Source organism: Carnobacterium sp., assembly GCF_045617425.1.
Classification (GTDB): domain Bacteria; phylum Bacillota; class Bacilli; order Lactobacillales; family Carnobacteriaceae; genus Carnobacterium_B.
On record NZ_JAZLIO010000013.1, the window covers coordinates 1 to 57,671 of the forward strand.

Sequence of the window (57,671 nt, forward strand, 5' to 3'; positions counted from 1 at the left end):
TGCCGCCAGCGTTCGTCCTGAGCCAGGATCAAACTCTCATATAAAATGATGCTTGAAGCTCATATTGATTGCTAGCGAATAATTATTCACTAATTTTGTTACTGTTGACTTAGCACTGCTAAGTCACCCTCACATTTGGTTTGTCTTACTTTGTTTAGTTTTCAAAGGTCAATCATTTCGTCTGACAACTATTGAAGTATAACACCCTCTAAATAACTTGTCAACGACATTTAAATAATTATTTTTTATTCTGTATAATTATCCAAGTAATCGTTACGCATAATTTTCAGCACCTCAATATAATACCATTTCAGCATTGTCTCTGTCAAGAATTACTTTTCATTCTTTTTTCTTGCTATCGCTATTGCAACAACGTGTTCTACTATACCAAAATTTTTGTTTTTCGTCAATACTAAATCCTAATTCTTTTGTTATTTTTACAAACATTTCAGTAAAAATATACATTACGTTATTTTTACTGAAATGCACTTTATACTTAAACTTTTTTTTCTATCATATAAGAAAAATCAGTGTCATCTTGTTTCACTACCATTAACAAGCCATCGCCTAATGGAACGATACTAGATTCTAATGATGGATGATGCATGACTACATCTAAAAATGCATTTAACTTACGGTGTATCGTTCTTCTATTCTTTGGTATTTCTTCTTTTGGAGCAAGAATTGTTCCACCTTGTAAAACATCATCAACAATCAACATTCCACCTTTTCTCAATAGTCGCATACAATCTGGAAAAAAATCATAATACTTGGATTTTGCACTATCCATAAAAATAAAATCATACGGTCCTTCTAGCGTAGAAAGAATATCTGCTGCTTGTCCTTCTAACAGAGTCACTTTATCTGTTAACCCCAATACTTCATAATTTTTTCTTGCTTTTTTAATCATAACGTCAAAACGATCAATTGTTGTAACGTGTCCATCATCCCCAACATGTTGCGCCATCAAACTTGAGGAGAAACCGATAGCTGCTCCGATTTCTAAAATTTGTTTTGGCTTTATCTGCCCTAGTAGTAAGTTCAAAAACACTACTGTTTCATGCGGTATGATTGGCACACCGTCTTTATTTGCTTGGCATTCAATCTCTCCAAGACTTCCGTCAAGTGGCTTTTGTTCGTTTCGAAGAAACTCAACTACTTCTTTATCCACAACTGGTCTGTACATCATTTCATTTCTCACTGCATTTCCCTCACACTTCTAATTTTATCAATCTTTTTTATTCTAATTTCTATTTGCTTTTTATTATAGAATGCCAAATACTTTCAGACAAGTTAATGTTGATAATGATTAACTGCTTTATCATTAAAGAAATTTTCATCCGTTTTCAAAAGCATTGGATACCTTAAGCGCTATATGTTATTATCAAATTAAATAAAACAATCTCAATCCTTAAAGGAGGATACCTAATGCTCATAAAATCTCTTTGTATTCCCAAAAACAAACTTACTACTGTAAGCGAAACAGTTACCCTTCAAGATGCAATTGATATTCTTGAAAAATCCGGCTTTCGCTGCATACCTATTCTAGATGAAACCGGCACAATATTCAGAGGAAATATTTACAAAATGCATATTTACCGTCACAAATCTAATGGCGGAGATATGAACTTACCAGTAACACATTTATTAAAAAACGCCACTAAGTTCATTTCTATTAATGCATCTTTTTTCAAAGTATTTTTCTCGATCAAAGAATTGCCATATATTTCTGTATTAGATGAAGATAATCGTTTTTACGGCATTTTAACTCATAGTTCGTTGTTAAATATGCTACAACAATCTTGGAACGTGAATACAGGTAGTTACGTCTTAACTATTGCATCAACTGGTCAAAAAGGTGATTTAGCAAACATGGCAAAAATCATTAACCGCTTTTGTTCAATTTCAAGTTGTATTACTTTAGATGTTGAGCAAGATGATTTAGTTCGTCGCACAATGATTACTTTAGAATCTGGCATGACAAAAGATACTTTAAAAGAATTAACTGCCGCTCTAAGTAAAAAAGGATTTCGCGTAGTTGAAGTAGAAGATTTAAAAAATGCTAGTTAATTTTTTTCACTATCTAAAAAAGCTAAATGCTGATGCATTTAGCTTTTTTTTATCCTTCTATCCGTTTACTAAAATGAATTTTTTTATCAATATACATCATGATTGGCATACCAATTCCCATAACAACAAATTCCCCAATCGCAACAGTTAAGTAGCTAAACCAGAATGGCAATTGCAACGCTAGATATAACTCCCACGCAATCAATGCTGACCCTATAGTAAATACTATTGTATTGACACTCATCTTCACCCAATTATTTGTTATTCTTCTTGTTATACCACTCATTATAAGTAAGGACAGCAACGTGTGCGCAACACCAAATACTATGTCATAGACAACCATAGTTGAGAAAAAAAGGTTAGAAATAAACACTCCACCAACTATTCCTATAATATATTTTTTATTAAATACAGCTAAATGATTTAACATTTCGGCTATTCGGAATTGAATCGCTCCAAAAGACATAAAAGCAAATGCCGAAGTGATTGCCACATACAAAGCTGCGACTACAGCATTTATTACCAAATTTCTTATTTTCATTCCTTCCACTTCCTCCTAGTTTTTTTTCGTGGGATGGTCAACGAACCACGTTTCACAACTTTTATAGCATACCATTTTACTTTAATTTATTCAATTTCGTTTAAATAAACAAATAAAAAAGCATTCGCAAATGAACGAACGCTAAAAGCTAGGTACATTTTTCATTAGACTTGTCTTGATAATCCCACACTTATCTCAAGAGCTTCATCTATTTTTTTCATCATTTTAAAATCTAGTTGAGTTACTTTTTCTCGTAAACGCTGCTTATCAATTGTTCTTATTTGTTCTAACAAGACAACAGAATTTTTTTCAAGATTATACTCTTCTGCTGAGATTTCAACATGGGTAGGCATTTTAGCCTTTTGGATTTTCGCTGTTATTGCTGCAATAATAACGGTTGGACTGTAGTGGTTGCCTACATTATTTTGAATAATCAAAACCGGCCGCATCCCACCTTGCTCCGAACCTATAACTGGCGATAAATCAGCATAATAAATCTCTCCCCGTCTTACCATAGGTATTTTCCTCCTTATAACACCTGGTTAGAATTGGGCACCGACCTCTTTTTCACAAACTTCAAATTCATCACAAATATCAAGATTGATACGAGACATCTCTGCATATCCTTTACGCATGGTATCATAGATTATTAAATTTTCATCTAAAAAATAATTCACTACAGAATTAACAAATTCATTTTCGTCAATATTTGCAATCATGCAATATTCTTTAACTTCTTTGTAGATTCCCGGTGCTAAATTAACTTTCATCATGTTTTCATTCTCATCCATACCCCATACCTCCTAAAAGATTACCTTTTCATACCCCATAAAAAGGATTTGCTTCAAGATTATGGTAACATGAATTGAAAAGCATTGAAACTCTAGATAAGAATTAAAATCAAGTTTCGTTTTATCGACAAATCTTATCTTATCTTTAAGTATTTTAAAGCGTTAGCTAAGCTACTTTGCTATTTACTAATTGGAATGATTCCAATTAGTAAATAGCAGCATAATTGTATGTACGATTTTGTTTTCAACTACCGTTACTTTATTATTCTCCTTCTCTACTGTTCTAAGATTACTTGTGCTGCTGCAATGGTGTCCGTGTGCGTAATAGACAAAAATACTTGTCCATCAAAAGGTGACTTTTCAACAATTGGTTTCCCATAACGATCGGGTAAAATTTCAATATCTTGAAAACCCAATTTTCCAATTCCAGTTCCCATCGCTTTTGAGAAAGCTTCTTTTGCAGCATATCTACCCGCTAAAAACTCGATTTTCCGAGATCCTGTTAAATCAGAAAAAATTTCCCACTCTACCGGAGTCAACACACGCTTAGAAAAAGTTTCTCTTTTTAAATAAGCTTCTTCTATACGTAAGATTTCTGTTACATCCAAACCAATCCCTATTATCACTTTACACCTCATCTACACTAGGTTATTTCTTTAGTGCTGTAAACTAAATTTTATAATATTACACTAATTTTATCAAATAATAGTTCTTATGTCACTTCTAAAGAATAAGAAAAATGCTTTCATTTAGGTTTTCCACTCATATTTAGTAACTACTCAACTATATAAAAAAAAGGTTGAGACAAAGTCCCAACCTTTTCCACTTAAATTTTTAGTCTTTATCGCGAATAGTAAATTTGCGTTCTCCGCCAGCTTTACGACGGTTATCAGTAGATTTGCCACGGCTGTCTTTACGACGGCTGTCACTTCCACCACGACTTGAATCTTTATTCCATTTTCCGCTTCCGCCAGTGCCGCTTCCGCCACCACGACGTTCAGAAGGTTTGCCACTACGGTTGCTTCCGCCACGGTATCCACCTTTACTTGCACTTCCACCACGGTTGCTTCCGCCACCATGACTTCCGCCTTTACGGCCAGGTAATGGACGTTCTGGAGTAATTTTAACTGGTACTTCGTCAGCATCTTTTGTTACACTCTTAAGGAATGCAGCAGCAAGATCTTCAGCTGTATAAGTTTCCAATAATTGTGCAGCAGCTTTTTCGTAACGATCTAAACCGTTAGCGTCAATGATAGAACCTACTTCGTCAATTGATGCTTTAATTTGACCTTCAAAAGCTTCAGCATTTGTTGGTGGACGCAATGGAGTCATTGTTTTTTTAGTTAAATCTTCAATAACACGCAAGTAGCCCATTTCATTAGGTGTAATAAATGTTACAGAAACACCCTCTTTTCCTGCACGACCAGTACGTCCAATACGGTGAACGTAGCTTTCTGGATCTTGAGGAATATCATAGTTGTACACGTGTGTAACTCCGGAAATATCTAAACCACGAGCAGCTACATCGGTTGCTACTAAGATATCTAATTTACCAGTTTTAAATGATTTCAAAACACTCATACGTTTTTGTTGAGAAAGGTCTCCATGGATTCCTTCTGCACGGTATCCGCGAGCTTCCAATCCACGAGCTAATTCGTCTACGCGACGTTTTGTACGACCGAAAATAATCGTTAATTCTGGTGTTTGAACATCAAATAAACGAGTCATAATATCAAATTTTTCGAAGTCTTTACAACGTACGAAGAATTGTTCAATCAAACTATCAGATAATGTCGTTGCTTTAATTTGAACGTGTTCAGGATTATTCATGAAACGTACACCAATGCGTTTGATAGCAGGTGGCATAGTTGCAGAGAATAGTAGAGTTTGACGTTCAGCTGGAACTTCATGAATAATTGTTTCAATGTCTTCAATGAATCCCATGTTCAACATTTCATCTGCTTCATCTAAAACTAAAGTTTCAACATGTCCTAATTTCAATGTTTTACGTTTGATATGATCTAATAAACGACCCGGTGTCCCAACAACAATGTGTGGTGCGTCTTTTAAAGCACGAATTTGGCGACTGATGTCAGCTCCACCATAAACAACTTGAACACGAATTTTTTTATCGCGACTCAAACGGAATAATTCTTCTTGTGTTTGGATAGCTAATTCACGAGTAGGTGCAATAACTAATCCTTGTACATTACGGTTATTAACATCAATTTTTTGTAACATTGGTAAACCAAACGCAGCTGTCTTACCAGTTCCTGTTTGTGCTTGCCCAATAACGTCTTTTCCTTCAAGTGCCAGTGGAATAGTTTGTGCTTGGATTGGTGTAGCTTCCTCAAATCCTAAACGTTCTACTGATTTTAATAACTCAGGTGCTAAACCTAATTCTGTAAATTTCAATATATTTCCTCCCAATTTTAAAACCTTAAAGAGAGATTTTTGCGAAATACAGGCACCTTCATTAGTTTAATCAATGCACCTGTTGCTGTAACTCCATATAAAAACTCGATGTTCGTTCGGTTGAATGCACACCAAGTTTTTCATTTCATATAAAAAACTTGAAATATTTTCCAAGTTTATCTGCTTATCTAGTTTCACAAAACCCTCGATGGTTTCATTTTTTTATTAAAGAATATTCTTCAATCTAGTTCATTCTATCATGTATATTTTAGTTTATCAATTGATTTGGCCTTTTGTTTCAATGAACACGTTTCCTTTTCTACTTTTCTTTTCTATACTGTGAATTCACCTATTTTAGTTTGCGTTTTCAATCTTCCTCGCTCATCCAACTGACAGAATCTCTTTAAAAAAAACTAAAAGCTGTGTTTGCACACTCTGCTCTTAGTTTTATCTGTGAATTCATTTTTATTTCGGTCGCTAAAAATCGATTAATCTCTTCCGCCGCCAAAGATGCGCAATAAACCAAGAAAAATATTAATAAAATCTAGGTATAAACTTAATGCTCCACTGATAGCTAATGCACCTAAATTTTGTTCTCCTGAATAGTGAACATAAAGTTCTTTTAATTTTTGTGTATCATATGCTGTAAAACCAATAAAAATCACTACTGTGATAAAAGACAGAACCATATCGGCCGGTCCACTTTGAAGGAAGAAACCATTTACTAACATAGCTATGATCAAACCGATCAATGCCCCTCTTAATTGTCCACCTAAAGAAGTCAAATCTTTTTTAGTTGTAAAGCCTACTATGCTCATACCTGCAAACGATGCTGCCGTAGAAATGAAAGCTGCACCAATACTGCCTAAATCATACATCAGAAAGATAGAAGAAAGTGTGATTCCATTAATAAGCGCAAATGCAATAAATCCGACAATCGACGCACCTGCTGATTTTAGTTTAGCTCCATTTGCAGACAATTTCATCACCAGCGCAATTTCAGCAATAAAAAAACCTAAAAATCCGAAACGCGTTCCAAAAACCAAATTCAAAATAAAAGCGCTTTGAGATGCATAAAAAGCTGTTATTCCTGTGATAGTCAATCCTACTGCCATATAACTATAGATCGACGCAAAAAACTTAGATAAGCCAGCAGTATTAATCGTTTGATTGGATACTTCTTTTCTTGGTGTGTTCATATTATCCATCCCCTTAACTTATTCTATAGTAACAGTATAACAAATTTTCTAAATTAATCACTCAGTCTTTAGACATATTTTCAACTTACGCTTGAAGTGATCTTACAACTGAAAGCAAATCAGTTCCCAAACTTGACTTCAACAGAATATAATCTCCACGTTCAATTTGTTTTTTTACAAATTGAACTAATGGTTCTTTAGCTCCAGTAAAATAAAATAGATTTTCTTCATCGAACTTTCCTTTTAGAGCTTCATATAATACATTCATTTGCTCGCCATAAAGAATAACTTTTTCAATTCGAGTTGGATCAAGCGAATCTTTAACACTTAGATGCAGTTCTGATGACTGTTCTCCTAATTCCAACATGTCGCCTAAAACAACTATTTTTTTACCTGTATTTGTAAATGCACTAAAATTATCCAAAACAGCTTTCATAGCAGTAGGGTTCGCATTATAAGCATCGTTTAAAATACTGCTCTCATTTATCCCTTTTAGCCATTCTGTTCTATTTTTAGTTAATTGAAATTGGGCTAGTTTTGGCGCAGATTTTTCAATTGAGATCCCTAAAGTCATTCCTGCCATTAACGCAGCTAACGCATTGTTTACGTTATACGTTCCTAAAACAGGTAAAATTACTACTAAATCCGGTCTTTCATTGGTTGCAAAGCTCGTTCGGTTCATTTGAGCGTCAATATTTAGTGGATACAAATTATTTTCAGAAGATGTTCCAAAGGTCTTCAATTGCGATTCTTTTAAAGTTGTTACTCTTTCTTGTAGTAACGGTTCTTCGCCAGGATAAATCAGCACGCCATTTTCTTTTAAACCTGAACAAATTTCCATTTTAGCATCCGCGATTCCAGCTCTTGAACCAAAAAATTCAATATGAGATTCTCCAATCATGGTTATAATAGCGACATCCGGCTTAGCTAAATCTGATAACACTTTAATTTCTCCAGCACGACTCATGCCCATTTCTAAAATAACAACCTCAGTCTCAATCGGCATTTCAAGAATCGTTATCGGAAGTCCAATGTGGTTGTTAAAATTCCCTTGTGTTTTATGCACGCGGTATTGACTAGATAAAACAGCATCTGTCATATCTTTCGTAGTCGTTTTCCCATTACTCCCAGTGATACCAACAACTTTTGGATCAACTTTAGTTAAATAGAATTTAGCTAGATCCTGCAATGCTTTCAATGTATCGTTTACTTGAATGACAGGAAACTCCTGTTCCAATTCAAGCGGTAAATCACTTAATGATTTGCTCCATAAAGAAACAGCTGCTCCATTTTCAACAGCTTTTAAAATAAAATTATGTCCATCATTATTTCCTAGCAATGGTACAAACAATGACCCTTTAACTAATTTTCGAGTATCAAAATTAACGGATGTTATTTCTTGATCAGACCATTGATTCGTATCATTTATTGCTCCAACTGCCATTGCAATTTCTTTCACGGTTAAAGAAATCATCTTTCTCCTCCTTCAAGTTCAAAAAAACATCCTCCATGCTTCCTTAAAGAAACAGAGACCAGGCACATAGCCCAACCTCTGTTCCTAGTAGCACGTTTTATTATTTATCATTTTCATTTTGAAAAGACATACGTTCTTGATGCCTTCTTAACGCTAGCTGAATCAACTCTTCAACTAAATCACCGTAATTCAATCCAGTATTTTTCCATAAAGTAGGGTACATACTAAATTCTGTAAAACCAGGCATAGTATTGACTTCATTAATGAACAACTCATCGTTGCTTGTTAAAAAGAAATCACATCGACTTAAACCACTGCCATCAAGCGCTTGAAAAGCGCGTACCGCATAATCTCTTAAACGTGCGTTAACGTCCTCTGGAACTAAAGCAGGAATTTGCAATACAACTTCATTGTTAAGGTATTTTGATTCATAGTCATAAAAATCCACGGTTTTCACTAATTCTCCTGGAACTGAGATATGAATATCATCATTTCCTAAAATAGCGACTTCAATTTCCCTAGCTTCAATTCCTTGCTCGACAACAACTCTTCGATCATAGCGCAAAGCTAATTCAATTGCTTCAACTAATTCATCTCTATTTTCAGCTTTACTAATTCCTACACTAGATCCGAGATTTGCCGGCTTTATATACATCGGGTAAAATAACGTGCCTTCACAATGTTTGAAAACACTCTCTTTATCATTTAACCATTCAGCTTTTCTTACAGGCACATAGGGAACTTGTGGCAATCCAGCTTGTTGAAAGAGTTGCTTACTAATGATTTTATCCATTCCGCAAGCACTAGCTAAGACACCAGCCCCAACATAAGGCATTCCTATAACTTCAAACAGCCCTTGGACGGTTCCATCTTCTCCATTAGGTCCATGTAATACTGGGAAAATCACAGCATTTTCTTCTTTTAAATCAGATGGTTGAATAAGAATACCTTCTGAGTTTTGATTTTCATCAGTTGCAAATTTGGCGTTATCTGAAATGGTTAATTTTAACGCATCTGAATCCTTGACCTCATTGGCCTGCTTAACGATTGCACCTTTAGTCCATTGACCATTTTTTGTAATATAGATAGGTTCCACTTCATAATAATCATAATATACTTCTTTAATGATAGAAAAGGCAGTCAGAATTGAAATATCATGCTCTGCACTTTTTCCGCCATATACTAGAAAGATTTTCATTTAGTTATCCTCCGAATTTACTTAAGTATCTTTATCTTAGTCTTTATAATTCAAAAATTATTGTACCATATTTTTTTATAGAAAAATAGCACACCTCTTGAGAAACAATTATTCAGAATTAGTCTAACTCTAATTCAAATTTCAACGCTCAAAAAAAGCCTTTCAAGCTACCTACAAGCCTGTTGGGTTAAAAAACCTTAACCTACGAGCGACTCCAGTTAACTAGTAAGACTTTTATTTATGATTGTTGTACAATGGTTTTTTCTTTAAAGAACCATTTTTGATCTATCTCATTAAAGCAGATACTTCCCAAGAAATCTTTGTTCGTGAAATTTCTATTTTCAACCTTTAAACGATCTTCAGCTAGGTAGATTGGAATTTCATACACTTCTTGGTTTATGCTTATCTGTTTATATGAAAAAATCACACCTTCTCTGAGTATAGGCAGCAAGTTTTTTATCTCAGAAACTGGTACACGAGTAATCTTTTTAATTTTTTTAAAGATAAACAAATTTCTCTTATCATTTAGTTTTTTTTCTAAATTGTTTGTGACGTTGACAGACAAAAGACTATAAAATTGCTCTAAGTTTCGATGATAAACTTTTGTCATTCCTTTAGGTAAAGTTAAATGGATATAATTATTTTGCAACTTGTAATAAAAAGGCGAATGTAAATGCGTATGGGCGTGAGCAATATACAGCAGTTCAGCAATTTCAATCGGTGTTAATTGCCTCATTAATTCAACACTATCAAAATCTATCCATTTAGAAGGAACGTCACTTATATATTGGCTTTTATCAAAGTATTCTTGGATTTTAGCTATTCCCCGAATCATACGAAATCCAGTGTGAGAGTCATATTCACCTAATCCTTGAGGGGCATTCAGCAACAAAATATTTTTTGGCGGTTTCTTAACGACATCTTTGTATTCATTCATCGTGATACCCTTACTCCAAACTGCATTTGTAATAGTATCTAAATGAATATAAGTGAATTCTGAAGGCACGACACATTCTCCCCTTATTTTTTATCCTTCCATTGTACTATCTAAGCAGCAACTTATCTGTATCAATTAGGTAATAATCTGATGACAATCAACTATTGTATCAGCATTATTAAGACAATAGCGTAACAATTATGATATTATGAAAAACCAGTTTCAAACCACATGACCCTAAATAGAAAGAACAGTTAAATCTTCAATCGTTATTGAACTTGCTTATAGGCATCTAAACATTTTTCATTGGCCTTGAATATGGGTAATTTTAAATTAGAATAAAACTAATTTTTACTGTTTCTCTTTTTATCATCGTACCAAAATAGCTTTTGAAAAGCACGTAATCTGTTAGCACAAATTAATGGATCCTCAAATAGTGAGTACATTTATCCTTTCATTTACCAATAACATGTTAAATTAACATTAACTAAAAAAAGAGACCAGACAAATGTCTGGTCTCTTTTAAAAAGTAGATAGTTATTATGCTTCTTCTTCTTTTTTGTTTGCGTCTGCAATACCGTATTTTTTGTTGAAACGATCCACACGTCCGTCTGCTTGTGTAAATTTTTGACGTCCTGTGTAGAATGGGTGTGAGTCAGATGAAATTTCGACACGAATCATTGGGTAAGTAGAACCGTCTTCCCATTCAACTGTTTCGCTTGAATTTTTAGTAGATCCTGATAAGAATTTATAACCTGTTGTAGTATCCATAAACACAACTTGTCTGTAATCTGGATGAATTGCTTGTTTCATATATAAATCTCTCCTTATGCCCTGATACATCTGCTGAATCAGAGTTGATTTTTTGTCTTTAGACAACATTAGCATAATAGCATATTTCTATTAGCAAAGCAATTCTTTTTATTGGTAATATTACATGCATCTAATTAATTTTTTAGCGATGAGAATTCCTTATTTTTTTTGTTTGAGCAAGTGTATTATCTGTAAAATTAGCGAAAAAGTGTTGATTGTTCTCTGATTTTTGCAATTTTTTTATAAACTGATCTGTTAAATCTAAGGAATCTCCAATCATTGCATGGCGCAACTTCCAGATCACTTCTAACTTACCCTGTTCCAATAAGAGTTCTTCTTTTCGAGTACTTGATTTTTTGATATCAATCGCTGGGAAAATACGTCGTTCAGAAAGTTCTCGTGATAAATGCAATTCAGAATTCCCTGTACCTTTAAATTCTTCGTAGATCATATCATCCATCCGACTTCCCGTATCGATTAGTGCAGTTGCTAAAATAGTTAAGCTTCCACCTTCTTCAATATTTCTCGCTGCTCCAAAAAATCGCTTAGGTCGATACAAAGCTGCTGGATCAAGCCCTCCACTTAACGTCCTTCCGCTTGGAGGAAGCACCAAGTTGTAAGCACGAGCTAACCGAGTGATACTGTCCATTAGAATAATGACATCTCGTTTATCTTCTACTAAACGCATCGCTCTTTCTAGAACCAATTCTGTTACCCGTACATGATTTTGTGGCTGTTGATCAAATGTCGAAGAGACAACTTCGCCTCTAACGCTTCTTTCGATATCCGTCACTTCTTCTGGACGTTCATCGATCAATAAAATAATCAGTTCAGCATCAGGATAATTTTCAGCAATACCGTTTGCAATTTCTTTTAACAAAATTGTCTTACCGGCTTTTGGAGGAGCTACGATCAATCCACGTTGACCAAAACCTACAGGAGCTAAAATATCGATCATTCGATTTGAAATTTTCGTTTGCGTTGTTTCGAGAGATATTTGTCTCTCAGGATATAGAGGCGTTAATGCTGGAAAATGAGGGCGTTCTTTTGCATCTTCTGGATTTTTTCCATTTACAAAATTCACTTGCATCAAACCATAATAACGCTCTGAAGGTTTTGGAGGTCTAGCTTTACCTGAAACCTTATCTCCGTTTCTTAGCCCAAAGCGCTTAATTTGAGAAGAAGAAATATAGATATCTTCTTTACTTGGTGTGTAATTAATGGGACGCAAGAAACCAAAATCCTGTTGCGCCATAACGTCCAAGACACCTTCAACAATAAAAAAACCTTGTTTTTCTTCTTGCGCACGTATAACGGCTAATGCTAATTCTTTTTTATTCATTTGGCTGTAATAAGGAATTTTAAGTTCTTTTGCATAATTGTAAATTTCTTTTAATGTTTTTCCTTCTAACTCTACTAACGTTACTAAATCACTCATATTAGTTAACTCCTATTTATTGTCATCTTTAATCATTTGAACATCTGCACCTAAAGCCGTTAATTTTTCTACGATTTGATCATATCCACGTAAAATATTTTCAACACCAGTAATGGTTGTAGTCCCTTGAGCCATTAATCCAGCTGTTATAAGACATGCTCCAGCTCTTAAATCACTTGCTTCTACTTCTACACCTTGCAATTGACTTGGACCTTCCATTAAAATCATATCACTTTCAACTCGGGCTTTTGCACCCATACGAATCAACTCTGGTATGTGCTTAACACGTTTAGGGTAGATTGTGTCTGTAATTAAAGAAGTGCCAGTCGCTTTTAATAGAAGAGGTGTTAAAGGTTGTTGTAAATCTGTTGCGAATCCAGGATAAGGAAGTGTTTTGACATTTACAGCTTTTAAATTTTTGGCTTCTTTTATTCGAATGCTGTCTTCTCCAATTTCCATTGGAACACCCATTTCTTCCATTTTAGCCAATAGCCCTTCCAGATGTTCCACAATAACATTTTTAATCGTAATATCCGTACCCACAGCTCCTGCTAACGCAAGATATGTACCCGCTTCTATCCGGTCCGGTATAATCGTATGGCGACATCCATGTAATTCATCAACGCCATCTATACGAATAATATCTGTACCTGCACCTCTTACTTTAGCACCCATATTATTTAGTAGTGTTGCAACATCAATGATTTCAGGCTCACGTGCGGCATTTTCAATAATTGTTTTTCCTTTTGCTTTTACTGCAGCAAGCATGATATTGATGGTTGCGCCAATCGATACAACATCTAGATACATTCTTGTACCCACCAATCCTGTTTCATCGGTTCTTAGATACATAGCACCCATCTCATTCTCTACACTAGCCCCTAAAGCACGAAATCCTTTTAAATGTTGATCTATCGGACGAGGTCCTAAAAAGCATCCCCCAGGCAATCCAACAACACCTTTACCAAATTTAGTGAGTAGCGCTCCCATAAAGTAATAAGATGCTCGCAAACTTTTAATTTTTCCATTCGGCATAGGAATAGAAACGATATTGGTGGGGTCAATTGTAAGCGTTGAGCCATCAAAAGTCGTTTCTACCTTCATCACATTCAGAATATCAATTAATGAATGGACATCTTGAATATCTGGTACACCCTCTAAAATAACAGGTGAATCTGCCAGTATTGCTGCTGGTATCAAAGCAACTGTACTATTTTTTGCCCCATTGATGGTTACTTCGCCGGATAATTTCTTTCCACCATTAATGACTAATTTCTTCATGTTATACCTCCATTATCATCTAAAATCTAGTTGTAATTAAAAAAATCACCTTACACTCTTATCTGTTTAGTTTGAGTGGTTGCTTTTATCGTTCTCAAGTGATTTCATTTCAGAAAGAGATTTGATGCTTCCATCTCTTCTTTTATGTAAAATACGCTGTTTTAATCTTACTATACCTTGAAACAACTTACAATTACTATATCTTTTATCAAACTAAAAAACCTTGCCTAAATGGCAAGGTTTTTTTTGTCTATTTAATTAAGCTTGGTTAGAAGATCCAAATCTTTGCATTGTAGTTTTAACTGTTGCAACGATTGCATCTTTACCAGGAGCGATAACTTTACGTGGATCATAAACTTTAGAGTCAGTGCTTAATTTTTCACGTACAGCTTTTGTCCAAACTTGTTGTAATTCAGTATTTACATTGATTTTAGAGTGTCCATTTTCAATAGCTTTTTTAATTTGGAATTCTGGAATTCCAGATCCTCCATGTAATACTAAAGGAGTTTTAGTTAAATCAGAAATGATTTTCATTTCGTCAAAACCTAGAACAGGTTCGCCTTCATAGTCACCATGTACTGATCCTAAAGCTGCAGCTAAAGCATCAATTTTAGCGTCAGTTACCATACGTAGACATTCTTCTGCGTCTGCATAGTTTACTCCACCAGTAACGCCATCTTCAGTACCACCAACAGTTCCAACTTCTGCTTCTACTGATGCACCTTTTGAATGAGCGTATTCTACAACTTTTTTAGTTTCTTCAATATTTTTATCAATTGCAAATGCAGAGTTATCGATCATTACAGAAGAAAAACCAGCATCTATTGCAGATTTACAATTTTCAAAAGAAGAACCATGGTCTAAGTGTAATGCAACTGGGACTGTAATATTCATTGTTTCCATTAAAGCTTCAACCATTGCTGATACAACTTTAACGCCACCCATGTATTTACCTGCTCCTTCAGAAACACCTAAAATAACTGGTGATTTTTCTGCTTCTGCAGCTTCCAATACAGCTTGTGTCCATTCAAGGTTGTTGATGTTGAATTGACCTACAGCATATTTACCCTCTAATGCTTTATTTAACATATCTGTCATACTAACTAAACGACTCATATATCTTTTCCTCCTTAAGGAAATCTTTTTATTTACTAAGATGCTCTTAGTCAACGTTGTTATTATACCAAACACAAGCCAAAATATCCATAAATATTATAATACTTATCTAGTTTTCATGGCCCTTTCATAATTAGTTATTCAATGTTGCAGTTACAAAACCTAAAAATAATTTTTGCGGGCGATTCGGACGAGATATAAATTCTGGGTGAAATTGGCAAGCCACATAAAATGGGTGGTCCGATAATTCCACTATTTCAACTAAACGATTGTCTGGTGAAACTCCTGAAAATACTAAACCTTTTTCTTCTAATTGGGTACGGTATTTGTTGTTAAATTCATAACGATGACGGTGACGTTCTTGAACAACTTCATCATTATCATATGCTTTTGCTGCTACAGAACCTTGTTTTAATTTGCAAGGATACAGTCCAAGACGCAATGTTCCGCCCATATTTACGACATCTTTTTGATCCAACATTAAATCAATGATATTATGTGGGGTTTCCGGATCTGTTTCTGCAGAATGGGCTCCTTCTAACCCTGCAACATTACGTGCAAATTCTACACAAGCTAACTGCATGCCTAAGCAAATCCCTAAGAAAGGAACTTTATTTTCACGTGCATATTGAATGGCTAAGATTTTGCCTTCTAAGCCACGATCTCCAAAACCTCCTGGAACTAGAATGCCATCTGCATCTTTCAACTTGCTTTCAACATTCTCAGCCGTCACTTCTTCTGCATTGACCCAGTCGACTTCAATTTCAGAATCAACAGCATATCCCGCATGGTTTAGCGATTCAATAACCGATAAATAAGCATCCGGTAATTCAACATACTTTCCAACTAATGCAATTTTTGTTTTCTTAGAAAGATTCAGTACTTTTTGTTCTAACGCAATCCACTCTGACATATCTGCTGGCGGCGCATCGATTTTTAGATGATCACAGACAATCTGATCCATATTTTGTTTTTGTAAGTTTAATGGAATGGAATAGAGCGTATCTACATCACGCGATTCAATAACGGCTTCAGGATCAACATCACAAAATGAAGCCAATTTGTCTTTCAAACTTTGTGGAGCAGGTTTTTCTGTCCGGATAACTAAAAGATTCGGTTGAATGCCTAGCCCGCGTAATTCCTTCACACTATGTTGTGTGGGTTTTGTTTTCATTTCACCAGCTGCACCAAGGTAAGGAATCAAGGTTGTATGGATGTACATCACATTGTCAGAACCAACATCGCTTTTCATTTGGCGCAATGCTTCTAAAAAGGGTAACGACTCAATATCTCCTACTGTACCACCAACTTCTGTTATAACAATATCAGAATCTGTTGTTTGGCCTGCACGCATGATTTTTTCTTTTATTTCATTGGTAATGTGCGGAATAACTTGTACTGTTGCTCCTAAATACTCTCCCTTACGCTCTTTGCGTATAACTTCTGAGTATATTTTCCCTGTTGTTACATTAGAATATTGATTTAGATTGATGTCGATAAAGCGTTCATAATGACCTAAATCTAAGTCGGTTTCAGCTCCATCATCTGTTACGAAAACTTCGCCATGCTGGTAAGGGCTCATTGTTCCCGGATCCACATTAATATACGGATCAAATTTTTGAATCGTTACTTTTAATCCTCTATTTTTCAACAATCTCCCAAGAGACGCTGCTGCTATTCCTTTACCTATGGAAGAAACTACTCCACCTGTCACAAAAATATACTTTGTCATTTTTACCGACTCCTTCTAATCTTAATTAGGGTAAAGAAACATTTATTCCTTTGTTGTTTCTCATTTGGGTAATAAAAAAAACAAAGCTCCCTATTCATAGTAGAATAGGGAGCTTTTTTATTTACTTTCCGTTCTTGTCCCTTAAAAATTAATTTAAGGGAGCCCAATATACATAATACATAGTTCCGCAAGAGTCGTCAAGTATTTTTTTAAGACAGACTTAAACCTAGAAAAAATCATTAGCAAATTGCTTACTAATACTCTTCCTCAGAATCGTCTTCATCTTCGTCTTCAATAATTGTAAGATCTCCTTCGACACCGTCAGGCAATTCGTCTTCTTCATCATCGGTACCTAATTCAGATAAATCGGCCTTGTATTCGCCTAGATCTTCTTTGTCTTCATCGTCAATCATCACTCCGTGTTCATCAACCGTTACACGTCCACCGTAAGTAGTAGCATCATCTTCCTCTTCTTCTTCAGGAGAATCATCATCTTCAGGATCATCATCATTGTAATCAATATCATCTTCTCCTGTAATAAATGCACTAGCTTTTTTACGTTTTTTACGACGTGGAGCTTCGTCTTCATTTCCTTGAGTGACTTCTTCATCGATAAAATCGATTGGATACCATGAACGTAGTCCCCAACGATTTTCTCCTAAGGAAATAAAACTACCGTCAATATTTAAGTCTGTATAAAATTGAGAAGTTGCATTAGCAAGTTCTTTTGAGTTTATGTTTAAAAATTCTTGTACTTCTTTTAGTAAAGCTGAGAAATCAAGGATCTCTCCTTTTTGATCTAAGATGGCATGAGCTACTTCAATCATTGACAATTCATTTTTGTTTTGCCCGTCAAATTGTGTTAATTTCACGAAAGCCACGTCCTTTCAACAGTCTATTCTTTATCATACAATATTTAAATAGTAAAAAGCAATTGTAATTTGTAATCTCCTAATTTTTCTTTTCCTAAAAATAAGTCATATTCAATATAGACACTTCCAGAAAAAGGTTTATCTGTATAACTGATTTGCATATCTTTTGTCATAGTTTCTATACTCACTGTACCTTGAGGCGTACGGTAGAGCGTTTCAAATCTTTCACCTTTATCAAATCTCATGCGCGTAGTTGTTTCACCTTTACGTGTAAGAGTCACAATGCCTGAAGGGTCGATTTTAACTGTCACAGGAACAATTCCTGTTTCATAAGTTTCTTGAAAACGAATGTAATAAGATGAATTCATTTGCACAACTTTACCTGCTTCATCAAATACATGTTTCTCGGTTTCATTGCCTTGAGAGATAATCGTCTCTAAATGTATCTGTGCTGCTCTTCCTTTTGATAAATCCAATTTATTTCACCTCATATTTTTTATTCCTGTCATTTAACTACACACTAATCATTTTTAGCTAGTTGATTTTACTTTATTGCATATCTATCTTATCATAAATCATAAGATTATTATGCTTTTTTAACATAGTAAGGGAAGAACACTGCAATAAAATTTGCTATAATAAGGAAGAGTTACTGTTTCTAATTAAATAAAGGAAGTAAAACCAATGAATACTACTGATATTAAAGACTTTTTGACCAATCAGTCTTATGAACTTTATGAATCAACAACAATGCCCTTTACTAACAAAACCATTTCTCACTTCGCTTTAACGGATAGCTTATTGCGTCATGTTGGAAAGTATAAAAAAAACAGTTTACATTTTTGGCCAACTTCAAATTTGGTGATTTTAGGTATGATGGATACAAAATTGCCTTACTTCAAAGATGCGCTAGATGTCATAAAAAAATATGACCACTCCTTTATTGTCCGAAATTCAGGTGGCTTGGCTGTAGTTGGTGATGAAGGAATATTAAATTTTTCTCTTATATTGCCTGAAGATCCTCAACAAAAAATGCCGATTAATACTGGATATAAATTTATGTTTCAATTGATTAATGAAGCTATCAAACCTTTCGGGAAGATAAGTGAAGCTTATGAAATCAAAAATTCTTATTGTCCTGGAGATTTTGATTTAAGCATCGATGGTAAAAAATTTGCCGGCATCTCACAAAGACGCTTAAAAAATGGCGTAGCGATTATGATTTACATCAGTGTAAACGGTGATCAAGCGAAAAGAGCTAAAATGATCCGTGATTTTTACCAAGTAGGTCTAAAAGATGAAACGGTCAAATGGCATTTTCCATCAGTCAATCCGTCTGTTATGGCTACTTTAGAAGAGTTGTTGTCTATTTCTTTAACTGTGGAGGAAATGAAACAGTTGATTTTAGATACCTTGCTTCAAAAGAACTGCACCATTTCACCAGGCGCTTATTCTTCAGAACTATTAGCCGACTATAATGAAGGATTTGAAAAAATGATTCGCCGCAATCAACAAATGCTTGGCAATTCTATTGATAAGGAGTTAATCGAATGAGCAGCCTTTACGATGCAAATTTTTCATTGCCAATAGAACACGTTTTTCGTGACCCTGTGCATGATTACATTCACGTTCAACATCAGATTATTCTAGATTTAATTAATTCAAGTGAATTTCAACGTTTGCGTCGAATCAAACAATTAGGCACTTCTTCTTTAACGTTTCACGGTGCAGAACATACCCGTTTCACTCATTCATTAGGTGTATACGAGATTACTCGTCGAATCTGTGATAAGTTTCAGCGGAATTACGCTACTCAGACACCTGGAGATGGTGGTTGGGATGATAATGAACGATTAGTCGCTTTATGTGCAGCGCTGTTACACGATATTGGACATGGTCCCTATTCTCATACTTTTGAACATATTTTTAAAACCGATCACGAAGAAATCACGGTGGCTATTATTACATCTCCAGAAACCGAAGTTTACAATGTGTTAGCCCAGGTTAGTGAAGATTTCCCTGCAAAAGTTGCTAGTGTTATCCAAAAAACGTATCCTAATCCACAAGTGGTTCAACTCATTTCTAGTCAAATTGACGCTGATCGAATGGACTACTTGTTACGTGATGCCTATCATACAGGTGTAAATTATGGTACATTTGATTTAACTCGCATTCTTAGAGTGATTCGACCTTACAAAGACGGCATCTATTTCCAGTTATCCGGTATGCATGCTGTTGAGGATTACGTCGTGAGTCGTTATCAAATGTATATGCAAGTTTATTTCCATCCTGTTTCAAGAGGTATGGAAGTCATTTTAGATCATTTGCTGAAACGCGCAAAAAAAATGTATCTTAATCCAGAAATCCAATTTAACGACCAGCTAAATTTACTCGTTCCTTTTTTCGAAAAGAATTTTACACTTAACGATTATTTAAAACTGGATGACGGTGTTTTAGCTACTTACTTTACGTTATGGAAAGACGAAAACGACCCCATTTTAAGTGATTTAGCTACACGATTTCTTGATCGACACCCTTTCAAATCCGTTAAATTCTCTAGTAAAACAGACTTGGCTTTGATCGAAGATTTAAAAGTTATTATTCGTGAAGCTGGTTACGATACAGATTATTATACAGCAGTTAACAACAGTTACGATTTGCCGTATGACTTTTATCGACCAAATCAAGATACCAACCGCACGCAAATTGAATTGGTGTATCAAGATGGTACCTTGGTGGAACTATCTAAAGTCAGTGAGATTGTGTCCTCCATAACGGGAAAAGTTCGTGGCGACGAACGCTTTTATGTACCAAAAGAATTTTTAAAACCAAGAACTTCTGAAGAAATTACGTTGTTTGAAGATTTGTATCATGAATTTAATCGTTACATTAAAAATGGGGCTATTACAGACCCAAATAAACCAGTGGAGGATTCACTTAAATGACTATCGAACTAATTGCTATCGATCTAGATGGTACCTTGTTAACCCCTGAAAGAAAAATAACAGCAAAAGTAAAAGAAACAATTGAGATTGCTAAAACAAAAGGCATCAAAGTTGTTGTTTGTACTGGCCGACCATTACCAGGAGTATCACCAATCCTAGAAGCCCTAAATTTAGAAGAAGAAGGCGATTATGTGATTACGTATAATGGCGCATTAGTCCAACAATCACATAACGGTAAGGCTATCGCTCACCATACTTTAAGCCATAAAGATTTTTTGAGAATTGAAGAAATGAGCCGTCAAGTCGACGTACATTGTCATACGATTGATGAAAAATACATTTACACTGCTAACAAAGACATCAGTCCTTACAGTGTAAGAGAGTCATTTTTAGTCAACATGCCTATTCGTCATCGCACAGTTGAGGAAATGGATCCAACTCTTGAAATCAGCAAAATGATGATGATCGACGAACCTGATATTTTAGATGCAGCTATTGCCAAATTCCCAGAAGATTTTTATGATGAGTACACTGTTTTAAAAAGCGAACCTTTTTATTTAGAAGTCTTAAATAAATCTGCTAGTAAAGGTCAAGCACTAAAAGATTTGGGAGAAATTTTAGGCATACCAAGAGAAAACATCATGGCCATTGGCGATAATGAAAACGACAAAGACATGATAGAATATGCTGGTATGGGTGTAGCTATGGGCAATGCGATCGCCAGCGTAAAAGAAATCAGTAATTACGTTACGGATACAAACGAACACGATGGAGTTGCTACGGCTATTGAGGCCATTGCTTTTGAAACACTTCCCGCTGATAGCTACACTAAATAAGAATAACAAAATAAAAAAAGACTGAAACAATCACAATTTGTATTTGTTTCAGTCTTTTTTAGTGTATTTCAGAATACGTATAAACTAATCTATCTTTATTTACTAACTCTTTTTAGCAATTAACATTCTAAAAGAGTTCATTTTATATAATAAAAAAACATATGATTTTTTATTCTTCAGTACTCTTTTTTGATGATTCTCTTATGATGAGTTCCGGTTGATAGATAATCGATTCTTTTTTGAAAGAAGGTTTTTCAAGTGCTTGTATAATCCAATTAGCAGCTTCTTTACCAAGTTGTTCTTTTGGATGGTTGATCGAAGTTAATTTAACATCTGAAGCTGTACTCAAAAATGAATTGTCATGACTTACAATTGAAAAGTCATCTGGAATATTTTTACCAATCGCGTTGATTTGCTCAATAACTGTCATTGCAATTTGATCATTATAACAAACAAAAGCTGTAGGTAGATCTTCTAGGTGTAAAAGAACTTGTATCTTATCAGCCAACTCTTCTTTTGTTTCTGTATCAAAAGTAACAATTAACTTATCATCAAAAGATTTTTTTTCCTTTGAAAATGCTCGTATAAAGCCTTTCATCCTACTTTTCCCTTGCATGTCATCTGTTTTGGTAATCATACTGATTCTTTCATGTCCTAAATCTAATAAGTGAGTTGTTAACATTTCATTTGCCAACGTATCATCTATCCTAATTTCTGGGATATCCAGTTCTTCATAAGAAGCATTTATAGATACACACGGAATACCTGCTTCTTGGATTTTAAGATAGTAATTTAGATTTGGGTTTAACAGAGCACTTTTCGTAGGCTCAACAATTAGTCCATCTACTTGTTTTTCCAACATCATTTCAAGGCTTCTTTTTTCATTTTGAACGTCATTTTGTGTACTAGATAATAATAATGAATAGCCGCTCTCGCTTAAAGTTTCTTCCATTCCTCTGATGATTGAAGGGAAAATGTAATCTGAAAGATAGGTTGTAATGACACCAATTGTTTTATTGCCTGTTTCTTTCACTCGTTGTTGATTTTGATCATTCACATAAGTTCCAGAACCTTGCTCTTTCTTTAAAAAACCTTCATTAACAAGTTCTGCGATAGATTGTCGAATGGTATGTCTGCTGACACCAAATTGTTCTCTTAATTTTGCTTCTGAGGGTATTTTGGTCCCTGCAGAATACTCGCCACTTAAAATGAGTTCTTTTAATTGATTTTTGATTACTAAGTATTTCGGTTTATTAGACATTTAATCACCTTCCATAAGTTGTACGTACATGAATAGTACATGATGTCAATGAACAAAGCAATATTTTGTACTATTTTCACCCATTGCTCCTTATCTTACTTTATTACGTACAGCTAATAGTAATTTTTGTCCAAGAAAAAAGTGCTTTTTCAAGCACTCTTTTTCTTATTTAATAACTACATAATCTAATTCAACCATTTTAGCCCATGTAGCAATTTGGTCTGTAGTTAGATTTAATGAAACTACAGTGTGGTGACCGCCGCCATTTTCAATCCATGATTGGACACCCTCTGTAAAGTTTGGCTTCACTTTCCATAATACCCGAGCAACCGGCAAGTGAGGAGCTTTTTCTTCCGGTTCAAATGCAGAAACTTCATTAATTAGAAGTTTGAAATGTGTACCAAAATCCGACATAGTAACCACTACACCTTCTCCAGATTTACCGTCAAAGACTAGACGTGCAGGGTCTTCACGATTTCCCATCGATAATGGTGAGACAACTACTTTAGGCTTATTAGTTGCTAAGGCAGGGTCTACTTCCATCATATGAGATTGTAAAATCGATTCTTTTCCTTCTGCCAATTCATATGTGTAGTCTTCCATGAATCCAGTATTTTCATTGTGTGCCATAACTTTCATTAGACGATCAATAGCAGCTGTCTTCCAATCGCCTTCTCCAGCAAATCCATATCCATCTGCCATTAGACGTTGAACTGACAGACCTGGCAATTGTTGCATGCCATAAAGATCCTCAAAATTTGTAGTAAAAGCATTATAGTTTCCAGCTTCTAAAAAGCGACGTAAGCCAATTTCTTGTTTGACTTGAGCCTTAACATGGTCTTCCCAAACTTGATGATCATAGCTACCATAATCAAAATCGTAAAGCGTTTTATACTCATTAAAAAGTTCTTCTATTTCCGTTTCTTTTACTGCATCTACATATTGCACCAGGTCTCCAATACCAAAATAATCTACTGTCCATCCGAATTGGATTTGTGCCTCTACTTTATCTCCTTCAGTTACAGCTACATTTCGCATATTATCGCCAAATCGTGCTACCTTAATATTAAAACTTTCATTGTAAGCAACCGCTACATCCATCCATTCCGCAACTTGCTTTTGTACTTTGGAATTTTTCCAATAACCAACCACTATTTTATTTTGTTTCTTTAAACGAGCATTTATAAATCCGTATTCTCGGTCACCATGAGCAGATTGATTTAGGTTCATAAAGTCCATATCAATCGTCTCCCATGGAATACTTTCATTGAATTGAGTCGCTAGATGTAACAACGGTTTTTGCAACAACTTCGTTCCTCGAATCCACATTTTTGCTGGTGAGAATGTATGCATCCATGTGATGACTCCTGCTACTTCATCATGATAATTAGCTTCTTTCATTACTCTAGTGATTTTATCCGCAGTAACAGCTAATTCTTGTAATACAATCGGATAAGGAAGTTTCCCACTCTCATTCAATTCAGTAACTAAAATTTCTGCGTGTTTTTTTACTTCTAATAATGTTTCTTCTCCATACAAGTGCTGTGAACCAACTACAAACCAAAATTCTTTTTTTCCAATAGTCAACATAATTTATTCTCTCCCTTAATGTATGTTTTTTTGTCCATAATAGGCATTTTCACCATGTTTACGTAAATAATGTTTATCTAAAACCCTTTGTGGAAGCTCTTCAGAAAAGCTGTTTAGTTGTCTAGAAAAAAGATTCATTTTGCAAACTTCATCTAAGACTACTGCATTCATCACTGCATCTTTCGCACTTTTTCCCCAAGTAAACGGTCCATGTCCATGCAATAACACTCCAGGGATTTCCAATGGTTTAATATTTCGTTCTTTAAACGTTTCTACGATCACATGACCAGTTTGTTCTTCGTAACCTTTGTCGATTTCTTCTTGATTCAAAAATCGTGCACAAGGGATTGAACCATAGAAAGTATCAGCATGCGTCGTTCCCATTGCCGGTACGTCCAATCCAGCTTGAGCCCAGATCGTTGCCCAAGTTGAATGGGTATGGACAATGCCGCCAATTTCTGGAAACTCTTTGTATAGTACGGCATGAGTGAACGTATCAGAAGAAGGGTTTAAGTTTCCTTCAACAACTTTTCCATCCATATCACAAACGACCATATCACTGGCCTTCATTTCCTCATAACTAATGCCACTTGGTTTAATTACAAATAATCCCTGTTCACGATCTACAGCACTTACATTGCCCCATGTATATTTGATTAGTCCTTGTTTTGGAAGTTCCAAATTGGCTTGAAAAACTTCTTCTTTCAATTGTTCTAACACAATAGTCTCCTCCTTTAAATCAAATGATCAATTGCGGCCTGTTCAATAGGGATTCCTGCTTTATACCGCTTAATAAAGATTTCAAAACCTTCAACATCTTCTTTTTGAGGTTTTTCTTCCGTACCTGTATCACCTGCAAATACTTGATTCTCTAGAAACTCTTCTAGTGATTCATTCTCATTCCTTGTTTTAATATAGCTTGCTAACAAAGCAATTCCCCATGCTCCGCCTTCTCCGGCTGTATCCATTACTGATACGGGAGCATTCATGGCGGCCGCCATAATTTGTTGTCCAACTTTTTTTGTTTTAAACAAACCACCATGACCATAGATTTTGTTGATTTGGACCTTCTCTTCTTTTAAAAGTATGTCCATACCGACTTTTAACGCTCCTAAAGCTGAATAAAGATGAACACGCATAAAATTGGCTAAATTAAATTGACTTTCAGAAGAACGAACGAATAAGGGTCTTCCCTCTTTTATTCCTGTAATATTCTCTCCAGAATAATAACCATAGGATAATAATCCACCGCAATCCTTATCTCCTTCAAGCGCTTTAGTAAATAAAAGTTCAAATAACTTATCTGTTTCCATCTCTATTCCTGCTGTTTCTAAAAATTCACGAAACAACTTGACCCAAGCATTGATATCAGAAGAACAATTATTTGCATGTACCATACCAACCAAATCACCAGAAGGGGTTGTTACTAAATCAATTTCCGGATATACTCTTTGTAATTTTTTTTCCAAAACAATCATCGCAAATACCGAAGTTCCAGCAGATACGTTCCCAGTATGTTTAGCAACACTATTTGTAGCAACCATTCCTGTACCTGCATCGCCTTCGGGTGGACATAATGGAATGCCAGGTTGTAAATTTCCGGTTGGATCAAGAAGTTCTGCACCTTCTTTTGTCAGATACCCAGCCTCTTCTCCGGCTAATAATATTTGAGGTAAGATTTCTTCGAGTTTCCAAGTGTGATTCTTATCTGCTACTCGTTCATTAAATTGCTTAATCATTCTTACGTCATAATTTTTTGTCTCTATGTCAATCGGAAACATTCCCGAGGCATCTCCAACTCCTAAGACCTTCTTATTTGTCAGTTTCCAATGGATGTAACCAGCTAATGTCGTGAAGAATGTTATATCTTGTACATGAGATTCTTGATTTAAGATTGCCTGATGCAAATGAGCAATGCTCCATCTTTGAGGAATATTAAAGTTAAACAGTGTCGTCAATTCTTTTTCTGCCTGTTCAGTCATTGAATTACGCCAAGTACGAAAAGGTACTAATAACTCATCTTTCTTATTAAATGCCATATATCCGTGCATCATAGCACTAAATCCAAGAGAACCAATCGTTGTTAATGTTTCTCCATACTTTTCTTTTACCTCTAAAGCCATTAGCTGATAACAATTTTGTAAACCCTTCCATATGTCTGTAAGTGAATAAGTCCAGATATTTTCTTCTAAACGATTTTCCCATTCGTAACTCCCTGAAGCAATGGTATTAAATTCCTGATCAATTAATACGGCTTTAATGCGAGTAGATCCAAATTCAATTCCTAAGGATGTTTCCCCTCTAGCAATGGCTTCTTTTATCAGCCTTTTTCTTTCTTCCAAAGCTTTTCCCCCTCTTTCGCTTAACAGTAGCAGTTAAAAAATTTAACAGTATTTATTACTGCTGAATTGCAACCGTTTTCCATAAAACAATTATAAAATAGTTATACGTACATGTCAACGAAATTATAACTATACGTACGAACAAATTATGCAGATTATCAATAAAAAAAAATAAAAATGACTCTACTGTTCGTATGAAAAATCACTCAGCCATTTTTATTTTTTAAATTCGCTATTCTGCTTACATTAATTTTTTGCTACTATAGTAACCACACTCATTGGAGGCATTTTGAGTGTTAATTTAGATTCATTGATTGAATAACCTTTATAGATTTCTTTTTGTACATTATCTGGTGTTTCAAATGTATTATGGGCATCTGTCGTTTTAGCAGCTAATACCCAAGCTTCTATATTTCCAAAGCTTTCGTTATTTACTTCCAATACTATTTCCTCTTCATTAGTAATACTATAGTTACATAACGATACTGTTAACGTTTTTTCTTTTATAGACGCTGTATAGCTGATAGTATCTGAGGTTTCACCAACTGCATCAATTAATGATGCATCTTGATGATTCTGGTACATATCAAACACATGATACGTTGGGGTTTTTATCATTTTTTCCCCGTCCGTTAAAATCATCGATTGCAAAACATTTACCATCTGAGCAATATTAGCCATCTGAACACGATCCGCATGCTTATGAAAAATATTTAGAGTAATGCTGGCAATCATAGCATCTCGAATAGTATTTTGTTGGTATAAGAAACCTGGATTTGTTCCTTCTTCAACGGCTAACCACGTTCCCCATTCATCCACAATTAAGCCAATTCGTTTTTCAGGGTCATATTTATCCATAATAGTACTATGTTTTGTAATAAATTCGTCCATTTTATACGCGCTATGAATCAACGAGAACCATTCCTCATCAGGAAATCCAGTTGCTGGTCTTTTATCTTCCCATTCAGACGCCAAAGCATAATGATGTAAACTTAATCCATCCATAAAAGGAGCAGCATTTTTCATTAACACTTCCGTCCAATTATAATCGTCTATATTTGCTCCACAAGCAATCTTATAAATTTTTCTATCTGTATAGTTTCGAACAAAGGTCTGATATTGGCGATATAAGTCAGCATAGTATTCTGGGCGCATGTTCCCTCCGCCGCCCCAACTTTCATTTCCTACTCCAAAGAAATCCACATTCCAACCTTCTTCTTGACCATTTTCTTTTCGTAAATTAGCCATTGGAGACTCTCCAGGAAAAGTCATGTAGTCAATCCATTCTTGCATTTCTTGAACGGTTCCACTGCCTACATTTCCATTAATATAAGTTTCTGTTCCCAGTTGCTTGCAGAGTTCGAAGTATTCATGTGTACCAAAATGATTATTTTCTACAGTACCGCCCCAATTTGAGTTAACAATTTTTTTTCGTTTTTCTCGTGGTCCTATACCATCTTTCCAATGATACTCATCTGCAAATAATCCTCCCGGCCAACGCAGTACTGGAACATTAATTTCTTTCAACGCTTCAACGACATCCGTGCGAATACCATTTTCATTAGGGATATCCGAGTTTTCTCCCACCCATAGTCCTTCATAAATACATTTTCCAAGGTGTTCAGCAAATTGTCCATATATATATTTGTTGATTTTTGCTTTTTTGCTTTTTGGTGTAAAAGTAATATAATTCATGTTTTATTCTCCTTTGTTAGTCACTTTTAATTTATGTTCCTGGCATTCCAAATATAGGCATGCCTTCTTCATTCCAAGTAAAAACTTGTGCATTTGCATGTCTATCTGGAACATCCAAGGGCTCTACTTCTGTAACTTTTTTTGGCCGAGCATGATAGATCAATACATCTTCATTACCATCTTCACTAACTGTAAATGAATTATGTCCTGGTCCAAATAACAAGTTCTCTTCAGATGAAATAAATACTGGCGTTTCTAATTTGTTCCAACTATTTTTATTTAATAAATCATCGTCTACATTGGCCCATAACAATCCCATACAATAATTTTCATCTGTTGCACTAGCAGAATAACTAATGAAAATTTTGTCGTTACGGATAATGACTGCCGGTCCTTCATTAACCAAAAACCCGATTTTTTCCCAATCATATTCAGGAATACTCAACAACAATTGGTTTCCAACTAATGTCCATGGATTTTCCATTTCTGATAGATATAAATTTGAATTACCAGGAATAGATGGATCTTTTTGTGCCCAAACATAATATAATTTATCGTTATATTCAAAAGTGGTAGCATCTAAACTAAAACTCTCGGTTTCTGTTTTCACTTGACCTTTTTCAATCCATTCACCTGTTAAAGGGTTTTCATCAGCACATTCGAGTACATACATCCTGTGCTGAAATGTTCCCTCAGATGTAGCATCGTCACTAGCTGCTGCAAAATAGATATACCATTTACCTCGTATAAAATGGATTTCAGGAGCCCAAATTAATTTACTCATTTCTCCATTTTCATGAGCATGCCAAACAATAGCTTTTTCTCCATCTTCTAACTCGTTTAAGCTCCTAGCTCTTCTTACTTCGATTTCCTGGTAACCAGGAACAGAACCTGTGAAATAATAATAGCCATCCGTGTGTTTGTATATCCAAGGATCCGCTCTTTCTAAAACAATTGGATTTTTATATTGCGTTAGTGTTTCTTTCATATTATTAAATACTCCTTATTTTCATTAGTTTGTAGTTCTTATACAAAAAATAGATACTCCTGAAGATGACATTCCTGTAAATGTTATGATTGGTTTATTCTCATAGTCATTCCATTGAGAAAGAAATACACCATTGTATTCGATATCATCTATTATTAATGAAGCAGATTCGCCATCCTTTATTTTCCAACTACCTGTTAATTCCCCAGAAATCTCCCCATTTTTCTTTAATTCAATAGATTGAGTTTCTTTGATATCATTAGTTATATCAGTACCATGGTTAACGAAGTGATATTTACCAAAAACTTGGTTTTCTGTATACATTTGAATAGTTTCTCCAGCGTATCTCAATGGTGCAATAACTGGCCAGTCTTTTTCATTAAAAAAGAACTGATGAACTCTTACTTCGTGTTCTTCTCCTCTATTCGGAAAGCGTGTATGGAAGAACAGAAAATACTTGTTTACTTTAGGATCATAAATTGCTGAATTATGACCTGGAGATACATATCCTGCAGTAGAAAAAATCTCATTAGAATCTAAAATAAAATTCCCCATTAATTTTGCCCCATAGGGTTCGATTGCTTTATCATCAAAGAAACTTCCAACTGCACCTTTTGCTCCAATCATATCTTGATTTTTGGCATCAATATATGGCCCATCTGGGGTTTTTGACCTGGCAACACGTATATTATATCCACCATTTGCATCCAGTCCTCCGAATGATAGGAACAAGTAATAATAGCTCGTTTCTGGGCTATATAAAATGTATGGGGCTTCAATTCTACTATGATTAGCTCCTAATAATTTTTTTCCATATTCTTGATTCGGTTCTGGCTTTCCAGTTGCTTCATCCATTTTAAGTATGTAAATACCACCTGAATAAGAACCATAAACCATCCATAATTGATTCTCATTATCAAAAAAAACATGGGGGTCAGTTACATTCGGTTCAACTGTCGCATCGTGCATTTTTCCGTTTTCTTTTATAGATCCTGATTTCAATATAACTCCAAGATCTTTATAAGGACCTTCTACATGGTCAGATATTGCAACTCCTAATGTTGAAAGAGGGGTTGTTCCTTCTGCAGCAGTATAGTACATATAAAATTTGCCATCTTTTAATTGTATAATATCTCCTGCCCACAGAGTTTTTGTTTTAGCATATTCAAAAGATTCAGCTAGTTCTTTATAGACATTGGAAAATAAAGTATTAGTTGGAACACTTGTTGAAAGTTGCTCCCACTGTATTAAATCTTTACTTTTAGCAAATTCCAAATGCGAACCTATGACATAAAAGTAATCATTGACAAAAACAACTGATGGATCATGTACTGTAGCATTTTTAAATTGTGGTTCCTCATAGTTATGATCCACAGATTCTGTTTCTGAACACCCCTCTAAAAATAAAGCTGACAATAAAAGAAACATGATAAAATATTTCATGTAAATCCCCTTCTGTTTTATTCACTCTATCGAATTTTATTATTCATTAATTAATTAATTAGACCTCTACTAAACGAATAGCCTTATTTTTAGATTGATACACTACAAACATCATTAAATAGCAAAGTAACGAAATAACATCTAAAGTTATTAAGGAGAAGAACACTAAAATTCCTGACCATACTACAATTTTTTTCTGTATTTTTCCATCTTCTATTTTTTTTATAATAAAAACGTTTATAAAACCTATAACAAAAAGAAGTAATCCATAGGTCACTGAAACAGTAAACAGAGAATCCACTAAGTTTCCATTTACTTCTAACTCATTAGTAGGGATAGTTCTTAAGTGAGCTATTCCTTCTGACCTAACCCACATAGAATACCCAAAGACTGTTATGAAAGCATTGATTATATTCCATATAGATCCTATCAAAAATAATTTTCGTTCGATATTCCTTTTCATTCCTTTTCACCTCTATTATCCTTTTACACCAGCATTTAGATTCATTGATTCTATGAAGTATTTTTGAGCAAATAAGAAAAGTAAAACTGTTGGTATCATAGCAATAATAGCTGAGGCCATTAATTCTCCTGTCATTGCATATCCACCATATAAATCTTGAAGTAATTGTAATCCCGCAGTAATAGTTAGCTTATTTACATCATTTAATACAATTGTCGGCCATAAGAAATCATTCCATGATCCTATAAAAGAAAATAATCCTGTTACAATTAAAACTGGTTTAACTAAAGGTAGTATAATTTTAAAATAAATAGTGAAGTCTGAAGCACCATCCATCCTAGCAGATTCATCAAACTCTTTAGGAATTCCTAACATAAATTGGCGTACAAGAAAGACATTTCCAACACCACCTAATCCTGGAACAATTACTGCTAATGGTGAATTTACCCATCCAAGTGCTTCGACAATTTTATAAGATGGAATAATATTAACAACCGCTGGAAACATAGATAATGCAAGAATAGTAAAGAACAATGTTTCTTTTCCTTTAAAATCAATACGAGTATATCCAAATGCTGCTAGTGAAACAATAAGTACAACTAAGAAAGTATGTGAGCCAGAGATCACCAATGAATTTAAAAACCATTGAACAATTGGTGCACTTGACGTATTAGTTAAGACACTAATATAATTTTGAACAACCCAGTTTGCAGGTAACATGCTAAATCCTACAGTCATGATATCTCCTTGAGCTTTAAAAGAGGTGAAAAAACCAAATAGCACTGGAAAGACCCAGACCACACAGGAAGTTATTAAAAAGAAGTAAGCTAAATACTTTGTTACGTTAATTTTTCTCATGTTCTCTCTCCTTGCTATCCTTTAGAATTACGATACATGACAATAAATTGAAAAACTGAAATAGAAACTATCACAAGTCCTAACAATACCGACATCGCTGAGGCCATACCAGCAACTGACTCCCCAGTACCAAATGCTAGTTGACGGATATACATCATCATTACATGTGTAGATTGTTCAGGTCCTCCGTTTGTTATCATTAATGGTTGCGCATATACATTAAATGCTCCAGCCGTAGACATGACAACTGTGTAAAACAATGGAAAACGGATAGATGGTAAAGTAATACTAAAAAATTTCCTTACTGGACCAGCTCCGTCAATATCAGCTGATTCATATAAATCAGCTGATACTCCACTGATAGCTGATCGATAAATAATTAAGTTCCCACCAATAGCACCCCATAAGGACATGAAGACTATGATAGACCATGCATTAGGTTGATTTACCATCCAAATTGTTGCTGAATTAAGCAAATTATTTACAGGTCCTAAACGTGGATTAAATATCAGTAACCAAATAATAGCTGCTGCTGACACTGAGATCAGTCCTGGAATATAGAAAATAGCCTGAAACAAGCTTTTGAATTTTACTTTTTTATTTTCTAAAGCAACTGCTACTGTTAATGGTATCAAAATTTGTAATGGTACCGTTAAACCTACAAATAATAATGTATTCTTTAATCCGTTTCTAAGTTGAAAATAAAATGTTGAACTTTCATCAAAAAGAAGTGTTTTAAAATTGCTAAGTCCTACCCATTCCGGTTCTCCAATTAGATTCCACTGTGTGAAAGATGCATATATACCGTATATTGTCGGTATAAGTATAAATATTAAAAAAAGAGCAAGGTGAGGTCCAATAAAAGCAAATTGCTTCATCGACTTTCTCTTTTTCTTCTTTTCAGTCTCAGCGACTAATAAATTTTCACTTTGCATTAGTTATGTCATCCTTTCTCATGCAATAATTTACGGTATCGTGACTATGATACCGTAAATTATTTCAGCTTATTAATACGTAGTGACTTATTCTTCTGCTTCTTCTGCTTCTACTTCTCCTGCTCCACCTTGAGCTACTAAATCTTCAACTTGACGTTGTGCTTGAACTAGACCATCTTCTATTTCAATATTTCCATAAATCATATCAACTAATACTGTTGCTAACGCTTGTTCTACGTAACCATAGTGCTCGTATTCAAAAATATGAAGAGATTCTTGTTCTTCTTCAGAAGACGTAAAGAATGATTGTGGATATTGTTCATACTCTGGATCTTCAAAAATATCTCTACTTGCTACAATTTGTCCTGCTTTAGCCCATTCCATAGAATTTTCGCGTACGTAATTTAAAAAATCAGCAATTCCTTGTTCTTTTTCATCTGTTCTTTCTTCACTTTCTAACATTGAGAACAAATGTGCTGATGAACGGTTATTAAATGTACCTGGCTCGAATGCATAGGTATTTGTTACACCCCAGTTTAATGTTTCAACTGAATCATGTGCTGTTGAAGTCCAAGTTCCATCAGTTGAAAATAGGACATCTCCTCCTTGAAAAATTGCATAACCATCCTCACCATTTGGAGTAATTAGACCTGCTTCTGCTAATTGACGTAGCTGAGTTACTACTTCTTTCATTTCCGGTGTATCAATCGTTGGTTTTCCATCTTGTTCAATGCTTCCACCACGATTTACTACATTAGCTAAAGTTGTCCATTCAATCAAAGCATTGTTGATTGCATATTGACCTTCATCTAACTTACCTTCCAATGAAAGTATTTCTTCAAATGTAACTACATCATCCTCTAAAAAATTAGAAACCCCGTACTTTTCTAGCAGATCAACATTATAATACATCGCACTACCATGTATATCTAAAGGAATAGTATATTGCGTACCATCTACAGTACCAGGTACCCAAGCCTGCTCTAAGTAATTATCAGCATTTAAATCTGTATTGTTTTTCATTAAAGGATCAATTGATTCTAACATTCCCAATCTTACAAATCCCGGTACTCTATCCGCATGTATTAAAGTTAAATCTGGAACCCCTTCACCTGAGTTCATTACTGTATAAATTTTCGTGTACATGTCAGGAGATATAACTGCTTCTACTGGAAATTCTGGATCAGTTTCATTATATGCTTCTACCATGTTATCCATATAAGCACCATCATCACCTGTCAAAGGATTCCAAAATGTAATAGTATTGGGATTACTACAACCAGAAAGAGTGACTAATGCCAAACCAGCAATTCCTGTTAGCAAAGATTTTTTAAACCTGTTCATTATTTAACCTCCATATTTTTATTTAACACTTATTCTAATTACATTCCAAGATAGCGGTTTCAATTCTGTTTTTAAAGAGTTAGTATGTAGCTCTATTGAATTCCCTTTACTTAAATTAACCTTTTCTTTTTCTTGGTTTGTTTCTTTAACATCGTATCCGGACATCTGAGTAGTTTCAACAATCTCTTCCATTTCAAATCCTTCAACATTTATTGAAAAGTCTAAATGTTCATTTTTAGAACGATTTACAGCAAAAATAACTATTTCTTTTTTATGCTCATCATACGTTGCGATACTTTCAAGAAACGGAACTGCATCAAAATCTTTAGTAGCATAAGTATCGCTCTTAGTTTCTGGTTCTAAAACAACACCTCTACCAAAATTTGAGACCTGCATAAATGGGTAAAAAATAGTTTGCTTCCAAACATCCCCTTCTTTATTTGTCATAATTGGTGCAATTACATTAACTAATTGAGCTAAACAAGCAATTTTAACTCTATCAGCATTTTTTAATAAGGTAATAAGCAGACATCCGATAAGTAAAGCGTCTTCAAAATTATAAATATCTTCTAATATAGGAGGGGCTACTTGCCAAGGCTTGATTTCTTTATCTTGTTCATTAGAATGATACCAAACATTCCATTCATCAAAAGAAAGATTAATTTTTTTATCGCTTCCCTTTTTAGATTTAATGGCATCACACATCGCCACTACACCTTTTATAAAACGATCCATATCTAACGATTGAGCTAAGTAATTTTCTAGATCATTTTCTGGATTTCCATAGTAGCAATGAAGTGATAGATAATCTACGTGCTCATAAGCATGTTCCAGAACAGTCATTTCCCAAGAACCAAAAGTTGGCATCTTACTTGTCGAACTTCCACACACAACTAATTCAATATTATCATCTACTAACTTCATTGCTTTTGCCGTTTCTTCAGCTAAACGTCCATACTCCTCAGCTGTTTTATGCCCGATTTGCCATGGTCCATCCATTTCATTTCCAAGACTCCATGTCTTAATTCCAAACGGTTTTTCAGCCCCATTTTTCTTTCTTAAATCACTCCAATAGGTCCCTCCTTCAAAATTACAATATTCTAGTAAGTTTCTTGCTTCGTCGATTCCTCTAGTACCTAAGTTTACTGCCATATTTACTTCGGCTTTAGCTTCTTTAGACCACTCCATAAATTCGTGAAGTCCAACTTCATTTGTTTCTATCGTTCGCCATGCTAAATCTAATCTTCGTGGTCTTTGTTCTACAGGTCCAATTCCGTCTTCCCAGTTATACCCAGAAACAAAATTACCTCCTGGATACCGAATTAGAGGGACATTTAATTCTTTAATCAAACTCAATACATCTTTCCTAAATCCTTTTTCATTCGCACTCGGATGTTTTGGTTCATAAATCCCTTCATAAACAGCTCTTCCCATATGCTCGATGAAGGATCCATATAAACGCGGATCAATCTCTGAAATAATTTTATTTTTACTTATTGCTAAAGTTGATTTCATTTTTTTACTCCTTACTATTTTTTCTGATATCTTATATTGTAAAAACTATCTTCTAGAATTAGTTTATAAACATAATATAAACATATATGTAATCGCTGTCAATAGTTTTATGGTTAATTGTTTTGTTTTTTATTTTATAAAGATTAACTAATTAGTTAATCTTTATTCGTAAAAAAGAATTGACAATAATTTTATTAGCCATTACACTAATATCAAATTAACTAATCAAGATATTCATTAACTTAGGAGTGATTTCATGCAAATAGATATATCGGATGCTTCATTACCTGTTTATGAAGCTTTAGCCAGTCCTGTGAGACTCAACATCATTCAATTGCTTTCTAAAAATAAAATGAATATAAAAGAAATCGCTGCAGCTATTGGATTAAGTAGTGCTGTAATAACAAAACACATCAAAAAATTAGAAGCATCTGGCTTAATTAAAACTGAACGAATTCCGGGGAAATCAGGATCACAAAAAATTTCGATATTAAAAGTTGATCACATAGAAATTCTATTTCCCAAAAAAATTTATCCTTCTTTTGAGACAAGAGAAACTACTATTCCAGTAGGACAATACACAGATTATTCAGTTTCCCCAACTTGTGGTCTAGCTACTCTCAAAGATTTTATCGGAGAAGTTGATGAACCGAAATTTTTTATGGATTCAAAAAGAATGGATGCCCAAATTCTTTGGTTTACTGAAGGTTATGTAGAATATAAGACACCCAATTTTTTAAATGAAGATGAAAAGTTAGAACAACTTGAAATCAGTATGGAAATTTCGTCAGAATTTCCATTCTCAAATGATGTATGGCCATCTGATATTACGTTTAGTTTAAACGATAGTGAATTAGGTACTTGGACTAGCCCAGGTGACTTTTCGGATACTAGAGGTAAACTAAACCCTGAATGGTATCCTTCTAAATTAAATCAATATGGGTTATTAAAAACAATAAGAATAACTTCTCATGGAACATATATGGATGGCGAGACTTTATCAGATTTTACAATTCAAGATATTAATACGAAAAGTGAGATTTGGAGTTTACGAATTGAAGTAAAGAAAGATGCCGAAAATTTAGGTGGAGCTACTTTATTTGGAGAACATTTTGGAAATCACCCGCAAGATATTAAATTTAAGATGTACTATTCTTAAATTTAAAAAAACCATCTTACTAAAATATAAGTAAGATGGTTTTTTCATGTATTCTTTTAACATAAACCTATTCCAACAACTTTTATTTCTTTAATTTAACCCAATAATTTCCCACCAACAGCGTAGTTCGTTTTTTTCATGTCTTCTATAATAACATGAACGCGATCTTCTGTTGCTCCGGTATTCTTTACTACTGCTTGCGTAATGTCTTTAACTAGACCTGCTTTTTGTTCTGCAGTCCGACCTTCAACTAATTCAACATGTACAAATGGCATAAAACCCTCTCCTTCCCATGTATTGTTCTCTCAATTTTAGCGATACATTTTTTACTTTTCAACTAGTTTTTTATTTTTAGCTGCCCCAAACAGATTATTAGAGTTTTACCCTCACTATTAGTATACTTAGTACGTACGATAATTAGAGAGGAGAATTACAAATATGGCAGATTCAAAATTAATGTATCAAACTACAGCAATTAATACAGGTGGACGAAATGGAGAAAGCCATTTACCAGATAAATCATTTTCTGTACGTGTTTCGACTCCAAAAGATATGGGCGGTCCTGGACAAGGAAGTAACCCAGAACAATTATTCGCATTAGGCTACAGCGCGTGTTTCAATTCGGCTTTAGAGCATATGATGAAAGAAGAAAAAGTCTCTGGAAAAAGCCAAGTTACCGCAACTGTAGAATTACATTCCGATCCAACTGACGGCGGATTTAAGCTTGCAGTAAAATTAGATGTTGGAATTGAAGGTCAAGATGAAGCAACTACTAAAGAATTAGCAGAAAAAGCTCATGCTTTTTGTCCTTACTCAAAAGCTACGAGTGGCAATATCGACGTAACCGTCACTGCTGTTGATTACGAAGCAGATAAATAAAACGATGATTAAAAGGAGTTGAGACGGTTGTCTCAGCTCCCTTTTTTTGTATTCCGGTCCTTTTCTAACTACGCGTTCAATGTGAGAAGTGATTTCATTTACGTTTATTGATTAAATAGATACCGAATAAAGCTCAGTTTAACTAAGAAATAAGTTTATTGATTAAACAACCACCAAATAAGTTTCCATTTAATTAATAAAGCAGACTTATTGATCTAATAAATCCTAAAACTAGTCCCATTTGATTAATAGTACACACTACAGACCTAGTCGATCAATCTTGTCTTATCTCCCTTTTGCATGTTTCTTATTCTATTGATTGACTCATCTCCACGTACGTTTTTTCATATTGTTGTACGGCCCACTTATGACTACCTCTTTTTAATTTAGTTAACGCTTCAGAAATAGTCATCCATTCTAAACGATTAAAATCCTCTAGCGGATCACAAATGGATTTCCATGACTTAGCTGTATAAAAATAGGCAGGATTATGATAATGTTGCTTCCGATGTTTAGAGTAATAATAATCCTCAGCCTCACCAATAAATTCCCCGAGCTCTATTTCAAAACCTAATTCTTCCATTGATTCCCGTTTTGCCGTTTCTTCATGCGTTTCATTGACTTCTATCTCTCCTCCTGGCAATAAAAACGAACCATTTGGAGGTGACATGAGTAAGATTTGTTTTTTTTCTGGGTCAAAAATCACAACATGTACACCAATACGCGTACGATAGTTTTGATTCTCAATTTTCATTCCAAATGTTTCTCTTATCATTCCACATTCCCACCCTCATCAAAATCTCATCTTCTAACCTTGTACATATTATAGTATATATACGAAAGAAAGACAGCTTAAATTTAAGCTGTCTTAGTTTGGATGCTGTATTATTTAGTTAATTAGACCTTAGTCAATTCCAATTGCTTTTCGCAAAGTCTTATTTTGAACAACAAAGTATAATAACATAATATTAACCGGTGCTAAAACAAGATTTTGCACTACTCGTGTTGGAAAAATCACTAGAATAGCTTTATCTAACATGATGGTTAACCAGATTGTATTCAAACCTAAATTTACAAAAACGGTAACCAACAAAATCGAGATAATGATTCTTTTTAATGATTTTGGTTTCTTATAAAGAATCAGACCATAAATCATTCCTCCGATAAATGCAGATAAAACAAATCCTGGGAAAAATACTCCCCCACCAAATAAAATCGTCCCGACTATATCTGCAATAGCTGAAGCCGTTCCTGCTATCCAAGGGCCGTACAGCATACCTATAATAGCTATTGGCAAAAAGCCAAAACCAATGCGGACTATTGGTGTTTCAATTGAAATAAATTGGGTCAATACAATTTCTAATGCCATTAATAACCCAATTTTAGAAATACTTCTTGCATCGTACTTGTTCTCACTCATTTTGAAGATCTCCTTTGAAGAGCTCCACACATAAAATCTTATGCAGCGAATGCAAAAACAAAACCGCAAATTGTCTAAACAATTTTTCGTCCGTGGGCAACATCCCATCCCTACGACACTTAACGCTTTGTCTCCTACTCTGATATATTACCTAACCTATTTAGTAGATATTTTAGGCAAATCCACTATAGCACATTCTATCTGTTTGGGATAGTAGCAAAAACCACTAGTTAAACTATATTCTTTTAAATTAAATTTAGTTATTGACAATCATTTTTATCTTCTGTATATTAAGAACAAGTTAAATATATGATAAAAAGATGATAAAACACTATGAAAAGAAGAGTACGTTTGTACCTGTCTATTTTAGAGAACCCAGTAAGTTGCTGAAAATGGGTTAGTCAGATTGAACCGAAGATGGTCTTTGAGTGGAGTTAGCAAAACACTTTTAAATGTGTCAGCTTTCTACGGGAACACCCGTTACAGTGTCACAGTATAAAAAGATGATGTAGTCTGATGTACTGGATAAGGTAAGTATAGCAATATACTTATAAATTAAGGTGGTAACACGAAGCAGATAACTGACTTTCGTCCTTACAAAGAAACGGATTCATTTGTTTCTTTGTAAGGACTTTTTATTTTCACAACTACATAATCAAACGCAATGAAGAGAAAAGTACTTTTACAAAATGCACTAACAGAGAGCCTGAATGCTGAGAACAGGTTTGCAGGAGTAAAAAGAAAATGGCCTCTGAGTGGGATACCAAGTGTTTTAAACATTAGGCTATCACGGGCGCACCCGTTACAGTGCTAGAGTATCAGAAGTTTTTTTCTCGTACTTGATAAGGAGTTGTTTGTGAAAACAACTCAAATAAAGGTGGTAACACGACGGTAAAGCGTTCGTCCTTTAATCTACAGCAGTAGGTTAATGGGTGAACGTTTTTTCTATTTTAAGGAGGAATATAGATGATTACACTAAACAATGTCAGCGTTACGTTTGAAGGCAAAGAAACAAGTATAAAAGCAGTAGAAAATGTTCAGTTAACGATTGAAAAAGGAGATGTTTTTGGTATTGTCGGCTATAGTGGTGCTGGAAAAAGCACTTTAGTTCGTACCATCAACCTTCTTCAACGACCGACAGAAGGAACAGTAATTGTTTCAAATCAGGATTTATTAAGTTTAAAACCTCAGCAATTAAGGGCTGCGCGCAAGAAAATTGGAATGATTTTTCAACATTTCAACCTAATGGGCTCTCGCACGATTGCTGAAAATGTTGCTTACCCTTTAAGGAAATCGGGTTTAACTAAATCACAAATCAAAGAAAAAGTTGACGGGTTATTACAGCTTGTAGGATTAACCGATAAAAGTTCCGCGTACCCTTCTCAATTATCTGGTGGCCAAAAACAGCGTGTAGCTATTGCTCGTTCTTTAGCCAACGATCCTGAAGTCTTATTATGTGATGAAGCCACAAGTGCCTTAGATCCAAAAACAACTCTTTCGATTCTAGAATTGTTGAAGGAGTTGAACAAAAAATTAGCATTAACAATCGTCATCATCACACACGAGATGCAGGTCGTAAAAGAAATTTGCAACAAAGTAGCTGTTATGGAAAATGGTCATGTTGTTGAAGAAGGCGATTTGGTTTCTATTTTCACTGAACCTAAAGAAAGGATCACAAAAGAGTTTATCAACACTTCTACTCATGTTGACCAAGCGCTAGAAAATATTTTAAAACACCCTACTTTACTTGATTTACAGACTAATGATGTTTTGGCTAACATTTCTTATGTTGGTGAGAGTACGAGTGATCCACTAATCGCTACATTGACTACTCGCTTTGGAATTACCACCAATATTTTATTTGGGAATGTCGAGATTTTACAAGAAACACCTGTTGGTAATCTGATTGTTGTCTTAAGTGGCGAACCTGGGCGCAGAGACAAAGCCCTTGCCTATTTAAAGTCTAAAAACGTAAAAGCATCCTTGATTAACCATCACCAACAAGTTATCCCACTAAAAAAAGACCATTATATTATTTAAGGAGTGAACGACTATGGCTGAATTTCTTACAACCTATTTTGAAAATGTTATTCCATTAAAAGAAGAAATTATTGAAAGTACTTTACAAACGTTGTATATGGTAACTGTTACAGGATTGATTGCAGGCATCCTTGGTTTAGTTTTAGGAGTCATTCTTGTTGTAACAGACCGTGGTGGTATTTTAGAAAGACCGCGGCTTTATGGTTTACTCGATCAAATCGTAAATCTCTTTCGTTCTTTGCCATTCATTATTATGATGGCTCTAGTTGTCCCCTTTACCCGTTTTCTTGTTAATACATCAATCGGAACAACCGCGGCAATTGTCCCTTTGGTCATTGGGACCGTGCCTTTCTTTGCAAGACAAATTCAAAACGCTCTTTTAGAAGTTGATCCTGGCGTTATAGAGGCTGCAGAATCTATGGGTTCCAGCCCTTTAGAAATCATTTTTCGTGTGTATTTAAAAGAAGGCCTAACAGCTATTATTCGAGTCTCTTCTGTAACCATTATTAACTTGATTGGTTTAACAGCTATGGCTGGAGCCATTGGAGGTGGCGGTCTAGGAAATTTAGCCATCTCTCGAGGATACAATCGTTTCCAGAATGATGTGACATTAGTCGCAACCGTTATTATTTTACTGATTGTTTTTATTAGTCAATTTATAGGAAATACGTTAGTTAAAAAAACGAGTCACTAGATGACATTGGAGGAAAATAACATGAAAAGATTAAAAAAAGGATTTTTAGGATTAACCTTAGCATTAGGACTTCTGGCAACAACAGCTTGTGGAACGGATACGTCTTCAGATGCTAAAGCATCTGAACCCATTAAAATTGGAGTAGTTGGTGAAGTGAATGAAGTTTGGGATTTTGTGAAAGAAAAATTAGCCGCAGATGGTATTGAAATTGAACTGGTCAAATTTACGGATTACGCTACACCGAATGTCGCTCTTGCTGAAGGAGAATTAGATTTAAACTCGTTTCAAACGAAAACTTTTATGGATTCATTTAATGAAGACCATGGAGAAAATTTAGTCGCTATCGCTGACACAGTCATTGCACCTCTAGGTATCTATTCATCAACAGTTAAAGACGTATCTGAAATAAAAGAAAACGATGTGATTGCTATTCCAAATGATGTTTCTAATGAAGGAAGAGCTTTATTATTACTTCAAACAGCCGGTTTAATTGAAGTTGATCCTTCAAAAAAACAAATCCCTGTAGTCGAAGACATTACCTCTAATCCTTTAAACTTAACATTCGAAACATTAGACTCTTCTCAAACTGCTCGTGCTTTAGATGATGTGAATGCTTCCGTTATCAATAGTGGAATGGCTGTTGATGCAGGATTCATTCCAACCGAGGATGCAGTTTTCTTAGAACCGGTTACTGACTCATCGGACCCTTATTACAATGCGATTGTTTCAAGAGATGAAGATAAAGATAATGAAGTATTTCAAAAAATTATCGAAGCTTATCAAGCTGAAGACACAAAAGAAGTGATTGCCGAAACATCAAAAGGTTCTTCTATTCCAGTTTGGTAATTAGATACAAATAGAAAGTGCCAACTAAATTAGAGAGGATGATAATTAATGTCAACATTACTTACTCGATCTACAATACATGAAGAAGTTCAACAAGGAGCTGAAGAAGTGATTGCGTTACGCCGTTATCTTCATCAACACCCTGAACCAAGTTTAAAAGAATATGAAACGATTAAATTTATCAAAAACCAACTAGATAAATTAGAAATCCCTTACGAATCTGTGGGTGAAACAGGAGCTATCGGAACGATCATTGATAAAAAAGGATCAGGTAAAACCATTCTCTTAAGAGCAGATATTGATGCGCTTGAATTAGAAGATGCTAAAGATAAGCCCTATAAATCAATTAAAAAAGGTTTGCATCATGCTTGCGGTCATGATGGTCATACCTCAGCTTTATTAGGAGCTGCAAAAATTTTAAAAAAACATGAAGCTGATTTTTCTGGCACTATCAAACTAGCTTTCCAACAAGCTGAAGAAATCGGCGCTGGTGCAAGACAATTTGTGGCTGGCGGTTTTGTTAACAATGTTGATCAAGTTTTTGGCATTCATGTCGATTCTTCTATTGAAACTGGAAAAATCGTTGCTACTGCAGGCCCAACGAATGCTTCTTGTGATATTTTTAAAATTAAAGTGGCTGGCGAAAGTGGACATGCTGCTAGACCGGACTTAGGAAGAGATGCTTTACTGACTGCTGCTGCCATTACTGTTGAATTGCAAAGCATTGTTGCTCGTGAAGTTAGTCCCTTAGATAATGTCGTAGTTGCTGTAGGCGTATTAAATGCCGGAACTCGTTACAATATTATTGCCAATGAAGCTTCTCTTGAAGGAACGGTTCGTACTTTCAGCCACACAACACGTCAATTTGTCTTAGAGGCTGTTGAACGTGTGGCACGAGATGTTGCAACAGCCCATCGTACTACAGTTGAATTTGAAAATTACGATGCGGCTGCTCCGCTTATCAACCACCAAACTGCGGCAAGTCGTGCAGCTCGTGTCGGAGCTGACATTGTAGGCGCAAAAAATATCATTCAAGATAATCCAAAAAGCTTAGGAGCAGATGATTTCGCTGACTTTTTAGCCGTTGCTGAAGGTGTGTATGCTCGTGTTGGAACAAAAGACCCTTCTAATACGGATACGTGGTATGGACACCATCATGAAAACTTTGACATTGATGAACGCGGATTAGCTATCGCTACAGAACTACACGTCAACTATGCACTTGATTTTTTAAATGATGAACAGTAACATCAACTATTATTAAAATTTATTTTCTGAAAAAATGCTGTAAAAGATTGAAGCGAGTTGTTTTCGTTTCAATCTTTTTATTTTTTATGATTTTTCATTCTCTTTTTTAATGAAAAAAACACTACATACAGTGTAACGTGAAGTTCTCATGACGACATATAGCACATTATGCCTATTTATTGATTTACATACATTATTAAGGAGTGATACCCATAATCGCAAATACCTCTATAAATATGCAGCTAAATATTTATAAATTAAATGAGGCCATCCAAGCTTTCCCACAAGTACATCCGATAACGGATGAAGAAACAAAAGAAGAATTGTCACCCTCAGCACAAAAAACGGTTCATGTCGCTCCTATTAACGAAGAACATAAGCATGGAAATGAAGTTGGAGATACTTGTCCCATCTGTCGACAAGTAACAGTAGAAGATTTAGGCGTTTTGCAATACTTGTATTAACTGCAATGCTCAATTAAAATGTGGCTTGTAAATAAAAAGATGGAGCTAGGAAATTGTCCCAGCTCCATCTTTTTATTCATATTCTTCTAGCTCTTTTAATTGGGCTTCCCGTTGTACTTTGCGCCATTCAATAAAGCCATTTCCTAAGCCTCGTAATAAAATTTCACTTGTTCCGAGGTTTGTTGCTAAAGGTATCTCATAAACATCACATAACCTGAGCAACGCTGAAATATCTGGTTCATGGGGTTGTGCCGTTAACGGATCTCTTAAAAAAATAACTAAATCTATTTTATTATCCGATACATATGCCCCAATTTGTTGGTCTCCACCAAGTGGCCCTGATTTAAAGCGATGAACATCTAAACCAGTCGCGTCAATAATCCGCTGCCCAGTAGTTCCTGTCGCAAATATTTGGTGATCCTTGATAATTTCTCGATAAGCTGTGGTTAATTTTACCATTTCGTCTTTTTTCTTATCATGAGCAATAAATGCAATATTCATCTCTTTCCAACTCCATTCTACCTTTTATTATTTAATGATAACATGTACTTGATAAAAAAGATAAGACTAGGTTAACGATTACTTTATGTAGAAAAGCCTATTACTTGAAGACACTTTTCATCTGCGTTACACTTATTGTAGTTAAAATTTAAGGAAAGAGGGATTATACATGGGAAAGAAAATTGCAACAGTTGTGACCAATTTATTTGAAGATGTCGAATTCACTTCTCCAAAAGAGGCTTTAACAAATGCCGGTCATCAAGTGATCACTATCGAGAAAAAAGCAGGAAATACTGTTACTGGTAAAAAAGGAGAAACCACCATTACCATTGATAAAGGTATTGAGGATGTTTCACCGGAAGAGTTCGATGCACTATTGATTCCCGGAGGTTTTTCACCAGATCAATTAAGATCAGATGATCGATTTTTAGCCTTTACCAAGGCATTCGCTGATGCTAAAAAACCTATTTTTTCAATTTGCCACGGTCCACAACTTCTTATTAACGCTGAAGTTGTTAAAGGCAAAAGAATGACTGCTGTTAAACAAGTGGGCGTCGACTTAAAAAATGCAGGTGCATTATTTGAAGACAGCGAAGTTGTGGAAGACGAAAGTGGCATCATTTCCAGCCGTACACCAGAAGATCTTCCCGCTTTTAATAAAGCAATCTTGAGGGCTTTAGCGGATTAAGGATTAAATAAGTAATTTTTAATTTAATTCCATTACATTTTTTATCTGTTTATCATAGGTTATTTAGTTGGTTATGCTAAACTATAAATGTTGTTAAAATAAATTGAATTCATTTTCATTCTCTTTTCTCCCCCCTATTGAAAAGAGACTTATCCCCTAGCTATCTCTTAATTGAGATAGCTTTTTTTATTTTTAACTTTACCTTAAGAGATAGATAAACCTTTTATCACACTTTATTCATAACTTATCGCTATAGTTTCGATATACCAATAACAACCAACTTTTTTAATCGCCTTTTTTCCTCCAAAGGAAAAGTAAGGATTCTTTTACCACTCATTTATATGGGTGGTTTTTTTTCTCAGAAAATAATTCCTACTATTTTTTGAGACTGCTTATTTTTTGAATCTCCTAACTTGACAAAGTCAAAAAAACATTGGTATACTTACCAAAACAAACAAGTGGTTGCTTGTCTAATTAACTTGTTACATCCATTTTGTTAAAAATACTTATTAGGAGGAATGTTATGGATTTTAGAACAAAAAAATTAGATTCCATTATATCACAGTTCAACAGTAACGCAGAAACAGGGTTATCCCCAACGGAAGTAGAAGAACACAAAAAACAATTTGGTGCCAACAAATTTGATGAAGAAGAAAGTGTTTCTTTATTTTCGAAGATTCTGGATCAATTAAAAGATGTCACCGTTATTATCTTGATCCTTGCCGGAATTATCTCCACGTATATTGCCATTACTGAACACCCCGACGATTTCTCAGAACCTATTGTCATCTTCTCTATTATTGTCATCAATGTTGTTATTGCTCTAAGACAGGAAGGAAAAGCAGAGAAAGCTTTGGCTTCGCTGCAGAGTTTATCTGCTCCACAAGCGCGCGTTATACGAGATGGTCAAGAAGACGTTATTGACGCTACCGATTTAGTACCAGGAGACATTATACTATTAGAAGCAGGTGATCAAATACCTGCAGATGCTCGCTTAATTTCTAGTGGTGATTTACAAGTCGAAGAGTCTGCTTTAACTGGTGAAAGTGTGCCCGTTGAAAAAGACGAAAACGCCGAAATTGAAGAAGACAGCCCTGTAGGTGATGTATTTAATACCGTTTTTTCTGGAACCTTAGTTACCAACGGTCGAGCAAAAGCTATCGTTGTAACAACTGGTATGGAAACAGAAATGGGTTCCGTTGCAGACTTATTGAACAGTACTAAACAAGGGAAAACGCCTTTACAATCTAGAATGGATAGTTTAGGAAAACAAATAAGTGTGATAGCTTTAATTGCTGGGATCATTATTTTCACTTTAAGCTTCCTTCAAGGAGAAGCTTTTATCCTTAGCCTAATGGCTGCTGTATCACTTGCTGTTGCAGCCGTTCCTGAAACCTTACCTGTTATCGTCACTATTTCATTAGCTAATGGTGTGAAAAACATGGTAGATCGCAATGCGATCATCCGAACCATACCTTCCGTTGAAACTTTAGGTAGTGCTTCTGTTATTGCCTCAGATAAAACAGGAACATTAACTCAAAATCAAATGACCATTCAAAAGCTTTGGGCTTTTCCTCATGAACCAATAAATGTAAAAAATGAGTTTGGTGATGATGAAAAATGGGTTCTTAAGATGATGAGCCTAGCCTCAAATGCGACGATTGAAGATCGTGATGGCGAAGAAGTTATTAGTGGAGATCCTACTGAAACAGCGATTATTCGCTTGTTACAGAAAAAAGGACTACAGAAAGATGATTTAGATGAGTCTTACCCGCGTGTACATGAGATACCTTTTGATTCTAGTCGTAAGTTGATGACGACTGTTCATGAGATAGATGGGCATTACATTTCCATTACTAAGGGAGCTTTTGATCGTTTACCAGTGGAATTTTCGTCTATTACAGATGAAGGAGGTCAAAATGCACGAGATATCCATGACTCGTTTGCTAATGATGCTTTACGTGTTATTGCTGTTGGATATAAAACATATGACACACTTCCAGAAGATTTAACTCCCGAAGAGCTCGAAGATGGGATTACATTTGCTGGGATCGTCGGAATGATTGACCCTCCAAGAGAAGAAAGTATCCAAGCCGTTAAAGAAGCCAAGTCAGCCGGTATTAAAACTATTATGATTACTGGTGACCATGCTGCTACAGCTTCTGCTATCGCTAAGCAAATCGGTATTTTTGAAGAAGACGATAAAGCCATCACAGGTGCTGAATTAGGTAAACTTTCAGATGAAAAACTAAAAGAAAGCATTCGTGATTATTCGGTTTATGCACGTGTTTCTCCTGAAGACAAGATTCGAATCGTTAAAGCTTGGCAATCACATGGAGACGTTGTAGCCATGACCGGAGATGGCGTCAACGATGCACCTGCTTTAAAAGCAGCTGATGTTGGTACTGCTATGGGAATTACCGGTACTGAAGTAGCTAAAAGTGCTTCTGACATGATCTTGACCGATGACAAATTTGATACCATTGTTCATGCTGTTGAAGAAGGCAGACGTGTTTATGAAAATATTAAAAAAACCGTTTATTTCTTATTATCATGTAATATTTCAGAAATTCTCATTATGTTAATCGCCGTTATTATGGGCTGGGGCTTACCAGTCATTGCTATCCAACTGCTATTTGTTAATGTGGTAGCGGATGGAATTCCTGGTTTTGCATTAAGCAGAGAAAAAGCTGATCCAACTATTATGTCTAATGAACCAACAGCTAAAGGTGAAAGCATCTTCGCTAAAGGCGGCTATCGAAATATTGCGATTGCAGCTCTAACGTTCACTATTATTACCCTTATTGGTTTTTACGTGGGTTCATTTATTGATATTGATTCTACGATCACCGCAAGTCATGAAGTTGGTCAAACAATGGCTTTCTTAATTCTTGGTTGGTCTTCTGTACTACACATTTTCAATGCGCGTAGCAAAGAATCTATATTTAAAGTTGGAATCACATCCAATATGAACTTGTTCTGGTTAGCAATGCTCTCAATTGCATTGATTACTCTAGTGGCTACTGTACCATTCTTAGCTGGTATTTTTAACTTAGTTGCTATAAGTATGACGCATTGGTTGATCGCTATTGGACTATCTCTTACTATTCTTATAGTAGTTGAACTACAAAAGTTTATTATGCGTAAAATGAATAAAACATTTTAAGTTGTCGGAAAGAAACTAAATAAGAAAAGGTCCTGGGCATCTGCCAGGGTCTTTTTTTTCTTTTATCTCTTTAATCTAAAGCCAGAAAAAATAGTTTTTTCCCTTAGAAACTGGTAGAATAAATGGAATAGAGTGCCTTACTGTTTAATGAACACATTCATTAAACTAAACCAAACTTTTCAGGGTTATCAAGTATAGAATGGATGAAAAAAATGACGACTACTTCTCGACAATTATTATCTTCATGTAAACGAATCGTTGTAAAAGTTGGAACCAGCACGATTATGTACCCTAATGGTACTATTAATTTACAACGTCTAGAAAAATTAGCTTTTGTCTTATCTGATTTAAAAAACCAAGGCAAAGAAGTGATTCTAGTATCTTCTGGAGCTGTGGGAGTGGGAATCTCTCGTCTGCACCTTAGCGAAAGACCAAGAACGATTCCCGAACAACAAGCTGTAGCTTCTGTAGGCCAAACCGAATTGATGAATTTATACAGCAAATTCTTTTATGGCTATGGACAAATTATCGGCCAAGTGTTAATGACACGTGATATTGTAGAATTTCCAACTAGCCGTCTAAATGCGATCAATACATTTGAACAATTACTTGTAAAAGGTATTATTCCAATCGTAAATGAAAATGATACTGTTGCAGTTGATGAATTGGATCACTTAACTAAATTCGGTGATAACGATCGTCTATCTGCTATTGTTGCAGAAATTACGGACGCTGATTTACTGATTATGTTATCAGATATTGACGGATTTTATAATAAAAACCCAAACGATGAGCCTGACGCTGTTCTCTTTCACGAAATACACACCATTACGGATGACTTATACGCTCTTGCGGGTGGAAAAGGATCTAGCTATGGAACTGGCGGAATGTCTACAAAGTTGATTGCTGCTAATCATATTTTAAAAAATACCAGTCAAATGGTATTGGCTAACGGTGAAGACCCCACGATTATTTTTGATATTATTGAGGGCAAACAAATAGGAACCTTATTCTCAGCTGACTAAATTAGAAGGAGTGTTTTTATGGAAACATTGATTCAATTAGGTGAAAAAGCAAAGAAAGCGGCACGCTCGCTTGCAAGAGCTACTTCACCTGAAAAAAATGAAGCATTAAAATTAATGAGCCAAGCTTTGATTGCTCATACAGACACTATTCTTACAGCAAATAAAATAGATTTAACAGCTGCTAAAGAAAACGGAATATCAGAAAATATGATGGATCGTTTAATCTTAACCAAGGAACGCATCGAAGCTATGGCTGATGGAATCCTTAAAATAGCCGACTTACCCGATCCAATTGGAAAAGTTGATGGAATGTGGAAAAACGAAGCTGGATTAACGATTGGAAAACAACGTGTTCCATTAGGAGTCATTGGGATCATTTATGAATCTCGTCCAAATGTAACGACCGATGCGGGATCATTGTGTTTCAAGGCCGGTAACGCGGTCATTTTACGTGGCGGTAAGGAAGCCATCCATTCAAATAAAGCGCTCGTTCGCATTTTGCAAGATGCACTTGAAACAACAATCTTTCCTGCTACAACGATTCAATTGGTTGAAGATATCACACGCGAAAGCTCTAACGAAATGATGCGATTAAATCGTTATTTGGATGTTTTGATTCCACGTGGTGGAGCAAAATTAATTCAAGCCGTTTTAGAAACAGCTACCGTCCCTGTAATTGAGACTGGAACAGGAAATTGCCATATCTATATTGATAAAGATGCTCAATTAGCAATGGCAACTGATATTATTGTAAACGCCAAATGTTCTAGACCTTCTGTATGCAATGCTGCTGAAACCTTATTGATTCATGAAGACGTAGCGGAAAGCTTTTTGCCTGTAATTGAAAAAGCTTTAGCTCCGTGGAATGTTGAATTAAGAGCAGATGAAAAAGCCTTATCCTATTTGAAAAAAGCCATACCAGCTACTCAAGAAGACTGGGAAACAGAATTCTTAGACTTTATCTTAGCTATTAAGGTTGTTTCTTCTCTAGATGAAGCGATTGAACACATTGACCGTTACAGTACTGGCCATTCTGAAGCCATCGTGACAGATGATTATGCTTCAGGTCTTCAATTTCATCGCGAAGTTGACTCTGCTGCTGTTTACATTAATGCTTCTACTCGTTTTACAGATGGTTTCGAATTTGGATTTGGTGCTGAAATTGGAATAAGTACTCAAAAATTACATGCCCGTGGACCAATGGGTCTAAATGAACTGACTTCATCCAAATACATTATCTTTGGTGAGGGACAGATTCGATAAAACTTAGCCCTAAAATCAAAAAAAGATCTCACTTTCCCATGGAAAGCGAGATCTTTTTTATGTCCTTCTATTCTTTTAACTGAATCCCTCTTGGTTCTATGCTAGTTGAAAAAACAATCTGTGTATAAGTTTTTCCAAACTGCTGTAATTCACCGATAAACCCATCCAGCTCAACCGTAGATGGAAAAGCTACTTTTAAAAGCATGGAATACTCTCCGGTTACACAATTGCATTCGAGGATATTAGGACACACTTTTACAAATGGATAAAATGTCGGCTTTTGCTTAGGGCTCAATTCCAAATTGATGAACGCAGTAATATGATACCCTAACTTATGTAAATTTATTTGAGCTGAATAGCCTGTAATGATACCTTCATTCTCTAAACGAGCAATCCGTGTAGAGACAGCTGGAGAGGATAAAAATGTTTCAGCAGCAATCTCTTTTAGTGATGTTCGTGCATTATCTCCCAATAATTGAATAATCTTTTTATCAATACTATCCATTTTATCCCATCCTTTTCTTAAGATTTTCTTTCTATTTAGATTATACAGATTGAGGTAGACATTTCAAATATAAAAAAATTCACACTTAATAAAACAAAGTTTAATCAAGCAAATATCGTATTATATAATCCGAGGAACACCTATACCAATATTTAGTTTTTCTTTATTCTTTAGCTATTTACTCCTCGATTCTAGCATGTTATCTTTTAAAATAGATTTTAACAAAAGTCTTTTACCCCTACATTTGAGGAGTGTGACAGAAATGAATACACGAATAGAATTTGACTCAATCGGCAGCTTACCGATTCCAAATGAAGCTTATTACGGAGTACAATCCCTACGAGCAAAAAACAATTTTTCCCTATCCGGTGAAAAGCTGCATCCTATCCTTATAAAAAAATTAGCACTCATTAAAAAAATAGCTGCAATCACTAATTATCAAGAAAAAAACCTATCAACTCCAATTACAGAAGCTATCTGTAAAGCAAGTGATGAAATTATTGCAGGACACTTTCAAGATGATTTTATTGTTGATGCTATTCAAGGAGGCGCCGGAACTTCAGCAAATATGAATATGAATGAAGTGATTGCACACCGGGCCAGTGAACTTCTTGGAGGAACAAAAGAAACTTATGAATTGGTGCACCCTAATGATCACGTGAACTGTTCTCAATCAACGAATGATGTTTTTCCAACAGCCGGAAAGCTAACGGTCTTAGAACTGCTGCCACACCTCATCTCAACTCTTACCTCTTTAGAAAAAACATTGGAACGAAAAGCAACTGAATTTTCAAACGTTATTAAAATGGGAAGAACGCAATTGCAAGATGCTGTACCTACAACTTTAGGACGTTCTTTCAAAGCCTATCAATCTGCTGTCCAGCGTGACATTCAACAGTTAACTACTATAACAAGTGAGATGTATACTCTTAACATTGGCGCTACAGCTATTGGAAATAGCATTAATGCCTCCGTGGGCTATTCAGCGACCATTGCTAAAAATCTTGCCCATGAACTGAAATTACCCTTACAGCAAGCTGATAATCTGTATGATGCTACTCAAAACGTTGATGGATTCGTTCGTGTTTCAGGAGTTGTAAAAACAGCCGCTGTTACTCTATCCAAGATGTGCAATGATCTCCGTTTATTGTCTAGTGGCCCAACAACTGGTTTCGGAGAAATTAATTTGCCCGCGATGCAAAATGGATCTTCAATCATGCCAGGAAAAGTTAACCCTGTCATTCCAGAAGTCGTTTCTCAAGTAGCTTTTCAAATTATAGGAAATGATCTTACGATTACCATGGCTGCCGAATCTGGTCAACTTGAACTAAATCCATTTGAACCTATTATTTTCCGGAATCTTTTTAGTTCTATAGAATTACTGACAAATGCTGTGATGACCTTAACGGATAACTGTATTATTGGCATTACTGCCAATGAGGAACACTGTCGGAATCAAGTTGAACAAAGCCCCGGAATCGTTACCGCTCTTTGTCCTTTGATTGGTTATCAAAAAGCAAGTGAATTAGCAAAAGAATCCTTACAAACTGGACGTTCCATTCGCCATATTCTCCTTGAAAAGAATTGGCTATCACCAGAAAAAATCAATGAACTTCTTGATTTAGAAAAATTAGCTAAAGGTATTGTTTCATCAAACCATGTCCCAATCTCCATAAAATTTTAACTAGTTTGAGATACTCGTTAAAATTGACCACTTTTCATAGTAATCGATAAGTTTTTTCATTCTTTTAGTAAATCTCATGTATAAAAATCATTATTTGTTTTATACTTAATCATATGAGGATTCTTTTTATTGGTCTTGGACAGTTGATCCTAGAGTAATTATAAAGAATTTTTTTATGCACATACGCAAAGTACGGTTGTGATAAAAAGTTCGTGGGACATCAGTACTTTACTATTCATGAATAAATACATGTAGCTATAGATGAAAAGGATGAGGATCAATGACACAACGCAAGCGAATTGCAATTATCGGCGGTGGTATCGTAGGAGCTACCTCTGCATTTTATCTTAGTCAAAAAAATTATGAAGTAGCTCTTTATGATGATGGGGTAGGACAAGCCACTTCTGCTGCTGCTGGAATAATATGCCCCTGGCTATCTCAACGACGCAATAAAGAGTGGTACCAATTAGCTTCAAAAGGCGCCGCTTTTTATCCACAACTTATGAATGATTTGGGTGAATCGCTTACTCATTCAGATATCTATCAACAAGTAGGTGCTTTAGTCTTTAAAAAGAATCTTGATTTATTAAAAAAATTAGAAAAAACAGCGCTCAAACGTTTAGAAACTGCTCCAGAGATTGGGGAATTGGCTCTTCTATCTCCAAAGGAAATCAAAGCTAAGTTCCCTTTATATGACTCTAAAGAATCTGCTTTATTTGCTTCAGGTGGTGCGCGAGTAGATGGCTCATTATTGACAGAAAAACTGATTAATCAAGCTCAATCTAATGGTCTTCACTATTATTCAGAAAAAGTTACCCTCTCTTCTCCAAACTCAAATGAGTATGTTATCCATACGAATATCCATGCTAAAACGTATGATACAGTTGTTTTAGCAGTTGGTGCCTGGTTACCTGAATTATTGGCCCCACTTGGTTTAGACGTTGATATTCGCCCACAAAAAGGACAATTAATTCAACTCCGTTTACAAGAAGATATGTCAGATTGGCCTGTTATCATGCCTGATGGTGAAAAAGATATTATACCTTTCGCCCATGGAAAAATCATTGTAGGAGCTACTCATGAAAATGATGGCGGATATGATTTAACACCTACTAAAGAAAAGTTAGAGATCATGCTAGAAGAAGCGATAGAACTCGCTCCTGGATTAAAGAATGCCACCATTACAGGAATCCGCGTAGGGACAAGAGCATACACATCTGACTTTGCACCTTTTTTTGGCGTTATTCCAGAGTACCCTAACCTTTTTACAGCTAGTGGTTTAGGTTCTTCAGGGTTGACTTCTGGACCTTTGATTGGACACATGTTAAGCCAGCTTATCTCAGGTGAAGCTACTGACTTACCACTCTCTAATTATCCAGTTGATCAATACATTAAAAAAATGAACAATAAAAATAAGGACTTGAGATAAGTATCTCAAGTCCTTATTTTTTCGTATTTAAATACTAGAATCTGTTCCAGTGAAGACAGAATATTCACCCGTTAATGGATCCATTTTTTTCAACTCTTTTGTTGCTAGATTATATTCGAACATGCCCACCATATTTGAGATTCCTACTCCATCTACCTCATGTGAATGACGAATTTCAATTGTATAAATTTGTTCAGATGTTTTCGTTGCATAAAATTGGTTATCTTCTGGCGATATTCCAGTAATTGAAACAACTTCATTTAACACTTTATTCAGTTCTTCTTCAGGTGTCGGTGTTGCTTCAGTTGTTTCTTGACTAGCCTTATCTGCTGCTTCCTTTGCTGCCGCGTCCTTTTCTGTTAACCAACTACCAATTTCATCATCTGAAGCAGTTTTGATGTCTTTACCTGTAGCTGTTGAAAATTCTTCAGCAGCTAAATCAGAAGTTCGTTCTGTTTTATAAGTAGAATTTTCAATAAGCGCTGTAGCTTCATCTGCTTTAGCTTTTTGAGCTTGAGCAAGTGTTATGTCTTCTTTCAAATTTGTAGCTTTTGTTTCGATCTCATCATACTCAGACAAATCATTTTGTAGCAATAGGCCAATTGTTCCTGCAGCTTCATCATATTTTTCAGCATCATACTGAGCTAATCCATCTGTGTACATTTTATTATAGGTTTCTTGTAATGATACTTCTTCTGTTGATGAATCTGTTGCTTGTGAGGATGATGACTCGGATACAGTTGATTCCGATACAACAGACTCTGATTGTGTTGCTTCAGAAGTTGCTCCTTCATTTTCATTATTTGTTCCACAAGCACTTAATGCCACCATACTTAAAGAGATGATTAATAGACGACTCCAATTTTTTTTCATTTCTTTTCCTCCTTGTAAAACTATTTCTTACTATTATTATACCCTATTTCATCTAACTCCTCATTCATTTCAAATAATTTAGTGAAAGTTTATCGTTTAAGCGTTAGTTCATTTGATATTATGAAGTGTTTCGCATGACAGTAGACAATAAAACAGACATTCTGTTATAGTTAAATGAATGAACAGAATGTTTGAATTCAAAAAAATGTTTATTTTATCCTTATATGGAGGTGAAAATATGAAAAAATTTATGGATGAATTTAAAGCATTTGCTTTTAAAGGAAATGTTCTTGATTTAGCCGTCGGTGTTGTTATCGGTTCTGCCTTTACAGCCATTGTTACTGCTCTTGTCAATTTTATTATTATGCCTCTTGTGGGTATTTTGACCGGCGGAACGGATATTCAAAATTTATCCATTGAAGTTGGAGGTGCTAAGTTAGAATATGGTGCTTTCTTGCAAGCAGTCGTGGATTTCATTCTAATTGCGCTTGTCATTTTTATCTTTATTAAATTCATTAATAATGCTGCAAATAAATTTAAAAAAGCCGAAGAAGTTGTTGATGAAGTTGAAATTCCGGTAGCAGAACAATACCTTAAAGAAATTCGCGATTTATTAGCAGCAGATAAAGAAAATCATAATAGCTAGGTTTCATATAGTATCTTAATCCCTAAGCGCTACTAGCATTAAAAAGCATTTGCTCTCTTCTAAATGACTATTACACGAAGAGGGCAAATGCTTTTTAAAATTTTTTAGAACTCTAAAATTCATGAAAAGCTGCATAGACTTCTTGTTTTTTTAACCCCCGCAATTTAGCAACTTCTTTAATGGCATCTTTACTAGTCAATTCTCTGTCGTTTATCATTACATCAACATGCTCTTTTAGTGATAAAGTTTCCCAACTAGTGTCTTCTTCTGCTAAAAGAGTCCCTTCACTATTACCTTCAATTATCAAACAAAATTCGCCTCTGATTTCATTCGTCATAGACCATTCAATCGCTTCTTCAATCGTTCCTCTTATAAATTCTTCATAGCGTTTCGTTAATTCACGGCAACAAACGATACGGCGATTCATTCCAAAAACAGTTGACATATTTTTCAAAACTTCTTTTAAACGGTGAGGAGATTCGTATAAGATAATCGTTTCAGGTCGATGGTTCAACTCTTCTAAAGCAACGAGTTGATCTTTTTTCTTACGCGGTAGAAAGCCAAAAAAATAAAACGGTTGAGGGCTTATGCCAGAAGCAATCAATGCTGTTAGTCCAGCGTTTGCTCCAGGCAAAGGAATAACTGAAATACCTGCTTGGATACACGCTACCACTAATTCATGACCAGGATCACTAATAGAAGGCATTCCTGCATCACTTACCTGTGCAATCGTCATCCCGGTTTCTAATTTTTCAATCAGTTGATGAATTCTTTCTTGTGTATTGTGCTCATGAAAACTGATTTGAGGTGTTTTTATTTCATAGTGATTCAACAGCTTTTGTGTTGTACGCGTATCTTCAGAAGCAATCAAATCTGCTTCTTTTAACAATCTTACTCCTCTAAACGTCATATCTTCCAAATTACCAATAGGCGTAGGGATAAGGTATAAACTTCCGCCTTGAGATTGCTCAAAACTCTTTTGACTCTGCATTTTTTTCACCTTCCTTTCTATTCATTTGCTCCATATTCACTAAACATGGATTCGTTAA

Annotated in this window: 55 protein-coding genes, 2 riboswitches and 2 other annotated features (1 of these 59 running past the window's edge); of the genes, 18 read left to right on the forward strand and 37 right to left on the reverse strand. The window is 35.1% G+C overall.

Translation table 11 applies throughout. The annotated features are described in order from the left end of the window. Positions 1-496: 496 nt before the first annotated feature. Complete coding sequence (locus ACKI3H_RS06690; protein WP_407371510.1) at positions 497-1,201, reverse strand: O-methyltransferase; 705 nt, start codon at positions 1,199-1,201, stop codon at positions 497-499. Positions 1,202-1,428: 227 nt separating this feature from the next. Between ACKI3H_RS06690 and cbpA the strand changes: the two genes are divergently transcribed. Beyond that, positions 1,429-2,070, forward strand: coding sequence for a cyclic di-AMP binding protein CbpA (gene cbpA / locus ACKI3H_RS06695; protein ID WP_407371511.1), 642 nt, complete (start codon positions 1,429-1,431; stop codon positions 2,068-2,070). Between the two features lie 49 nt (positions 2,071-2,119). Here cbpA and ACKI3H_RS06700 read toward each other — a convergent pair whose 3' ends face one another. The 16 genes from ACKI3H_RS06700 to ACKI3H_RS06775 form a co-directional block, all read right to left on the reverse strand. Continuing rightward, the gene (locus tag ACKI3H_RS06700) at positions 2,120-2,611 is read right to left on the reverse strand and encodes a QueT transporter family protein (RefSeq protein ID WP_407371512.1); all 492 of its coding nucleotides are present in this window, start codon (positions 2,609-2,611) and stop codon (positions 2,120-2,122) included. 9 nt (positions 2,612-2,620) lie between these two features. Next, positions 2,621-2,666: riboswitch (PreQ1 riboswitch) on the reverse strand. Between the two features lie 109 nt (positions 2,667-2,775). After that, entirely contained in the window at positions 2,776-3,126 is a 351-nt protein-coding gene (locus tag ACKI3H_RS06705) for a type II toxin-antitoxin system PemK/MazF family toxin (protein WP_013709985.1), read from the reverse strand. A 27-nt stretch (positions 3,127-3,153) separates the two neighbouring features. Next, a complete protein-coding gene (locus tag ACKI3H_RS06710; protein WP_407371513.1) occupies positions 3,154-3,402 on the reverse strand; it encodes a hypothetical protein in 249 nt (82 codons plus the stop codon). 275 nt (positions 3,403-3,677) lie between these two features. Then, entirely contained in the window at positions 3,678-4,028 is a 351-nt protein-coding gene (gene acpS, locus ACKI3H_RS06715) for a holo-ACP synthase (protein ID WP_407371514.1), read from the reverse strand. A 208-nt stretch (positions 4,029-4,236) separates the two neighbouring features. After that, positions 4,237-5,817 (reverse strand): DEAD/DEAH box helicase, encoded by a 1,581-nt coding sequence (locus ACKI3H_RS06720; RefSeq protein WP_407371515.1) that lies wholly within the window; start codon positions 5,815-5,817, stop codon positions 4,237-4,239. A gap of 488 nt (positions 5,818-6,305) precedes the next feature. Continuing rightward, complete coding sequence (locus ACKI3H_RS06725; RefSeq protein WP_407371516.1) at positions 6,306-7,016, reverse strand: Bax inhibitor-1/YccA family protein; 711 nt, start codon at positions 7,014-7,016, stop codon at positions 6,306-6,308. 85 nt (positions 7,017-7,101) lie between these two features. Then, positions 7,102-8,490, reverse strand: a complete 1,389-nt coding sequence (gene murF / locus ACKI3H_RS06730; protein WP_407371517.1) for a UDP-N-acetylmuramoyl-tripeptide--D-alanyl-D-alanine ligase — start codon at positions 8,488-8,490, stop codon at positions 7,102-7,104. A gap of 100 nt (positions 8,491-8,590) precedes the next feature. Continuing rightward, a complete protein-coding gene (locus ACKI3H_RS06735) occupies positions 8,591-9,688 on the reverse strand; it encodes a D-alanine--D-alanine ligase (protein ID WP_407371518.1) in 1,098 nt (365 codons plus the stop codon). Positions 9,689-9,926: 238 nt separating this feature from the next. Next, positions 9,927-10,694 (reverse strand): hypothetical protein, encoded by a 768-nt coding sequence (locus tag ACKI3H_RS06740; RefSeq protein WP_407371519.1) that lies wholly within the window; start codon positions 10,692-10,694, stop codon positions 9,927-9,929. 471 nt (positions 10,695-11,165) lie between these two features. Continuing rightward, a complete protein-coding gene (locus ACKI3H_RS06745; RefSeq protein WP_350452107.1) occupies positions 11,166-11,438 on the reverse strand; it encodes a type B 50S ribosomal protein L31 in 273 nt (90 codons plus the stop codon). 142 nt (positions 11,439-11,580) lie between these two features. Next, positions 11,581-12,876, reverse strand: coding sequence for a transcription termination factor Rho (gene rho, locus ACKI3H_RS06750; RefSeq protein WP_407371520.1), 1,296 nt, complete (start codon positions 12,874-12,876; stop codon positions 11,581-11,583). Between the two features lie 12 nt (positions 12,877-12,888). After that, positions 12,889-14,157, reverse strand: a complete 1,269-nt coding sequence (locus ACKI3H_RS06755) for a UDP-N-acetylglucosamine 1-carboxyvinyltransferase (protein ID WP_407371521.1) — start codon at positions 14,155-14,157, stop codon at positions 12,889-12,891. Between the two features lie 258 nt (positions 14,158-14,415). Then, entirely contained in the window at positions 14,416-15,273 is an 858-nt protein-coding gene (fba, locus tag ACKI3H_RS06760; protein WP_407371522.1) for a class II fructose-1,6-bisphosphate aldolase, read from the reverse strand. A gap of 133 nt (positions 15,274-15,406) precedes the next feature. Further along, the gene (locus ACKI3H_RS06765; protein ID WP_407371523.1) at positions 15,407-17,005 is read right to left on the reverse strand and encodes a CTP synthase; all 1,599 of its coding nucleotides are present in this window, start codon (positions 17,003-17,005) and stop codon (positions 15,407-15,409) included. A 254-nt stretch (positions 17,006-17,259) separates the two neighbouring features. Next, on the reverse strand, positions 17,260-17,877 hold the full coding sequence (gene rpoE, locus ACKI3H_RS06770) for a DNA-directed RNA polymerase subunit delta (protein WP_407371524.1): 618 nt from the start codon (positions 17,875-17,877) through the stop codon (positions 17,260-17,262). A gap of 44 nt (positions 17,878-17,921) precedes the next feature. Further along, the gene (locus tag ACKI3H_RS06775; RefSeq protein WP_407371525.1) at positions 17,922-18,353 is read right to left on the reverse strand and encodes a DUF1934 domain-containing protein; all 432 of its coding nucleotides are present in this window, start codon (positions 18,351-18,353) and stop codon (positions 17,922-17,924) included. A gap of 208 nt (positions 18,354-18,561) precedes the next feature. Here ACKI3H_RS06775 and ACKI3H_RS06780 point away from each other — a divergent pair, with 208 nt between their 5' ends. The 3 genes from ACKI3H_RS06780 to yidA are packed head-to-tail and all read left to right on the forward strand — an operon-like array spanning position 18,562 to position 21,658. Then, entirely contained in the window at positions 18,562-19,431 is an 870-nt protein-coding gene (locus tag ACKI3H_RS06780) for a biotin/lipoate A/B protein ligase family protein (RefSeq protein WP_407371526.1), read from the forward strand. Beyond that, positions 19,428-20,822 carry an HD domain-containing protein gene (locus ACKI3H_RS06785; protein WP_407371527.1) on the forward strand — a complete coding sequence of 465 codons (1,395 nt, stop codon included), beginning with the start codon at positions 19,428-19,430 and terminating at the stop codon, positions 20,820-20,822. Before ACKI3H_RS06780 ends, ACKI3H_RS06785 begins: the two co-directional genes overlap by 4 nt. Then, the gene (gene yidA / locus ACKI3H_RS06790; RefSeq protein WP_407371528.1) at positions 20,819-21,658 is read left to right on the forward strand and encodes a sugar-phosphatase; all 840 of its coding nucleotides are present in this window, start codon (positions 20,819-20,821) and stop codon (positions 21,656-21,658) included. The genes ACKI3H_RS06785 and yidA overlap by 4 nt, the downstream gene beginning before the upstream one ends. 169 nt (positions 21,659-21,827) lie before the next feature. Here yidA and ACKI3H_RS06795 read toward each other — a convergent pair whose 3' ends face one another. The 12 genes from ACKI3H_RS06795 to ACKI3H_RS06850 form a co-directional block, all read right to left on the reverse strand. Further along, a complete protein-coding gene (locus ACKI3H_RS06795; protein ID WP_407371529.1) occupies positions 21,828-22,919 on the reverse strand; it encodes a GntR family transcriptional regulator in 1,092 nt (363 codons plus the stop codon). A 165-nt stretch (positions 22,920-23,084) separates the two neighbouring features. Then, positions 23,085-24,509: an L-arabinose isomerase gene (araA, locus tag ACKI3H_RS06800; RefSeq protein ID WP_407371530.1), complete on the reverse strand. Its 1,425-nt coding sequence runs from the start codon at positions 24,507-24,509 to the stop codon at positions 23,085-23,087. A gap of 15 nt (positions 24,510-24,524) precedes the next feature. After that, positions 24,525-25,229, reverse strand: a complete 705-nt coding sequence (locus tag ACKI3H_RS06805) for an L-ribulose-5-phosphate 4-epimerase (RefSeq protein WP_407371531.1) — start codon at positions 25,227-25,229, stop codon at positions 24,525-24,527. Between the two features lie 14 nt (positions 25,230-25,243). After that, positions 25,244-26,851: a xylulokinase gene (locus ACKI3H_RS06810; protein WP_407371532.1), complete on the reverse strand. Its 1,608-nt coding sequence runs from the start codon at positions 26,849-26,851 to the stop codon at positions 25,244-25,246. 246 nt (positions 26,852-27,097) lie between these two features. Further along, positions 27,098-28,546 (reverse strand): alpha-N-arabinofuranosidase, encoded by a 1,449-nt coding sequence (locus ACKI3H_RS06815; protein ID WP_407371533.1) that lies wholly within the window; start codon positions 28,544-28,546, stop codon positions 27,098-27,100. 31 nt (positions 28,547-28,577) lie between these two features. Next, positions 28,578-29,534: a family 43 glycosylhydrolase gene (locus ACKI3H_RS06820; RefSeq protein WP_407371534.1), complete on the reverse strand. Its 957-nt coding sequence runs from the start codon at positions 29,532-29,534 to the stop codon at positions 28,578-28,580. Positions 29,535-29,558: 24 nt separating this feature from the next. Beyond that, positions 29,559-30,977 (reverse strand): glycoside hydrolase family 43 protein, encoded by a 1,419-nt coding sequence (locus ACKI3H_RS06825; RefSeq protein WP_407371535.1) that lies wholly within the window; start codon positions 30,975-30,977, stop codon positions 29,559-29,561. A 58-nt stretch (positions 30,978-31,035) separates the two neighbouring features. Continuing rightward, on the reverse strand, positions 31,036-31,440 hold the full coding sequence (locus ACKI3H_RS06830; RefSeq protein ID WP_407371536.1) for a hypothetical protein: 405 nt from the start codon (positions 31,438-31,440) through the stop codon (positions 31,036-31,038). Positions 31,441-31,455: 15 nt separating this feature from the next. Beyond that, a complete protein-coding gene (locus ACKI3H_RS06835) occupies positions 31,456-32,298 on the reverse strand; it encodes a carbohydrate ABC transporter permease (RefSeq protein WP_407371537.1) in 843 nt (280 codons plus the stop codon). A 14-nt stretch (positions 32,299-32,312) separates the two neighbouring features. Further along, positions 32,313-33,233, reverse strand: coding sequence for a carbohydrate ABC transporter permease (locus tag ACKI3H_RS06840; RefSeq protein WP_407371538.1), 921 nt, complete (start codon positions 33,231-33,233; stop codon positions 32,313-32,315). 87 nt (positions 33,234-33,320) lie between these two features. Beyond that, positions 33,321-34,577 (reverse strand): extracellular solute-binding protein, encoded by a 1,257-nt coding sequence (locus tag ACKI3H_RS06845; protein WP_407371539.1) that lies wholly within the window; start codon positions 34,575-34,577, stop codon positions 33,321-33,323. Between the two features lie 18 nt (positions 34,578-34,595). Next, entirely contained in the window at positions 34,596-36,092 is a 1,497-nt protein-coding gene (locus tag ACKI3H_RS06850; RefSeq protein ID WP_407371540.1) for an alpha-N-arabinofuranosidase, read from the reverse strand. A 256-nt stretch (positions 36,093-36,348) separates the two neighbouring features. Here ACKI3H_RS06850 and ACKI3H_RS06855 point away from each other — a divergent pair, with 256 nt between their 5' ends. Then, positions 36,349-37,251: an ArsR/SmtB family transcription factor gene (locus tag ACKI3H_RS06855; RefSeq protein ID WP_407371541.1), complete on the forward strand. Its 903-nt coding sequence runs from the start codon at positions 36,349-36,351 to the stop codon at positions 37,249-37,251. Positions 37,252-37,346: 95 nt separating this feature from the next. Here ACKI3H_RS06855 and ACKI3H_RS06860 read toward each other — a convergent pair whose 3' ends face one another. Further along, complete coding sequence (locus ACKI3H_RS06860; protein WP_035021281.1) at positions 37,347-37,526, reverse strand: 2-hydroxymuconate tautomerase; 180 nt, start codon at positions 37,524-37,526, stop codon at positions 37,347-37,349. A 163-nt stretch (positions 37,527-37,689) separates the two neighbouring features. On the opposite strand from ACKI3H_RS06860, the gene ACKI3H_RS06865 reads away from it, so the two are divergent. Then, positions 37,690-38,130 (forward strand): organic hydroperoxide resistance protein, encoded by a 441-nt coding sequence (locus ACKI3H_RS06865; RefSeq protein WP_350452130.1) that lies wholly within the window; start codon positions 37,690-37,692, stop codon positions 38,128-38,130. Positions 38,131-38,437: 307 nt separating this feature from the next. On the opposite strand, the gene ACKI3H_RS06870 is transcribed toward ACKI3H_RS06865, so the two are convergent. Beyond that, positions 38,438-38,905, reverse strand: a complete 468-nt coding sequence (locus ACKI3H_RS06870) for an NUDIX hydrolase (RefSeq protein WP_407371542.1) — start codon at positions 38,903-38,905, stop codon at positions 38,438-38,440. Between the two features lie 129 nt (positions 38,906-39,034). Continuing rightward, positions 39,035-39,550 (reverse strand): folate family ECF transporter S component, encoded by a 516-nt coding sequence (locus tag ACKI3H_RS06875; RefSeq protein WP_407371543.1) that lies wholly within the window; start codon positions 39,548-39,550, stop codon positions 39,035-39,037. 41 nt (positions 39,551-39,591) lie between these two features. After that, a riboswitch (THF riboswitch) is annotated at positions 39,592-39,694 on the reverse strand. A gap of 180 nt (positions 39,695-39,874) precedes the next feature. Further along, positions 39,875-40,149, forward strand: a binding site (T-box leader). Positions 40,150-40,205: 56 nt separating this feature from the next. Beyond that, positions 40,206-40,461: a binding site (T-box leader), on the forward strand. 55 nt (positions 40,462-40,516) lie between these two features. Here ACKI3H_RS06875 and ACKI3H_RS06880 point away from each other — a divergent pair. The 5 genes from ACKI3H_RS06880 to ACKI3H_RS06900 all read left to right on the forward strand — a co-directional run bounded on the left by ACKI3H_RS06880 (position 40,517) and on the right by ACKI3H_RS06900 (position 44,842). Further along, on the forward strand, positions 40,517-41,590 hold the full coding sequence (locus ACKI3H_RS06880) for a methionine ABC transporter ATP-binding protein (protein WP_407371544.1): 1,074 nt from the start codon (positions 40,517-40,519) through the stop codon (positions 41,588-41,590). Positions 41,591-41,603: 13 nt separating this feature from the next. Further along, a complete protein-coding gene (locus ACKI3H_RS06885) occupies positions 41,604-42,284 on the forward strand; it encodes a methionine ABC transporter permease (protein WP_407371545.1) in 681 nt (226 codons plus the stop codon). Between the two features lie 21 nt (positions 42,285-42,305). Next, a complete protein-coding gene (locus tag ACKI3H_RS06890) occupies positions 42,306-43,130 on the forward strand; it encodes a MetQ/NlpA family ABC transporter substrate-binding protein (protein WP_407371546.1) in 825 nt (274 codons plus the stop codon). 48 nt (positions 43,131-43,178) lie between these two features. Then, positions 43,179-44,378 (forward strand): amidohydrolase, encoded by a 1,200-nt coding sequence (locus ACKI3H_RS06895; protein WP_407371547.1) that lies wholly within the window; start codon positions 43,179-43,181, stop codon positions 44,376-44,378. 203 nt (positions 44,379-44,581) lie between these two features. After that, entirely contained in the window at positions 44,582-44,842 is a 261-nt protein-coding gene (locus ACKI3H_RS06900; protein ID WP_407371548.1) for a hypothetical protein, read from the forward strand. A 72-nt stretch (positions 44,843-44,914) separates the two neighbouring features. Here ACKI3H_RS06900 and mgsA read toward each other — a convergent pair whose 3' ends face one another. Beyond that, positions 44,915-45,343 carry a methylglyoxal synthase gene (gene mgsA / locus ACKI3H_RS06905; RefSeq protein ID WP_407371549.1) on the reverse strand — a complete coding sequence of 143 codons (429 nt, stop codon included), beginning with the start codon at positions 45,341-45,343 and terminating at the stop codon, positions 44,915-44,917. Positions 45,344-45,512: 169 nt separating this feature from the next. On the opposite strand from mgsA, the gene ACKI3H_RS06910 reads away from it, so the two are divergent. The 4 genes from ACKI3H_RS06910 (at position 45,513) to ACKI3H_RS06925 (ending at position 51,485) form a co-directional block, all read left to right on the forward strand. After that, entirely contained in the window at positions 45,513-46,031 is a 519-nt protein-coding gene (locus tag ACKI3H_RS06910) for a type 1 glutamine amidotransferase domain-containing protein (protein ID WP_407371550.1), read from the forward strand. A 523-nt stretch (positions 46,032-46,554) separates the two neighbouring features. Continuing rightward, entirely contained in the window at positions 46,555-49,197 is a 2,643-nt protein-coding gene (locus tag ACKI3H_RS06915) for a cation-translocating P-type ATPase (protein ID WP_407371551.1), read from the forward strand. A gap of 203 nt (positions 49,198-49,400) precedes the next feature. Then, positions 49,401-50,222: a glutamate 5-kinase gene (gene proB, locus ACKI3H_RS06920; protein WP_350452139.1), complete on the forward strand. Its 822-nt coding sequence runs from the start codon at positions 49,401-49,403 to the stop codon at positions 50,220-50,222. A gap of 18 nt (positions 50,223-50,240) precedes the next feature. Continuing rightward, on the forward strand, positions 50,241-51,485 hold the full coding sequence (locus tag ACKI3H_RS06925; protein ID WP_407371552.1) for a glutamate-5-semialdehyde dehydrogenase: 1,245 nt from the start codon (positions 50,241-50,243) through the stop codon (positions 51,483-51,485). 67 nt (positions 51,486-51,552) lie between these two features. Here the strand turns inward: ACKI3H_RS06925 and ACKI3H_RS06930 are convergent, their stop codons facing one another. Continuing rightward, positions 51,553-51,990 carry an Lrp/AsnC family transcriptional regulator gene (locus ACKI3H_RS06930; RefSeq protein ID WP_407371553.1) on the reverse strand — a complete coding sequence of 146 codons (438 nt, stop codon included), beginning with the start codon at positions 51,988-51,990 and terminating at the stop codon, positions 51,553-51,555. A 262-nt stretch (positions 51,991-52,252) separates the two neighbouring features. Here ACKI3H_RS06930 and ACKI3H_RS06935 point away from each other — a divergent pair, with 262 nt between their 5' ends. Further along, the gene (locus ACKI3H_RS06935) at positions 52,253-53,674 is read left to right on the forward strand and encodes an aspartate ammonia-lyase (protein ID WP_407371554.1); all 1,422 of its coding nucleotides are present in this window, start codon (positions 52,253-52,255) and stop codon (positions 53,672-53,674) included. 280 nt (positions 53,675-53,954) lie between these two features. Continuing rightward, entirely contained in the window at positions 53,955-55,103 is a 1,149-nt protein-coding gene (locus ACKI3H_RS06940; RefSeq protein ID WP_407371555.1) for an NAD(P)/FAD-dependent oxidoreductase, read from the forward strand. A 27-nt stretch (positions 55,104-55,130) separates the two neighbouring features. Here ACKI3H_RS06940 and ACKI3H_RS06945 read toward each other — a convergent pair whose 3' ends face one another. Then, complete coding sequence (locus ACKI3H_RS06945) at positions 55,131-55,976, reverse strand: hypothetical protein (protein WP_407371556.1); 846 nt, start codon at positions 55,974-55,976, stop codon at positions 55,131-55,133. Between the two features lie 238 nt (positions 55,977-56,214). On the opposite strand from ACKI3H_RS06945, the gene mscL reads away from it, so the two are divergent. Further along, positions 56,215-56,622, forward strand: a complete 408-nt coding sequence (gene mscL, locus ACKI3H_RS06950; RefSeq protein ID WP_407371557.1) for a large conductance mechanosensitive channel protein MscL — start codon at positions 56,215-56,217, stop codon at positions 56,620-56,622. Between the two features lie 112 nt (positions 56,623-56,734). Here the strand turns inward: mscL and rsmI are convergent, their stop codons facing one another. Both rsmI and ACKI3H_RS06960 read right to left on the reverse strand, forming a co-directional pair. Beyond that, positions 56,735-57,613: a 16S rRNA (cytidine(1402)-2'-O)-methyltransferase gene (gene rsmI, locus ACKI3H_RS06955; protein ID WP_407371558.1), complete on the reverse strand. Its 879-nt coding sequence runs from the start codon at positions 57,611-57,613 to the stop codon at positions 56,735-56,737. Next, on the reverse strand, positions 57,591-57,671 hold the 3' portion of the coding sequence (locus tag ACKI3H_RS06960) for a GIY-YIG nuclease family protein (RefSeq protein WP_407371559.1). 276 nt of this gene lie beyond the right edge of the window; 81 of the gene's 357 nt are visible here — the last part of the coding sequence; its start codon lies beyond the right edge, outside the window; the stop codon is at positions 57,591-57,593. Before ACKI3H_RS06960 ends, rsmI begins: the two co-directional genes overlap by 23 nt.

Excerpts from the sequence above, each read along its gene's own strand:
- cbpA (WP_407371511.1), top strand. The coding sequence starts at position 1,429 with ATGCTCATAAAATCTCTTTGTATTCCCAAAAACAAACTTACTACTGTA.
- ACKI3H_RS06700 (WP_407371512.1), bottom strand. The coding sequence starts at position 2,611 with ATGAAAATAAGAAATTTGGTAATAAATGCTGTAGTCGCAGCTTTGTAT.
- ACKI3H_RS06705 (WP_013709985.1), bottom strand. The coding sequence starts at position 3,126 with ATGGTAAGACGGGGAGAGATTTATTATGCTGATTTATCGCCAGTTATA.
- ACKI3H_RS06710 (WP_407371513.1), bottom strand. The coding sequence starts at position 3,402 with ATGGATGAGAATGAAAACATGATGAAAGTTAATTTAGCACCGGGAATC.
- ACKI3H_RS06725 (WP_407371516.1), bottom strand. The coding sequence starts at position 7,016 with ATGAACACACCAAGAAAAGAAGTATCCAATCAAACGATTAATACTGCT.
- murF (WP_407371517.1), bottom strand. The coding sequence starts at position 8,490 with ATGATTTCTTTAACCGTGAAAGAAATTGCAATGGCAGTTGGAGCAATA.
- ACKI3H_RS06735 (WP_407371518.1), bottom strand. The coding sequence starts at position 9,688 with ATGAAAATCTTTCTAGTATATGGCGGAAAAAGTGCAGAGCATGATATT.
- ACKI3H_RS06745 (WP_350452107.1), bottom strand. The coding sequence starts at position 11,438 with ATGAAACAAGCAATTCATCCAGATTACAGACAAGTTGTGTTTATGGAT.
- rho (WP_407371520.1), bottom strand. The coding sequence starts at position 12,876 with ATGAGTGATTTAGTAACGTTAGTAGAGTTAGAAGGAAAAACATTAAAA.
- ACKI3H_RS06755 (WP_407371521.1), bottom strand. The coding sequence starts at position 14,157 with ATGAAGAAATTAGTCATTAATGGTGGAAAGAAATTATCCGGCGAAGTA.
- fba (WP_407371522.1), bottom strand. The coding sequence starts at position 15,273 with ATGAGTCGTTTAGTTAGTATGACAGATATGTTAAATAAAGCATTAGAG.
- ACKI3H_RS06765 (WP_407371523.1), bottom strand. The coding sequence starts at position 17,005 with ATGACAAAGTATATTTTTGTGACAGGTGGAGTAGTTTCTTCCATAGGT.
- ACKI3H_RS06780 (WP_407371526.1), top strand. The coding sequence starts at position 18,562 with ATGAATACTACTGATATTAAAGACTTTTTGACCAATCAGTCTTATGAA.
- ACKI3H_RS06785 (WP_407371527.1), top strand. The coding sequence starts at position 19,428 with ATGAGCAGCCTTTACGATGCAAATTTTTCATTGCCAATAGAACACGTT.
- yidA (WP_407371528.1), top strand. The coding sequence starts at position 20,819 with ATGACTATCGAACTAATTGCTATCGATCTAGATGGTACCTTGTTAACC.
- ACKI3H_RS06795 (WP_407371529.1), bottom strand. The coding sequence starts at position 22,919 with ATGTCTAATAAACCGAAATACTTAGTAATCAAAAATCAATTAAAAGAA.
- araA (WP_407371530.1), bottom strand. The coding sequence starts at position 24,509 with ATGTTGACTATTGGAAAAAAAGAATTTTGGTTTGTAGTTGGTTCACAG.
- ACKI3H_RS06815 (WP_407371533.1), bottom strand. The coding sequence starts at position 28,546 with ATGAATTATATTACTTTTACACCAAAAAGCAAAAAAGCAAAAATCAAC.
- ACKI3H_RS06820 (WP_407371534.1), bottom strand. The coding sequence starts at position 29,534 with ATGAAAGAAACACTAACGCAATATAAAAATCCAATTGTTTTAGAAAGA.
- ACKI3H_RS06825 (WP_407371535.1), bottom strand. The coding sequence starts at position 30,977 with ATGAAATATTTTATCATGTTTCTTTTATTGTCAGCTTTATTTTTAGAG.
- ACKI3H_RS06830 (WP_407371536.1), bottom strand. The coding sequence starts at position 31,440 with ATGAAAAGGAATATCGAACGAAAATTATTTTTGATAGGATCTATATGG.
- ACKI3H_RS06835 (WP_407371537.1), bottom strand. The coding sequence starts at position 32,298 with ATGAGAAAAATTAACGTAACAAAGTATTTAGCTTACTTCTTTTTAATA.
- ACKI3H_RS06840 (WP_407371538.1), bottom strand. The coding sequence starts at position 33,233 with ATGCAAAGTGAAAATTTATTAGTCGCTGAGACTGAAAAGAAGAAAAAG.
- ACKI3H_RS06845 (WP_407371539.1), bottom strand. The coding sequence starts at position 34,577 with ATGAACAGGTTTAAAAAATCTTTGCTAACAGGAATTGCTGGTTTGGCA.
- ACKI3H_RS06850 (WP_407371540.1), bottom strand. The coding sequence starts at position 36,092 with ATGAAATCAACTTTAGCAATAAGTAAAAATAAAATTATTTCAGAGATT.
- ACKI3H_RS06855 (WP_407371541.1), top strand. The coding sequence starts at position 36,349 with ATGCAAATAGATATATCGGATGCTTCATTACCTGTTTATGAAGCTTTA.
- ACKI3H_RS06860 (WP_035021281.1), bottom strand. The coding sequence starts at position 37,526 with ATGCCATTTGTACATGTTGAATTAGTTGAAGGTCGGACTGCAGAACAA.
- ACKI3H_RS06865 (WP_350452130.1), top strand. The coding sequence starts at position 37,690 with ATGGCAGATTCAAAATTAATGTATCAAACTACAGCAATTAATACAGGT.
- ACKI3H_RS06870 (WP_407371542.1), bottom strand. The coding sequence starts at position 38,905 with ATGATAAGAGAAACATTTGGAATGAAAATTGAGAATCAAAACTATCGT.
- ACKI3H_RS06875 (WP_407371543.1), bottom strand. The coding sequence starts at position 39,550 with ATGAGTGAGAACAAGTACGATGCAAGAAGTATTTCTAAAATTGGGTTA.
- ACKI3H_RS06880 (WP_407371544.1), top strand. The coding sequence starts at position 40,517 with ATGATTACACTAAACAATGTCAGCGTTACGTTTGAAGGCAAAGAAACA.
- ACKI3H_RS06885 (WP_407371545.1), top strand. The coding sequence starts at position 41,604 with ATGGCTGAATTTCTTACAACCTATTTTGAAAATGTTATTCCATTAAAA.
- ACKI3H_RS06890 (WP_407371546.1), top strand. The coding sequence starts at position 42,306 with ATGAAAAGATTAAAAAAAGGATTTTTAGGATTAACCTTAGCATTAGGA.
- ACKI3H_RS06895 (WP_407371547.1), top strand. The coding sequence starts at position 43,179 with ATGTCAACATTACTTACTCGATCTACAATACATGAAGAAGTTCAACAA.
- mgsA (WP_407371549.1), bottom strand. The coding sequence starts at position 45,343 with ATGAATATTGCATTTATTGCTCATGATAAGAAAAAAGACGAAATGGTA.
- ACKI3H_RS06910 (WP_407371550.1), top strand. The coding sequence starts at position 45,513 with ATGGGAAAGAAAATTGCAACAGTTGTGACCAATTTATTTGAAGATGTC.
- ACKI3H_RS06915 (WP_407371551.1), top strand. The coding sequence starts at position 46,555 with ATGGATTTTAGAACAAAAAAATTAGATTCCATTATATCACAGTTCAAC.
- proB (WP_350452139.1), top strand. The coding sequence starts at position 49,401 with ATGAAAAAAATGACGACTACTTCTCGACAATTATTATCTTCATGTAAA.
- ACKI3H_RS06925 (WP_407371552.1), top strand. The coding sequence starts at position 50,241 with ATGGAAACATTGATTCAATTAGGTGAAAAAGCAAAGAAAGCGGCACGC.
- ACKI3H_RS06930 (WP_407371553.1), bottom strand. The coding sequence starts at position 51,990 with ATGGATAGTATTGATAAAAAGATTATTCAATTATTGGGAGATAATGCA.
- ACKI3H_RS06935 (WP_407371554.1), top strand. The coding sequence starts at position 52,253 with ATGAATACACGAATAGAATTTGACTCAATCGGCAGCTTACCGATTCCA.
- ACKI3H_RS06940 (WP_407371555.1), top strand. The coding sequence starts at position 53,955 with ATGACACAACGCAAGCGAATTGCAATTATCGGCGGTGGTATCGTAGGA.
- ACKI3H_RS06945 (WP_407371556.1), bottom strand. The coding sequence starts at position 55,976 with ATGAAAAAAAATTGGAGTCGTCTATTAATCATCTCTTTAAGTATGGTG.
- mscL (WP_407371557.1), top strand. The coding sequence starts at position 56,215 with ATGAAAAAATTTATGGATGAATTTAAAGCATTTGCTTTTAAAGGAAAT.
- rsmI (WP_407371558.1), bottom strand. The coding sequence starts at position 57,613 with ATGCAGAGTCAAAAGAGTTTTGAGCAATCTCAAGGCGGAAGTTTATAC.